Genomic DNA, 53712 nt, shown 5'->3' on the forward strand with positions numbered 1-53712 from the left:
TTGCCATACAGACACACCTCGTTATAGTTGATATATTTATTATAACAATCTGTGTCTACTTTTTAGTCTAGCATCATTCCTATATTTGAACTCGTTTCCTGGTTTTAATGTTGTTTCTGCCTCATTAAAGGCAAGTTGATGTCTCATCAAAACTTCTTTTGCAACAATATCTAGGGTAATCCCACCTAAACTTGATGGTGTTCCTGTAAAATATTGATTGATTACATTTTCAGCAATCCCAACTGCCTCAAATATTTGGGCACCACGATAACTTTGAATCGTAGAAATCCCCATTTTTGACATGATCTTTACGATACCTTCTGTTATGGCTTTTGTATAATTATGAATAGCCTTATCTATATTGATTTCTTCTTGAAGCTCCCCGTTTGCTACGAGATCTTCAATACTTGCCAATGCGAGGTATGGATTAATTGCATCTGCCCCAAAACCAATTAGCATAGCTAGTTGATGAACATCACGAGCTTCACCTGTTTCGACAATAATGCTTACATTTGTTCTAGTTCCCTGTTGTACTAGGTGGTGGTGCAGTCCACTTACTGCAAGTAATGCAGGGATCGGTGCCCATTCATGAGTAACATGCCTATCAGATAAGTGGATAAGGGTGTGTCCATTTTGAATCGCCTCATCAACCCTACTGAATAGGTCTTGTAAAGCCGTTTCCAGTGTACCTTCAACATCCTCTGCTCTAAACAACATTGGAATTTCTTTTAGTCTGAAATGTTCTTGAAGTCTTGCCAGTTCATTATCTGATAAAATAGGTGATTCCAATCGAATACGCTGACAGCTACTTTCAGTTGGATTGAGTAGATTTCCTTCTGCTCCTAGTAGAGTGGATGCTGATGTCACGAATTTCTCCCGAATTGCATCGATTGGAGGGTTTGTTACCTGTGCAAAAAGCTGTCTAAAATAGTTGTATAAGAGCTGTGATTGATTTGAAAGAACGGCTAATGGCATATCATTCCCCATTGAATTGATAGGATCCTTTGATTCGACCGCCGTTGCACCAATCACTTGCTTGATTTCCTCCAAAGTAAAACCGAATACTTGCTGGTATCTTGAGACAGGGAACTCTTTTTGTTCATGAGATAAAGATTTTAATTGATTAATATGAATACGATTTGACTCTAACCATATTTGGTAGGGGTGCTCATTTGCTATCTCGCGTTTGACTACTTCGTCCTGAATTACTTTTTGTTTCTTTAAATCAACTAGTAGCATTTTTCCTGGACTTAATCTTCCCTTTTCCAGAATTTGATCAGGTTTAAGATCGATGACACCTGCTTCTGAAGCAAAAATAATTGTATTATCAACGGTTACATAATATCGCGCTGGACGAAGACCGTTTCTGTCTTGCATAGCACCAATTTGCAGTCCATCTGTGAATGCAAAGGCTGCTGGTCCATCCCATGGCTCCATTAAATGACTATGAAACTCGTAGAAAGCTTTTAACGATTTATCCATAGAAGGATTATTCTCCCACGGTTCTGGAACCATCATCATAGCCGCGTGGGGTAATGATCTTCCGGACCGTATTAGAAATTCTAGACTGTTGTCAAATGCAGCGGAGTCGCTTCCATTCTGGTCAATGATTGGAACAAGTTCTGATAATTTGTCTTTCCAAACTAGTGATTCCAGCTTTCTTTCTCTAGCCTTCATCCAATTGACATTTCCATTAAGTGTGTTAATTTCACCATTATGAACTAACATTCGGTTTGGATGTGCTCTTTCCCAGCTAGGAAAAGTGTTTGTGCTATAGCGAGAATGAACGAGCACAAAGGATGATTGAAAATCGTTGTCTTTTAGATCAAGATAATATTGGTCAAGTTGCCCTGGAGTTAACATTCCTTTATAAACAATGGTTCTTGCTGATGCGCTGGCTACATAAAATGTTTCATTAGCAGCAAGTTGTGCTTCCCGTATCTTTTTTTCCGTTCTTTTCCGGATCACATAAAGGAGTCTTTCAAATTCCTCGACATCCCCGACTTTATTACCTATAAATAGTTGACATATAAAAGGCTGACTCTTTCTGGCGCTGTCACCGATAGGCTTCTCATCTACAGGAACTGTGCGCCATTCTAGTAATTCCTGTCCTTCGTCCTCAACAATGTTTTGAAAAGCGTCCTGACATTGCTTTCTTATCACAGGATTTTGAGGTAAAAATACCATTGCTACACCATAGCTACCTGGTTCCATCATGCTCAGTTTTGAACAAGCTTTTTGGAAAAACAAATGCGGGATTTGAGTTAAGATTCCTGCTCCATCTCCTGTATTTGAATCACCAGCTTGTGCACCTCGGTGTTCCATACGACAAAGCATGGATATTCCTTGTGTTACCGTTTGATGTGTAGCTTCTCCTTTCAAATCAGCAATAAAGCCAATCCCGCAAGCATCATGTTCATATTTAGGATCATATAACCCCTGTTTATTTGGTTGTCTAATTTGTTGCATCCAATCACCCTTTCCATTTGTTTATTAGAAGTGAACTAAGATTTTAAGTTATAAATCGTCTTTTTTCTTGTTTTTTATTTTATACCGTTTTTATCCATCTAATCAATGCTAATTTTTTATAAAATCAATCTAATTTTGATATTAATCAATAATAACCATGACAGAACCCTTAATTTACCTACTTTCAATATGCTTAAAAAAGTAGATTTTTTGTATGGTTTTGTTATTTTATGTTGTGAAAGCCAAGAGTAGAAAATGGCGAATAGGAGTTTTTTATTGTTTATATCATTTTTTGATAAGATTAATCTAATTTTGAGATAGGTTAATTCAAAACGAGGTGATTATTGAATTTAAAAAACGCACCAAATTAATGTGCGTTCCAATAAAGTTATTAGTTTACATAATAATATTATGTTTTACTTCAATGTTTTTTCATAACAAATACATTCATGTACCCTTGAAAACTTGTTTTTGATCATTTGTAGGTCCTTCCCTAAGTAGTGTGCGAAGGAGTACACTGGTTTTAGGTTAGGTATCTTAGTTTCAAGTCCCTCTTGTCCTTCGAGATATACATGAAAATAAGAATTTACCTTGAGGAATCCACTTGTTTCATACCATTTTCGGACCCAGTTGTCATCTCTTGTCCAAGCTTCCAATCGATTTAGATTCTTTGTTTTTGCTATTTGTACAGCCTTCCTAAGTAATTCGGCACCTATTCCCTTTCTTCTGTAATCCGGATGGACAGCCAGATGCCAAATCATCCCACCAAGTCCGCTTCCTCTCGAGCAAACAGTTCTTTCCTCGGTTTCATATTCTATGTCCAATAATCCAATTACTTTTCCGTTTTCAATTGCAACTAATTCAATGGCTGGATTATCGTATTTCTCTTTTTCCTTTAAAACGTTGTCATAGTAGGCAGTGTCTAGAAACGCCAATACCCTGCATCGTAACCAACTAATTTCATCAGTATTCTCGTATACCCTTATTTCCATCATAATTCTCCCCCTAAAAAAATCTTATATTTTATGGACCAAAAGAGTTTTCCCACATATATTATCAAGTGAATATTTGGGCACTTATAATGAATTTCATATGAGGTGATAAGCATGTTTGTTGTTCATTACTTTGAAAATAAAAATCTCTTATTAACACAACTCGTACAAAATGTTCCTGCAGTTGAGGATGCAATTAAAATAAAAGGTCGAAAAGGAAAAGTAATCAATGTAACAGACATTGATGGAAGAAATGTCCATGTTCAGGTTGAGTTAGCTACTGTAGTAAAAAAGAGTGCGCTTGTGGATCCAAAAAAGAAAAGAAGATAAATTTCCGAGAGCGCACTTTGTGCGTTCTTATCTTTTTAGTATCAGTATTTCCTTATGCTCCATCGATGCTTGAAAAAGACTGATTGTTCCTGCCACACCTATTCCAGAACCTGAATCCATTATAAAATCATCATTTAATGCAATTATCCATTTTGCTTCATGATCATCAACTAATACAACAGCCAATGTGCCAAATTGAACGATTTGGTCCCAGTTAAAGGTTTCCTTACTCCTGCCATGATTAACTGTAATTCCTTCTGTATGTGTAGATATTGAACTATTGCTCCCTTTCCATTCACCATATAAGGCTGAGCCTACATAATAATAAGATATTCCACTACCTCGGTCGCAATAAGTACCAATAAATTGGTGGAGTGAATCATCCATTGCCTTATATGTCAGCGCAGCCACATCATTTGTTACCCAGTCAATTTTATATTCGCCCTTAAGATGATACGGAAGCGTTTCCTTTTGTCGTGCGAAAATGCCATAATAGGTTCGATAATACCTGGCTTCTCCCCTTATTTCTTTTACAACGAAAATATTCTTAAAATCTGGGGAAACACTTACGATTTGAGGTATTGGATGTTTAAAAATCAATGTACTATTAATCAAAATAAATAATAGTAACATGAAAATGCTTATTATTTTAGCTGTCCGTTTCATGTTAAATAGTACGATCATTGAAAGACCAAATAATAAAGCTATTGCAATATTGAACACATAAAACAGCCGATTGTCACTATACTCTACAAAAAATTTAGCATGGAGGTAAAAATAGATCATTTGGAGTAAAAATAATCCGATAGCCATTACAAACAAAATCAACCCAACTAGTTTTTTACGGTTCGTCATTAGGTGCTACCTCCGAAGCAAACTTCCAGGTTAAACCTTGGTCAAATGAAATAAATTTACCTTTTACTTTTCCGCCCATATAATCTCCATTTGGCCCTTGATTTAGAAGCACGGCTAGATGATCACCTTCTTTATAAGGTTCCTCTGCTGTAACGAATACCTTATGATATTTTTCTGGAATAGTAAAGCTGGCTTGATTCCATGAGTATCCGGCATCCGTGGTCACATAAAAGTCAGGCTCTTCCGGATTAATGACTCCGTACGATAAAAATCCAATATTCTCATTGACAAAGCTTCCATTATAAATAAGTCTTGTTGTACCAGGGGAAGATGCTTCTCGGAAGGAATTACCCCCATCATTCGTGATGAAAATAGACGACCATTCTTGAGACATTGTTCTGTCACCGGATAATATGACATAGCCAAATTGGTCATTGAGGAAATCCACCTTACGGAATCGAATAGCAGGGGCATTTTCATATACAATTGATTCCTGCCAGGTAGCACCATTATCCAGTGAGGCTATTAATTTTATAGGACCAATTGTAGTTAGAAATGCAGCACTTTTATCGGAAAGTATAAAACTGTCTGGAATGAGTTCAGTTTTGTTACCGTTATATTCACCGCTAAATAAATGATCCACTACTACTGGAACAGTAACCCAGTTAATCCCATTGTCATATGTGATGTTTAATTCATTATTTTGCAATGTATATCCAATTCTGTCAGTGACAGGTATAGGTTGCAGTGGGGCTGGTTTCTGTTCTGAAACTGGAGGGTTCACAATGTTTTTTGATGGCGAAGAGTCCTTCAATGATCTTTCATAATTAATAATTGAAATTACCAAAATAACGGCTACTAAACTAGATACAATAAAGAACAATTTTTTCAAAAAGGTAGGCTCCTTTGCTTTATGAATCCTTTTAAGTTTAACAAATGTTTCCAAGATGCAATAGCTAATTATAGAAAATAAGCCTGTTCCAAATGTTGTTCACATTTTAGAACAGGCTCTATCCTATTTCCACCAATCATCAAACATGCTTGCTGGGACTTGTCGTTTATGCTGAGTAATGAGATAACGTTTCTCAATTTTATCTGCATCTTCTTGCGAAATTTGTTTTCCTTCTAGATAATCATCAAGAATATCATATGAGATTCCGAGCTCGGTTTCGTCAGCTTGCTGTGGTGTATGGTCTAATAAATCTGCAGTAGGAACTTTCAAATACAAGCGTTCCTCTGCGCCTAATTCCTTCAATAGGGCACGTCCTTGTCGTTTGGTTAGCCCTGTTAATGGCAGTACATCTGCTCCACCATCACCATATTTAGTAAAAAATCCAGTAACAGCTTCAGCTGCATGATCTGTTCCAACAACTAATAAATTGTGCATGCCTCCAACTGCATATTGTGCAATCATTCTTTCACGCGCTTTTACGTTACCTTTGTTGAAGTCACTAATCTCTTCACCTGTCGCTTGTTTATACTGAGAAACAAACGCATCGACTGTTGATGCAATATCAAAGGTCATTTCACGGTCTGCTTGGATAAAAGTGAGGGCTGCTCTGGCATCATCTTCATCTTTTTGAATTCCATAAGGCAATCGAATAGCTATAAAGGTAGCCTCATGCCCCTCACTTCGTAATTCCTCGACTGCCAGTTGACATAGCTTGCCTGCTAAAGTAGAATCCTGGCCACCGCTAATTCCTAATACAAATCCTTTTGTCTTGCTTTTTAACAGATACGCTTTTAGAAAAGCTATTCTGTGTTTTATTTCCTCTTTTGGTTCAATACTTGGCTTTACATGTAAATCATTTATTATCTGTTGTTGAATACTCATGAAGTTCCCCTCCTTTTGTGGTTGTTTAGGAACAAACTCTTATCCGTTTATTTTACCTATTTTTTCTTCAATATTTAATTTTACCTCTTCAATTCGGTTCATTTTATTATTCCAGCATTCTTGACTGAGGTCTACAGGATATTCTTCAGGCATTGTCGTACGCTTATACTCGTCCCAAAGTAATGTTAAATTTTCATTTAGATATTCACGAATTTGTTGCAGGGTAGGTATCTCATAAACGAGTGTTCCATTTTCGTAAATCATGTGCTGTAATTCCCTTGCCTCAAAGTTCGTAACAAACTTGCTAATAAACGTATGAACAGGATGGAACATTTTAAGGCGTTCTTCGTGTTGTGGGTCTTCGTGTTCAAGTGTGATATAGTCACCTTCAGATTTTTGACTGCTCTTATTAATTATTCTATACACGCGCTTTAAACCTGGTGTAGAAACCTTTTCAGGATTTCCACTTATTTTGATAGTGTCTACCATATTTCCGTTTTTATCTTCAATGGATACAAGTTTATAGACGGCACCTAATGCTGGTTGATCATAGGCCGTAATCAGCTTTGTTCCAATGCCCCATGAGTCAATTTTTGCACCTTGGGATTTTAAGTTAATAATTGTATGTTCATCAAGATCATTCGATGCTACAATTTTGGCATCTTTAAATCCAGCTTCATCCAGCATTTTGCGTGCTTCCTTTGATAAATAAGATAAGTCTCCACTATCTAATCGGATTCCAATAAAATTAATATTGTCTCCTTCTTCCTTTGCCACCCTAATCGCATTTGGCACACCGGATTTCAATGTGTCGTATGTATCAACGAGAAAGACACAGTCTTTATGAGTTTTTGCATAATGTTTAAATGCCTCATATTCATCCCGATATGCTTGTATCATTGAGTGTGCATGGGTACCGGAAACTGGGATGTCAAATAATTTACCTGCTCGAACGTTAGAGGTTGAATCAAAACCTGCAATATAAGCAGCTCTTGTACCCCAAATCGCTGCATCCAATTCATGTGCTCGTCTTGTACCAAATTCCATCGCAATTTGATCGCCAACAACCTGTTTGATACGAGATGCTTTAGTCGCAATTAATGTTTGGTAATTAATAATATTTAAAATAGGGGTTTCCAATAAAACGACTTCACAAATCGGACCCTCAATACGGAGAAGTGGTTCATTAGCAAAAACGACCTCTCCTTCCTTCATTGACCGAAGCGTTCCTGTAAAACGTAAATCCTTGAGATAGTTAAGAAAATCCTCCTTATATCCCTCTTCTCTTAAATAAGCAATATCGGTTTCACTGAACGAGAAATTTTCAAGAAAATGAATGATTCTCTCAAGTCCTGCAAAAACGGCATACCCATTTCCGAATGGAAGTTTCCTGAAGTTTACTTCGAAAACGGCTCTTCGGTTATTTAAGCCTTCCCTCCAGTAAATCTCAGCCATATTAATTTGATATAGATCTGTATGTAATGCAAAGCTGTCATCTTTAAAATATTTATTCATCCAAAAATACCTCCAGTAATTGAACCGCTTAACGTACTTCTGCGCCGATGGAATCTTTAAAATGGCCTAATGCCCATTCATGACCAGCCTGGTTGAAGCTTGCAACCGCTGAGCTATGAATGACAATTTTAAAGCCACGATTATAGGTATCAACAGCCGTATGAAGTACACAAATATCTGTACAAACACCTACGATATGAACTTCAGTAACTCCACGCTCACGTAATTTGATTTCGAGATTGGTGCCTGCAAAAGCAGAATATCTCGTTTTATCCATCCAGTATACATTTGAATTGGTTTGTTGCTCATTAAATACACGTTGTAAGTCACCATACAGCAATCTTCCTGATGTATCCTCAATATTATGAGGTGGGAAGAGTCGTGTTTCAGGATGGAATTCATCGCCTTGTTTATGAAGATCAATTGCAAATACAACAAAGTCATCATTATTTATAAATTCTTCGGTGATGCGAACAATTTCTTTTTCAATTTCTTGACCTGGTTTACCACAAGTCAATGCGCCATCACTAGCCACAAAATCATTTGTATAATCTACATTTATCAATGCCTTTTTCATATGATTTCCTCCTTAATTTGAACATTCTCTTTATTTCATATCATAACGATTCATCCAGGTCGATGTTACCTCTAGTGGAAAATTTTATTAGGCTATAACGACCATTTTATATGAAGTTTGTTTATTTTTGAATAGAATTGCACTTTTTTGTAGAATCTTAAGTATGCAATTTGGTTAATGGAGCTGTGTACATGTTTAAAACAATTACTGAGCAGGATTGGGTTTATGAGTACATAAGTAATAGGAAAAAACCACTTCCAGTAGTCCTAGGGACGAAAGGTACATGGACAGGAAACAGGAAGCCAATGATTATTTTAATAGGATTTACCATGATGGATGTTTTAGTCCTTGGAGATTTGTACGGTGTAGCACATCATCCCGTAAGGAAAATGAAAACGAAAGAAATTATTTACTATGCCATTAATATCATTGATAAAAAGAAGGTAAAAGAAATTATCAAAGAATGGAATGAGGAATAGAAAAATAACTCCACGCTTTCACGTGGAGTTAGTGGATTGTTTTCATTTTAGTCTTCGTCTAATTCCTCGTCGAAAATCTCATCAAAAGCTGAAGACACTTTTTCAAATTCCTCATCACTATCAATTGCAGAAAAATCGCCCTCTTCATCGATTTTCAAAAAGAAGATATCGATATCATCCTCAGTATCCTCTTCTAAATCTTCAAGAAAGCCAACTGCTACATATTCAGTCTCTTCAATTGTAACGACACCAAGAACTTCTACATCTTGCTCCTCACCAGTTTCATCACTAATTGAAAATACTTCTCCAACTTTAATCTTATCCATATTAGAACCCTCCCCAAAAAAAGTTATGTACTCTTTTATCTTTCCAGTGAAAAGATAAAAACATACCTGTACACATTAATAATACGCGATTAGGAAACAATAATCTTGTGATTAGTTTTGCAATCACAAAATATCAATGTGGAGGGAAATACGATGAATATTCTATTTCGCTTATTCCCAGAGTTATTTTTTACATTCGTAAAACTAACAATCTCGATAAGAAGATTAACTTCTAAGATTTTGAATTTGTTACGAATTCCAGCTCTAGCGTAGGAAGGATATTCAATCAGTATGTTCAATTTCTCATTGATGATGAAAGAGGTAAGCACATCGAGCTTGCCTTTTTCTTTTGAATTTAGTTAGAAAAATACCGTTTATAAACTAAATTTATGATATGATGAGGAAAAAAGTGGGAGTAATAATATGAATCCATATCTATTTGCAGTTCTTGTTGTGACCACTACTGCGTTAATGGGCTCATCATTTGCGGTTGGTAAAATCGGATTGAATTATGTGTCGCCTCTTCTGCTTGTTGGATTACGTTTTACAATTGCTGGTATTCTTATGGCTTTAATTATTTGGAGAAAGCCACTCCCCAAAAAAGTACTAGATTGGCTACGTATTTTTACAGTCGGTTTTTTTCAAACAGCAGGTGTTATGGGCTGTATTTTCTTAAGCTTACGAACGATCTCTGCTGGAGAATCATCAATTCTCACATTTAGCAATCCATTACTCGTTGTTATTTTAAGTACCGTCTTTCTTGGAATTCGCTATCAACTCTTTCATTGGATTGGGGTAATCGTTGGTTTGACAGGAGTCTTTATTACACTAGGCTCTCACCTTCATTTAGAAGTTGGAATTCTATTAGGCCTTGGTGCTTCATTATCGTGGTCAATTGGAACGTTGTTAATTAAAAAATGGGGAGCCCGTTTTAATATTTGGGTATTAACGGCTTATCAGATGCTCTTTGGCGGCCTTCTTCTTCTCTTAATGAGTTTTACACTTGAAACACCTACTATAACAATAGCGCCTACATCAATTTTTATTATTTTATGGCTTGCAATCATGGCTTCAATTGTGCAATTTGCCATTTGGTTTTATTTAATAAATATCGGTGACCCAGGAAAAACTTCAGCCTTCTTATTTCTTGCCCCATTCTTCGGAGTATTATCCGGATGGATTCTTTTAAAAGAAGTAGTAGAATGGTATGTCTATGCTGGTTCACTGTTTATTTTTTTAGGCATTTTTCTAGTGAATTGGACATTTTCAAAGGATAAAAATATAGTACAAAAGCTTGACGTATGAAAATCCCCCGTTTTCCAAATTAGGAAAATGGGGGATTTTTAATTAATTAATAAATTTTTCTTTTTCCTGCCAGTATTCTTTGCGAAGATGTACTTTTTGGATCTTACCAGATGCAGTTTTTGGTAATTCAGTCTTAAAGACAATCTTTGTAGGAGCTTTGAAATGTGCCAAACGACTGCGTGAAAATACAATTAACTCTTCTTCTGTTACGTCATAGCCATCGCGTTTGACCACAATTGCCTGTGGCGTTTCACCCCATTTTTCATGAGGAATGGAAATAACTGCAACCTCTAAAACCGCAGGATGGTCGTATAGAGCACTTTCAACCTCAATCGAAGAGATATTCTCACCACCACTGATAATAATATCTTTTTTCCGGTCTGCAATTTCAATATTTCCATGTGCGTCTACAATCGCCATATCTCCTGTATGATAATAGCCATTTCGAATGACTTCGTCCGTGCCTTCTTTGTTGTTTAAGTATCCTTCCATAACAGTGTTACTGCGTACGATGACTTCGCCAATTTCCTTTCCATCTTGAGCAACATCTTCCCCAAATTCATTAACAACACGAACGTCGGCTCCGATAAATTCATAGCCAGCTTTTGCTTTTAAACGATATTTTTCACTTTGGGAAATATCATACTGTGTATCACGTATGATGGAGGTTGTAATCAATGGTGCAGCTTCAGTCATGCCATACACCTGGATAAACTCCCACTCTAGCTCTTCTTCTACCCGTTTAACGAAGGCTGGTGGTGGAGCTGAACCTGCGATTACAATTCGTACATCTTGGTCCTGTTTTGGTATCTCATTTTTGGCAGCATATTGTAATAATGTATTTAAAACAGTTGGTGCCATATGCATCACGGTTACTTTATAGGTATCTATTTTTCTGAAAATCTCATCAGCATTAACCCTTCGAAAGCAAACCTGTGTCGCACCATTTGCTGTATAGTAAAAAGGTGAGCCCCAGCCGTTCACATGAAACATAGGTAAAATATGTAGTAATGTATCATGGTCTGATACACGAAGATGGTGCATGGTTGTTAATGCATGGAGGTAATTACTGCGATGTGAAAGCATAACGCCTTTTGGCTTTCCAGTTGTTCCACTTGTATATAATAATGTCGCAATGTCTTGCTCATCCAAATCCGGTCGCTCAATTGCTGTTTTTTCAAAACGTGCCAGCCATTCCTCATAAGGAACAGTCCATTCTGTTTCCCCATTTTGTCCATGGACAATGATCGTTTCAACTGTTTTCAGTTTTTCGCGAATGGGTTCAATGTTTCCGATAAGCTCATGATCGACAAACAATATTTTTGTTTCACTGTGGTTTAGTATATACTCGTAATCCGTTGGAATTAATCTTGTGTTTAAAGGAACAATGATGGCTCCAATTTGAAATACACCATAAAAACCCTCAAACATTTCAGAGGTATTCGGAGCTAAGTACGCGACGCGGTCTCCTTTTTCCACACCAAGATGTCTTAATCCACGTGAAAGCTGGTTCACTCTTTCGTTTACTTCCTCATACGTAAAGCTTTTGTCATCATCAATTAAAGCTGTTTTTGCACCATATAGTTTGACAGCTCGATCTAAGAATTGTGATAAAAGCAATGGCACGTACAAATGGATCTCCCCCTTAAGTAAGTTAAAACAAAGCATGTATACGTTTTCATTATAAAGAATATCCCCAAAGTTTTCAAACTATTTCAAATAAAAAAGCCTATACTCTAAAGGAAAATTCCTTTAAAAAGTATAGGTTTACTGACAACTCAGAATCCGATTCTAGACCAATCAAATAATGAGCCAGGATCTGTTTTTCTTCCCGGAGCATATTCATTATGGCCAATGATATGGCGTCTGTCATGTAAAATCGATGGATTTCTTTTTACTATGTTATGTACCAAACGGTTAAGCGATTGATATTGAGCATCCGTATATCCAGCTAATGATGGATCAATTTGATTATAGATGTCTTCGGGTATAATTGCTGTCATTTCCTCTTTTGTCCCCATCGCAATGAGTTCGATGCCTATTGAATATTCATTCATTTTATTTTCATACTCCGGAAAATCACTCAAACTTCCCTTTCCAGCATGATAAGCAACCCTATTCTCAGGGACTAGACTATAGATTTCTCCGTTTCGATCAATTAAATAATGAACAGAAACATTATATTCCTTAAAAAGAGAGTAGACATCATCTACATTATAAGGATCTTCGGGCTTGAGCGCGGCATTGCTAATAAAATGAATCATAAGATGTGTGATTTGTTTTGTACGATCCTCTGAAAGATCGAGCGGTAATGATTTATTTGTTGTAGCAATGATATCTTCTGAACCCACCTTTACCTCCGTATTTTCAATTTTTACTTCCTTCGCATGTGCTGAACACCCCGAAAAAAGGCTGATGATTAATAGTCCAATGCTAAAAGTTTTCCATTTCATTTTCCGAATCTCCTGTGTGATCTTAGATCCTAGTATTTTGGGTCATTATACCTACTCGCTAGTTGAGTAATCTGTAATATTTATTATACATAGGATAGCCTGAGATGTCAGTCTAAAGTAGGAGATTATAGTTCGAATTCCCATTCGTCCTTCATGATTAAATATAGGACTAATAGCTCATTTTCTAATTGTTCATATGTTTTTCCTGCTATTTCGATTCCTGCCTTTGGCAGTAAAATGTCTGCAATTTGTTTAGTTCTTCTGTCTTTCACATCATTTTTCAATTGTAAAAATCGATTGCAATATGTTTGTAGCAGCTTCCATTCCTTATTTCCAAACGATTTTAATGTCCATTGATCAACTGTAAGAGAATTCTTTGTAAGACCTCTTTTCCAAATCTCTTTTTCAAGTGGACTTTGTTTTTTATGATTTTTTGCTCTTCTTTCGTGGATAACGATAGTACCGGCAACTAAATCGCCAATACGCTTATGTTTAGAATGAAAGAAAACCATTATGATTGCTACAAAATAGGCTGCTGGCATGGAATCAATAATCCGAAGAAAATTACGAATAAAGCTTGATAGCAATGTAATACTATGTCCATTTTCTTGGATAACTCGAATTCCAACGACTTTTTTTCCAATCGTCTTCCCTCCTGCAAAAAATTCAAGCAGAAAAAAATAACACCAGTTTAAGATAAATAAAAGAATGATTGTAATGGCGATTGGTCCAGAAGAAAAACTTTCTCCGAGCAACCAAAGATCAGGGCTACCATGTAAAATAAGTAATAGAGTAAGTAAAACAAGAAGACTTGCCGTTGTTAATATTAATGTATCTAGAAAAAAAGCTGCAGCTCGGCTACCCACCCCTGCTAACTGAAATTGGATGGAGACAAACTCAGGTGTTTTTATATTGGTCTGTTCTTGATTCAAAAAGACCCCCCCTTTTCTAGGTAGTTTTTTCATATGATGTTTCTATTTTTCTCTAAAATTACTATAATAAGGATATTGCTATTTCAAGAGGTGATTACATATTGAACATGAAGCAATTTGTCAATCAGCATCGAGATGAATGGAAGCAGCTTGAGCAATTGATTTCCATCCTACATAAGCGTCGAAAATCGCGAAGCAGTACCGAAATTAATGAGTTTCATAGACTTTATCAAAAGTGTGCCGGGCATCTTTCGTATAGTCAGACCTATTTTCCAGACGAGGAGATTACGCCTTATTTAAATGGTCTTGTCTCGAAAGCCCATAATCTCCTGTACAGAGATCAAGTATCCAGTTTTCAACAAATTCGTTATTTTTTCAGTACGAAATTTATTGGTCTTTTACTTGAACAATGGAAATTTGCGGTAGCTGCTTTACTATTATTTACTTTAGGTGGTGTAGGCAGCTTTTTTTCAGTTCACCAGGATCCCCTTCATATTTTTTCCATTTTACCAGCAGAAATAGCCCAAGGAGTTGACCCAGACTATTTAGGAAGTGCAGATGGTGAAGTGGATTCATCCTTAATGTCCGCCAGTATTATGACAAATAATATTCAGGTTGCCATCCTTGCGTTTGCTAGTGGTATCACTTTTGGTCTCTTAACCGTCTATATATTAATCTACAATGGCATTATCGTCGGTGCTTTAGCTGGATTATATTGGCATTATGGGAAAACGTATGATTTTTGGGCATATATTGTCCCTCATGGGATGATTGAGCTTACAGCTATCTTTATAGCAGGTGGCGCTGGATTGTTAATGGGCTATAAATTGCTGGTTCCTGGCAAGTATACAAGAAGCTACCAACTCAAATATCAGGCAAAACGCTCTGTGCAGTTGCTGTTAGGTACGATTCCTTTATTTGTAATTGCCGGAATTATTGAAGGGTTTATCACACCTGCTGCGATTTCACTTGAAGCTAAGTATGCTGTTGCATTCATAACGGTTATTGGATTGATTCTTTACGTTTTAACAGGAAAACTCTTTTTATTAAAAAAAGAAGCTACAGCAAGTTCCGATTCATGATATTGATATAATAGGAAACAGCAGTAATTGCTAATTTATCCTCATCGGCCTCAACCATCATGAGGCCTTGTTTTTCCCATTTTTGTTTCTCCTTCTTTTTCACGAGCATCTGTTGCTGTGCCATACTTTTTAGCATGGCTGATTGGACAGTAGTAGGATTCTCATCTATACGTTTGTTTAAAGTAGCATCCTGGATACCGACCATTAGGAAATAATGCCTTTGTCTAAGCTTTCGTAAATAGATTAACATGCTTTCTTCCCTTAAAAATGTATGTATATCACTAAACAACAAGAGAAGACTTCGCTTTTTCTGCATCGTTTCCAAATAAGATAAAACAGCCCCATAATTTGATTCTGCAGCATCTACTTTCACACTATAAATCGCATGCAAAATCGTTTGGAGATGTGCCATTCCTTTTCCGGCTGGGACAAACACCTTTACATCTGTTGAAAATGCTAAGAAAGAAACATAGTCCCCATTTTGTAGTGCAGCTGTTGCAACTGTAATAGCAGATTCCATCGCTCTCTCAAGACGATTTCCCTTCTTTAACTCAGCCCCCATCATTCGCCCACAATCTAATAAAATCGTAATATACTTTCCATGCTCTGGTTCGTACTCATTCGTCATCACTTCTTGGAGCTTTGCGGTTTGCCTCCAATTGATTGTTCGGGGGTCGTCTCCTACGACATAACTTCGTATTTTTGAAAACTCGCCAGCACCTGTCTGTTGTTTCCGGATTTTGACCCCTTCATATAATAAAAATTTCTGTGCATTTTCAAGATATTGCCTTGTTTCGGATAAATCTGGTATAACCTTCACTTCGTTACTTATCGTAAATGTGAATTGTTTTTCCCATAAGCCTAGGTAGCTTTTGTAACGGAAATATATTTTGTTCATTTGATAATCACCGCGCTCCATAGCTCGTGTAACATAAGTGATTCTAGAAGTTGTTTCACCAGATATCCTTCCACTAATCAGAAAAGGCTGAGTAAAGGAACCAGGAATGCCATCAATTAATCGGTATGATAGCCCAAATGTCGAATGATTTGTTACTTCAATATCGATAGAAGTGGGAAGCCCCCGCTCTATTTCAGCTTGTAGTTTACGTTTTGCAGCAAGCTGTTTTTTGTTAGGTGAAAACAACAAATCTACTAAGCTTCCTATGATCATAAAGAGATTTAACCCAATCATCAGCTCCCATGAAAGTTTTGAGAGACTTAAAAAAAAGCCAATAGAAAGGATTAGTAATAAAATAATCAATCGTTTTGTGGGTAAGATGCCTCTATCTAGGAACAGGAACCGATCCCACCAGCTCTTCAATGATTTCGTCAATAGTGATTCCCTCCAATTCTGCATGTGGAGATAACTGAATTCGGTGTCTAAGTGCAGGTTTTGATACGATTTTTACATCGTCAGGAGTCACATAATCTCTTCCCGCTAAATATGCCCATGATTGTGCAGCTTTTCCGATTGAGATTGCTGCTCGGGTACTCGCACCAAATTGGATCGTTTCGGATTCTCTCGTTTTCCGAACAATCTCGATTATGTAATTTAAAACGCCATCACCTAAGGTCACTTTTTCAATTTCCTGTCGAATCGAAACAAATGTTTGAAGGTTAAGGACATTTGTAGCATCGTATTGAATGAAACTTTGTTCAATTACTTGTTTTACTATGTTTTTTTCTTCCTCAGAAGCTGGAAAATCAATATGTAATTTAAATAGGAAACGGTCTTGTTGGGCTTCAGGCAAACGATAGGTACCCTCAAATTCAATTGGGTTTTGGGTGGCAACAACGAAGAAAACGTCAGGTAACGGATAGGTTTCACCCTGAATGGTTACTTGTTTTTCTTCCATTGCCTCTAATAGTGCTGCTTGTGTTTTAGCCGGCGTACGGTTAATTTCATCAGCTAAAAGGATATTTGTGAAAACAGGCCCTTTGAATGTTTCAAAACTGCCCTCCTTCATGTTGTAAATCATACTACCTGTAATATCACTAGGTAAAAGGTCAGGTGTAAACTGTATTCGTGTAAAATCACCACCAAGTAAGTTTGCAAGTGAGCGGACCATTTGTGTCTTCCCAGTCCCAGGTACACCTTCAATTAAGACATGGCCTCCAGCTAAGATGGCAGATAATAAAAGTCGTAAATTGGTATTCTGACCTAAGATTCGTTGCTCGTATTTCTGCAGTAAGGATGTAAGTTCTAATCTCATCCTTTCTCCACCTCTTTTCTTAATTCATCTAAGTTTCTTGACCAGATCAAATAATCTTGTTTAGTTAGTTTTTCATTTTGTAAGATTTTTGTAAGTTTGATTAGATATTGCTTAACATCACTTTCATTTTTTTTGGACCATCGGTGTGTAAGCTTTGACGAAAGGTCTGTCCAGTCCCGATGAGAAGGAAATCCCCATTTTTCCTGAATTAGCTGTTTCACATAATCTGCTTGAATGTTTAACGATTCATGATAGTACCGGCCTCTTATATACCATGCACTTAAAGCTTGAATACCTTCATCACTAAAACGTACATTTTCCTCGCGTGGGACAATCACTTGTCCAAATCGTTTTCCTCTGTTCCAAATCCAAAGCAGGACGATTAATCCTCCCTGTAAAAGCAATACTAAAAACCAGCTAGGGTACAATGTTGTCAAATTTGAAGCATTTTTGGGACCATGTACATACTCATCAAAGTAATAAATAGATGCCTCTTTATCCTCAATTAACGATAGTACTAGTGGGATATGATCATAGTCTGATAGATTGCCATTCAACATCCACTCTGGTGTAATAGTTGTAATCAATTCACCTTCTCCCATTTTTTGGCTTGTTGCAATTACACCAGCTTCATCCTTTAACAGCACCTTTTCATTTTCGCTTGGAATGATACGGGCTGTAGCCTGAAAAAACGCATCAAATTCTACTCCGTTTTTATCTTTTATCGTGATTGCCTCATCGAGAAAAGGGTCAATATCTGCTGGAAGAGTCTTAATATCAAACATTCCTTTAGGATTTGACTTAAACAAAATCAACTTGTTTCCAGCCTCAATAAAATCTAGATAGCCATTCATTTCTTCTTGTTCAGGTGTAAAGTATGGCTCCACCATGATCAAAACTTGTTTCTCATCTTGTTTCGTGAGAAGGTTTGGGGAATGTGACCATCTTTTAACGGTATTGTCATCATTTAAATATGTATAAATTGCCTTTACACCAGTTGGAGAAGGAGAATCAGACACGTAATGTGGATACGCTTTTGGGTTATGGGATTCAATAAAGTAAGTAAATAAGAGTAGGAGCGCAATAAGCCCAATTAAGGGAATCCATACTTTAGTTTTGCGCATGATTGTTCTCCCCTCCTCCTTTTGCTTCTAGCCAGATAAAAGCTTTTTTCCGAAATTGACTATACTCGGCTCTAGTAAGCTCATATTCTCCATAAGTAACTTCATCAAACACAAGTGCTAAATCATAAAACTGAACAGCCCACAATTGATTTACTTTGCGCAGTTCATCATAATACTCCCAATTTGTTTTCCATACCCTTGCCTCAAGCCATTCTTTTTCATGAAAAAATAAGAGCAGTGCAAGAAACAAATGGCGCGTTGCAGGTGAAAAATGTTCATTTTCTTCATGCTTGATTGCTTCACGCAAATGCTTTTGATACGTCCAGTTAAGTTCCTCAGCTGAATGTAGAGGCTTATGATTACTATACTTTGACTTTCTTGTTTGATTTCGTACAAGTAAAAAGACCGCAATACCTACTAATAAAATAGCAGCAAGAATAACCAGGATTAGCACCACCTCCGCGGCACCACTTCCTGATTCAATTGCTGGGAATAAACTTTCTAGTAAATCGGCGAGCCATTGTTTTACTTTATTCCACCATTCCTGAAACACATTCCTGGACTCGTCATAGTAAATTCGGTATTCCTTTTCATTTAGTATCTCATCAATCCGATCTCTTGCATCATTTATTTGTGCCATTGTTGATCACCACTTATCTAGGTTCATTAAAACCCTCAATCATCTCATCCAAGTCCTCTGCATCATGTCTGACCCTTGCATCAAGGTACATCACACCATATCCTACGGCAAAAAGTAAGGTCGTAAAAATGGTGGTTAAGTTAACAATTACAGTTAATAGAACACTGTTGCCCATAAAGATTCCGAAAGTTGCTTCAACGGCAAAACTAATCGCACTGATTATTAAAAAGAAAACAATATATAGGCAAAAAAGAACCCATCCACGTTTTTTTGATAAATGCCAACTCCTAGAAAATCCAGGAGACTCATAGTCTAGTATGACAGAACCAAAATAAAAGCCCCAACGTGTTAGTAAATATCCGGTGCCAACGAACAAGCCTAGACCTAATACTATTGCTAAAATTATCCCGAAAATATGTACTGCAATAGCACCAAATATCCCTACCGGTACCAATATCATGATGGAAACAAAGAAGAGACCAAACACAATTAGACCAAATAAGATATTACTTCCGAGCATTGGCCAAAAGCGTGTAAAAGCTTCTTTTATAACCGAACTTATTGTATATTCCTCATTTTTACGAATATGGTTTAATGCAATTAGAATTGCAGCTTCTGCAACAGGAAACAACAATACACCAACAAGACCGACAAACATAGTTCCTAATGCTCCGCCAAAGCCAATTTCCTCAGCAACTACTGTTTCGTCAAAACTATTTAGTACTTGAGTAAACCAATCATCTCCAGGGCCAACTTCTCTAAAAAAGCTTGTTCCCGAAGCTAATAAGATAAGCGCTTCAAGTAAATATACAGGTCCCATGAAAATAAGTAAGATTGTAAAAAAGTCACGAAATCGACTTTTACTCAAACTAAACGTAAGATCAAGAATTTCCCCAAATCCCTTAGGTCGTGAAAATTTTGTGTTCAAACTGACATCCCCCTGTTATCGTGTTGTAAAAATGGAATTGCTAATATCGCCTATTTTAACATTATTCTGGAAAATATTCTTTATTAATTTAGAAAAATTTTCTAGTTGGTATAAATGGATATTATTAAAGCCTGACCCCATTATTTAGGTGTCAGGCTTAAAAATATCTAGGTATTAGATTAACGGTGATAGGCTTATTTTGCCCTCATAATCTCGTCAGTTTTTTCCAAAACTTCCTTTGCATTACCTTGGATATTAAGGTCAAATTGATGGTAGCTGTCTAACCGATCTTTATTAATTAACACAGTTTTTCCATTTGTCATGGATGGAAGTTCATTTACTGGGTATACTTCTAAGCTCGTTCCAATTATGATGACTAAATCTGAAATTTGAATATTTCTTAAAGCATTATTCCATGCTTGCTCTGGAAGCATTTCACCAAATAAAACGATATCGGGTCTAAGTTTACCACCACAATTTACGCATGTGTGCTTGGATAAAAAATCAGTTTCGTTTGCTGGCCGGCCACATCCATTGCATCGAAAGTTACGAATTGAACCATGTAGTTCAGAGACATTTTTTGAACCTGCAACTGTATGAAATCCATCTACATTTTGTGTTGCTATCGCTTGGATAAGTCCTGTCTGCTCCCATTCCGCGAGAAGAACATGTCCCTTATGGGGATAACATTCCTGAAAACCTCTTATTCTTGCGCAATAAAATTCATGAAACAAATCATAGTTAGATTCAAGAGCTTCTATTGTGGCCACAGTCCGCGGATCAATCTTTCTCCACCATCCTGATTTAGAGCGAAAATCAGGAATTCCACTCTCGACAGACATTCCTGCTCCAGTTAGCACAGTTGTAAATGAAGAAGACCTCAAATATACTGCTAGCTTGTTTATTAAATTATCCATCCGGTTGCCCCCTTTTTATTTAGATTGTACTATGCTTTCTTTCCTCTACAAAATCTAAAAGGTACAATAGATAAAAATAGAAGCGAAGGATTGATATTCATGAGGATTGCCGTAATTTCAGACACACATATGCCAAAAAGAGCAAATAAACTACCGGAAAAATTAGTAGAAGGTGTACGTGGTACCGGCTTAATTATTCATGCTGGAGACTGGTCGACAATTGAGGTTTATGAAGAGCTGCAAACAATCGCTCCCGTTATAGGTGTACGAGGGAACATTGATCCACCCGAGTTACCATTTGGGGAGAAACTAATGATTGTAAAAAAAGGATATAGAATCGGAATTGTTCATGGTCATGTTGGTAAAAAGAAAACTACACCAGATCGAGCCTATGAAGCTTTCCAAGATCAGAAATTGGATTTGATTGTGTTTGGGCATTCACATATTCCCTATAAACAATACCATGGTGAAACATTACTTTTTAATCCAGGTTCCCCAACTGATAAACGTTTCCAGTCAGAGTTTTCTTATGGAATTGTTACACTTGGAGGAACACTGGATGCGGAGCATATCTATTATAAACGCAAGGATTAATGTTACTTAATAGCACCTGAAATCTCATAGAGACTTAAGTCAATTTCAAGTGTTTTTCCCATGGCAAGTTTCGCCAATTCGCTACCTAAAAATGGGCCAACTGTTAATCCGGAAGCACCGAGTCCATTAGCGGCATAAAGATTTTCGAAGCCAGGGATGCCACCAATTACTGGGAGAAAGTCAGGTGTAAATGGTCGAAAACCAACTCTTGTTTCTAATACCGTACCCTCAGATAACCCGGGAGCAATATTTAAAGCTTTATCTAAAACTTCATGAAGTCCACCGGCGGTTACTCTGTAGTCCATTCCTTTATCATTTTCATGTGTTGCACCTACAACAATCTTCCCTTCATCAAATGCCAAGATATATTGATCATTTGGTGGCATGACAACTGGCCAATTGTCTGTGTTTGAATCTTCAAGATCTAAGTGAACGATTTGAGCTTTCTGTGAGTAAACTTGAAAATCAATACCGAGAGGCTGAAGTAAATCATTTGCCCAAACTCCTGCCGTTACAATTATCTTATCGGCTTCAATTATTTCGTTTTCTATTTTTACACCAATTACGTGTTTATCCGTTTTTACGATACTCGCACTCCCATTCCGTTCAATTGCACCGTAATGCTTGGCAGCTCGTATTAATGCATTTCGAAGCTCCCTTCCATTCACTCTGGCAGCCCCACTTATGTGTACAGCAGAAAATTCTACAGATAATGGCGGAAACAATTCGGTTGTCTCTGTGGAGTTTAAACGTGTAATTTCTCCAATTTCCTGAGCATCTTTCCGACGGGTGTGGGCTCGCTCTTCCATTTTATCAAGCTTGTTTTCATCTAAATGAAGACTAATTGCTCCTACCTTTTTATAACCAGTATCAGTCTCACCTAATGCTTCAAGCTCGCTTATTAACGTGGAGTAATATTTTGCACCTGCTTTCGCTAAACTGTACCATGCTTTATTTCGACGTTGGGATAGCCATGGACAGACAATTCCCGCCGCAGCATCTGTTGCTTGACCTTGATCCTTGCGGTCGACAATGATTACTTCTTCACCCGCTTTTGCCAGATGATAAGCAGTTGATGAACCAAGTATCCCTGCTCCAATAACAAGATATGATGTCATTATTTCAAAATCCCTTCTATGCTCTAGATGTGAATTATTTTACTAAAAATAAGCTTAAGAAACATCTTTTTGTCGAAATTTGTATATTATTTTCCTTTTTACCTATGATATAGAGGAAGCTGTAAAATATAGGAAAAAAGAAAGATGTATAAAACAGCGGACATAAAAACTAAAAGGAGGATTGACAATTGGCTAAAAAGAAAAATAACCAGTCTCAAACAGGAGCAAATAGTATGGACACGGAATTTGGCGCTGAGCAAGGTTTAAGTAAAAAGGCAAGGAAGAAAGCTGCACGTGAAAATAAGAAAAACAAATAAATAACCAACTTTTATTTAGTAAAGTGCATTCGCAGATTTTCGTACCGGTACATATTTGACCTGTTCCTAAGCTAGTAATTTATTGGAACGGGTTTTTCTTTTTATACAGGTTATTGGACAACTGTATCTGTCCGTATACTTGTTTAGAGGGGGAGATATATAGTGAAACAAGTAGAGATTCAAATGATTTTATTTGTCGGAGTAACTTTAGCTCATGAATATTGGCTACACTGGGGACTCCCAAGGGTCTACTATTGGGATGTTAGACACTCACATCTGAAAAAAATAGAAGATGATTCAGATAATAAAATTGCATAAGAAAGGGATAACTTTGTTACCCCTATTCAAGGCTACGAATTCTTGTTTCGTCAGGTTTCCAGACTTCAGTTAGTATATCTCTAAAAAGTTGATTAAGGAGTCCAGTCGGATTAAGGGTACTTGATTTTAATTTTGTATTATAACGTTCCAGATGATGAATTTCGTGTTCAATAAATTTGTCTAGCTCAGTTAATTGGTTAACTAATTTTTGACCAGAAGTCTTTACTCTTATTAGATTCTCGATTTCCAGTTTTAGTTTGTCCTCATTTATCAATTCGGCAACAAGAGTATTCAAATCAAGACTAACCATTTTATTATATTTTTCAATTGATTTTGCCATCAACAATGGCCGAATCACATTGATATACGTTTTAACATGTTGACCTTTTTCTTGAATAGCTTTAAAATTTCCTTTTGCCATTTTTACATAGTGGTACATGCAGGGAATAGGTGATATAACGGCAGGTTCCAAAAGTCGAATTCTTTCAAAGAAGGAATACGCTTGGAAATAAGTAATGTTCGAGTGCAACCATTCCAGAAGCGCAGGATTAGATTTACGAAATAGCCGAAGTGCCTTTGTAAGTTCCCAACCAGTCATATCAACTAATGGATTAACTGGGATGCCTACTTTATCATGTTTCGGAATTTCAAGAACATCTCGCTTTGGATCAATTGAAAGGTACCAATCGGGATGATGGATATAAATAAAACGAACATCATAATCACTTTCTTCACTTGCAATCCCCCAAGTTCTGCTTCCAGATTCACAAGCGTAAAGAATTTTAACGTTGTATTCTTTTTCAATTTGATTAAGAATCTCTACAATATGTTCTTCCAATATGACACCCCTTCCTTTCATAAGAAAAGGAGATGCTCTTGTCATCTCCCTTTAATAAGTAGTATTCTCATTTTACGTGCACATAAAACTTTCCATGTCCTATAAGCTCTAAATGTGGTTAATCCCAAGACCAATTGTTTCGTGTTCAAGTCCTTTAATTGGCGCACCAATTGTTCCATAAAAAGCAACGGCTATCCATTCTCCCTCTTCCTCATTGGTATAAGGAGTACCTCGGACGATGGCGAATCGTAGACCGACTGTTCGACTGATTTCGCCTATTGCCGTTTGCCCCCTTGTTACCCCTTCGATTCCTTCAATTATTGCGTGATACAAGGCGTGGGTTTCACGATACTGCGACTCGTGTATAAGGCCATGCCGCTTTGCAGCTGTTTCAACAGCAGCAATTACCTTCTGCATGTTCATCGATCCGACTTTTCCTTGGCAGTAATTAACATCCTTCAACGTAAATGATAAAGTTTTCATTTCTTTTTCCGTCAATGTAGCTAAAAGTACAGCAATCTTCCCAATTGCTATTTTTTGACTCATAACTAAGAACCTCTAATTTCTGAATTTTCTTATCTATCATCTTCTTATTATTGTAAACTTGAGTTAAATCCATTGTCAATGGTTTTGGTAAAATTTAGTATATTAGTATAGTAATAATCTACCTTGTTAAAGTATGGGGGAATGATGAAAAACCCATTTGTAAATGGGTTTACTTGTATTTTATAAAAATGACATTTCCTTTGATTACATGCTTGTCATGCTGATTGTATGCAGCAACATCAAAAGTTAGCACGTTTTCATTAATTTCTTTTAATGTGGCTTTTAAAGTTATCACATCGTTCAAAAACACCATGTTCCGAAAACGGATGGAATAGGTTTGAATATAGCCTTCTTCATAAAAAGGTGTAAATAGTTTTGCTAGATTTCCCATTGTCCACATACCATGTGCAATTACACCTGGTAACCCAGCCTTATGTGCTTCATCATCGATAGTATGGATTGGATTGTAATCGTTGGATGCACCAGAATATTTTATTAGGTCCATCCTAGAGACTGGCGGAAGTTGGAGATTTTGTAGTGAATCACCGATTTGAATATTTATTAACGAATTCATGCCAACATCTCCTTTCTAACCGCCTCTGTGATAATTACGATTATCTTAGATGAAAAGATGAGCTCGCCTTTTACATCTTCTCCATTTTCACTAATAGTTAGAAAACCCATTGACCCTGTAGAACCTTTTTTCTCAACGTAGTTTTCGACCTTTGAATAGCAATATATCACTTCGCCAACACGTATTGGCCTTTCATAGTTGAAAATTTGTTCACCATGGATAAGCCCTTTTTCCGGTAAGACAAGCCCTTCTATCCTTCCAAATTCTAAGACTCTAGGAAATGTTGGTGGTGCAATATTCGTTTTATATCTGGAAGCCTTCCCATACTCTTCATCAATGAAAATAGGATGAGCATCACCAATGGCCACAGCAAATTTTTTGACCGCTCCTCTTTCAATAACATTTTTCACTTTTACTGATTGCTTGCCGATAAACTCTTTTAGCACCTACAACACCCCTTTTGTAGAATTATTGTTTTTTCTTTTTACATAACTATATTTTATTTTGAAATTTCAGATAATATAAGTTGTATGAATAAAAGCCACACAGTAAAATCAGTGTGGCTTTCTATCAAATCACTCAAATCCGGTTGTCATTTCGTCAGGATGTGAGCCTATACGATCATTTTTGTTGAGCGCGCTTATTTTTTCCATATCTTCATGTGAAAGTTCAAAATCAAAAACATCTGCATTTTCTTGTATGCGGTGCTCTTTAATTGATTTTGGAATCGTAACAACACCGTTTTGAAGGTCCCAGCGTAAAATGACTTGTGCTACTGACTTATTGTGTTTTTGACTGATTTCTAACAATGTTGGATCATTCAGTAGTTCTCCTCGTTTTAGTGGAGACCAAGCTTCTAACTGAATACCTTCCTTTTTACAGAATTCATGCAATTCCGTTTGTGTTAGGTGTGGATGGTATTCAACTTGATTCACCATTGGCGTAATCTCTGAATTTTTCATAAGATTTTCAAGATGATGTACTTGGAAATTGCTAACACCAATTGCACGTACACGCCCTTCTTTATATAGCTTTTCTAAGGCATGCCATGTTTCAATATACTTGTCTTTTCCTGGCCAGTGAATCAGATATAAGTCTAAGTAGTCTAGACCTAATTTTTGTAGGCTTGTTTCGTAAGCTTGCAGTGTAGATTCATATCCTTGGTCGCTGTTCCAAACCTTTGAAGTAACAAATAAATCTTCTCTGTTAATACCAGATTCACGAATTGCTTGTCCAACACCTTCTTCATTTTTATAAACAGCTGCAGTGTCAATGCTTTTATAGCCATGCTTAATTGCCCATTTGACAGAGTCAATAACCTCTTGCCCTTCTTGTACCTTAAAAACCCCTAGGCCAAACCATGGCATTTTTACTCCATTATGTAATGTTGTTGTATCCTGAAGACTTTTGACCATATAGCTCCTCCTCGTTTGAGAAAAATTTACCATTAACAGTTTCTCACACGTTAAATGATTTTTCAAATGTAAAGGCTTTTATTTATAGAAAAAAATGAAAGTCTGGTTTATTTAGGAATAAAGAATTTAGTAAGTTTTTGTGCAGAAATGATAGAAAAAACAAGAAGAATCAATGGTCCAAAGAATAAAAATGCGACATTATGTAGACCATGGACACCCAATGGCAAAATAGTTAATACAAATTGTATACTTTTAAAATAAAGAAAGAAAAAAAATACGAATAAAATACAAAATAAGAGTTTACTTTTATCCAAAAAGTCCCCTCAAAATATAGTTTTCTACATTTTACCATAGATTGCTAATCAGGAGAGAACCTTTTCATTTATTTATGTGTAGGTGTAAGACGCTTTTGTTTACGCTGCTCATTTAATAGGTTTAAAAGCAGTGATTGCACAAGTTTTGATTCAATTGTTGCATTCTGCGGATGTGCAAGATTTATTTGTTCCAATGGATCTTTCGTCAGGTTGTAAAGTTCGAATTGGTCAGGAAGTGGTTCGGTTTTTGTTGTTACTTTTGACACAGTAATTGTCACGTCTTCCCCTGCTGCAACCTCACTCTCTACTGTTGTCTGTTTGTCTTCAACCCCAGGATTACTCCAAAATTGCGGATTGTCAAAATACCTGGTAAATTTCCAAAGTTCGTTTTCTCGATGTGAACCCGTTGCCATATAGGCAACCACTGCTTCAATATGGTTTGGTTGAGTAACAGATTCATAGGGTTTGCCAGCAAAGGTTATTTGGTTAAGTCCCCGTGTAACATCGTCATCTGTCATAAAATATATCGGCTCATTTGCTCGCAAAAACTGTGAGTTCCCCTTAACCAAAGGGCTTAAATCACGTCCAACAAGGGAATGTACCTCTGAATGATCTTTTTTTAGTTCCCTCTGTGTTTTATTTTCATCAATATCAGCTAAACCTAATAATGTTGGAAGAATATCAACATGACTTGTTAGCATGGTGGTTGTTTTACTTTCAGGAAAAAGTTTAGGATTATGAATGATAAATGGAACATGAATGGATTCTTCATACGTGTTATACCATTTTTGAAACAATCCGCCATGTGCACCAAGCATGTCGCCATGATCAGAGGTGAAGATGACAACGGTATCCTCATAAAAGCTTGAGTGCTTTAGAGCATCGTAAACTTTTGCCATCTCCGAATCTACTTGTTTCTGAAGGGAGTAATACAATTTTCGGTAAAAAAGACTATCTCTCGTTGGCTGGAATGTCTTTGGATAGGTTTCACGATAGCTTTTTTGGGCAGTAGGTTTAGTATCGAGCGATTCATTTGCTGTAGGGGCTGGTGGAATATGCGGAAGAGTTGGGTCTAGTTCAAAATTAAATAAAGGTGAATGTGCAGTAAGTTCTCCATATAATGTGATATCGTGTGGATTCAAAAATGAAGAAACAATTAGCCATGGCTCTTCACTTGCTTCCTGTTCAAGTGATTGAATGAGTTCAACAACTTCCCTTGCATAAACCTCATCACGACCTTTTGTACCGATTGCTGCAGAAGATGCTGAGTTACGAGGGTCTGAACCATGTGGCTCCGGCCCAAGCCAACCGGAAAATCCAAAGTCATCTAGACGATTCGCATCCAGATAGAGTTGTTCTAATTTATGGTCTGGTACTCCCGTGGAAGGATTATAGCTTTGCAGAGAAGAGTGTGTACCAGGTATTAAAATATCTGCAACACTTGTATGCCACTTTCCTTTCCAAAAGGTTTTATATCCAGCATTTCGAAAAAAATCACCAAATGTAGGGACAGCATTGGGGTCAAGCCAAAAGACATCTGGTTCAAAACTTTCAGCCGCTCCTCCAATCGTTTTCGTCAGTCCGTGTAAGGATGGATATTGTCCTGTATAGAGGGTGGCTCTACTTGGAGAACAAGCAGTACTTCCTATATAGTGATTCAAGAATTCTAACCCATTCTTTCGTAATAAATTTTGGGTTATCAGATTTTCTTCACACCACTTTTTAAGTTTCTCATCCTCATAAACGGTTGGGAAACGCTGCTCATCCACAATAAAAAACAAAAAATTAAGTCTCCGCTTTTTCTGTGGCTTGTCAATGCCCTTCATATTCACTTGTGTTCCTCCTTGTTCCAAACTATGGATATTATATGTTATGGTTGAGGAGGATGTTTACACAAACTAGTGAATTTTACCCATATAAAAATGAGAGGCTAATACCTCTCATTTGCATGTTTCTTATTTTGATTTTGTTTCAACATCGTCATCATCAAGGATGCCTTTTGTTGCTTTTTTAAATTCGCGAAGTGTTGTGCCCGCAGCTTTGCCAAGCTCAGGTAGTTTCTTAGGTCCGAATACAAGTAATGCAAAAAAGATGATTACTACTAATTCTCCGAAACCGAGGTTTCCCATATTCATTCCACCCTAAACGAAATGTATTGCAACCTTATTTTAGTCCTACTCCAACCTTTTTTCAATTAAATTTTCACAAAAGACACGTCATTTTTATTTAAACCAGCCTTTTTCTTTCGATTGAGTGATGGCTTCGATACGATTTTTGACTTCGAGCTTATCCAAGATAGTAGAAATATAATTTCGGACAGTACCTGTTTTAATACTAAGTTCATCGGCAATTTCTTTTGTATTTTTACCGTCGGCCACAAGCTCTAGTACCTCTCGTTCACGCTCTGTTAATGGATTTTCGTCTGCATATAAATCATCCATTAATTCAGGGGCATAGACACGTTTTCCACTCATCACACTACGAATCGAATCTGCCAATTCATCACTGGGACTATCTTTAAGGAGGTACCCTTTCACACCAGCCCTTAATGCACGTTGGAAATACCCAGTACGCGCAAAGGTAGTTAATATAATAACCTTACAATCCGTTTCCTTTAATTCTTCAGCAGCTTCAAGACCGGTTTTTAGCGGCATTTCAATATCCATCATGCATATATCTGGCTTGAGCTCCTTCGCCAGGGTAATCGCCTCTTGTCCATTACTTGCCATTCCAACAACTTCCATATCGTCCTCTAAGTTTAAAAGTGAACCAAGCGCCCCAAGAACCATTCGTTGATCTTCAGCAATTATGATTCGTATCATAAAAGTCCCTCCACTTCGACCTGTTTTCGTACATTTGGAATTTTAATAATCAATGTTGTGCCATCAGTTGACTGGATTTCAAGGCTACCATTTACAAACTCTAAACGTTCTCGCATCCCTTGAAGTCCATGACCACCAACCATATCTTTAGTAGGATTCTTACCAATCCCATTGTCTTCGATCATGACAGTGATTTCATCTTCAATCTGGGCTATTTCAATTTTACAGTGACTTGCTTTACTATGTTTGACAACATTGTTGATGCCCTCTTTAATCAACATGCTGATGATGTTCTCGTAAAATAGTGAAACATCTTTCAGAGAGTTGTCCTGTATATACTCAAATTCTATTCCCGCAACTTTTAATATTTGTTGAACTCGAACAATTTCTTCATTAATACGGATACCACGCATTTGTGAGACCATTTTTCGAACTTCATTCAAAGCCGTCCGTGCTGTTTGTTGCACATCTTTTAATTCATGACGAGCTTTTTCTGGGTCTTTATGAATGAGTTTTCTAGCCAAATCACTTTTTAAGCCAATCATTGAAAGCTTTTGTCCTAACGTGTCATGAAGGTCCCTGGCAATCCGTTGACGTTCTTCTTGTTTGACAAGTTCCGCAATGCGTTTATTTGCATCCTCTAGTTGTTCCTCGAGTTTCTCTTGTTTCTTTTTGTTATAAATATTAAATGGTAATAGAATTACGCTGATCCAAATAATAATAACGAATGGTAATTGGGAAAGAAACACTTCGTCTTGTAATACGAGATTGTAATTTATAGAAAATGTTGTAGCCACAAGGTGTATGATGTACAACGTTAAAAAGGCTACGCGGTTCTTGATGTGTCCATTGTAATATGCAATATAAAAAGCAAAATAAATAAATGCAAAGAGAATTGACATGGTTAATGAAATCCCGATTAGGATTGACGTCCAAAGATATACGGGCCATTTTCTTGAGATAAAGGCAAATCTGAGTGAAATGAAAAAGATGACGGTTAGAATGATGCCAGTAATTATTTCCGGCGTCGATGACGATTGAAAGATAAAATAAAACGGCAGGATGCTAATTACTGCCCAAATATAAGGTGAAACTCCTGACCATTTTTGAAAAAGTGAGTATTTCTTCATAGAACTTACCCTCATTTAGTTCAAGATTATTTTGTATTTTATCATAGCATAATCAAATGCGCCCATGGCGTATTTGAGCCCGATTTTTTTCGAGCAAGCTCGAAAAATTACATCTGAAAAATCGTGGCATCCGCCGGAGGCTTTAACTTTATTCAGCCGGGTTTTTCCCACTGAAATGTTTAGATTTAAATAAATCATACTACAGCATAATGATGAAGTAGCATACTCGCTGAATAAAGTTAATAGGAAAACCCAGCTTATTTTTCTAAGCTGGGGATCTTTTTAATCTCTTTTTGTTCGGCAACCATTTCTTTAATTTTTCCATAGCCTACAAACACTTTTTCTTCTTCATCCCACAAACGGAATTTAAGTGATTTTAAGCTTGTTTTTAAAGTGATTGTTGGTACCTTTTGAAGTGGTTCAGTTTGATTGTGTACCTCTTCTAGTTTGTAATTCGGTACTCGTGGGCTTAAATGATGCACATGGTGATACCCGATATTGCCTGTTATCCATTGTAATGGCTTTGGTAGCTTATAAAAAGAGCTTCCTTCAACTGCAGCTTTTACATACTCCCAATGCTCATCTTCTTCAAAATAGGAATCTTCAAATGTATGTTGAACATAAAATAACCAAACACCTGCAATCCCTGAAACCATAAAAATAGTTCCTTGAACGATTAAAAATGCCTGCCAACCAATTATCAGACTTACTATTACAGCGAGTGTAATGATTCCTAAATTTGTAATATACGTGTTCCAACGTTCCTTCTTTTTTGCTTTTTTTCTGTTAAAACGATTTTCAATTAGGAATACAAAGATTGGCCCTAAAATAAACATCACAAATGGATTTCGGTAAACTCTGTAGCACAGACGCTTCCAAGCAGATGCTTCCAAATACTCTTCAACTGTCATAACCCAAATGTCTCCGGTACCACGTTTGTCAAGATTTGAGCTTGTTGCATGGTGGACAGAATGGTCATGCCCCCATTTACTATAAGGGAATAATGTTAATATCCCAGTAATCGTACCAACGATTTTATTTGCTGTGCGATTTTTAAAGAAAGAGTGATGACAACAGTCATGGAAAATGATAAAAATTCGGACAAGAAACCCCGCTGCAACTACGCCAATTACAAGTGTCAATAGATAAGAAATGTTTAATGAATAATAGGCAAGAACCCATAATCCAAGATAAGGTATTAAGGTATTACAAAGTTGCAATACACTTGCCTTTAGGTTTGATTTTTCAAATGGTGCCACTTGTTTACGTAAGCTTCTTTGATCTAATTTGTTCATTTAATCCTTTCCTTTCTAAATTCTCATTTCATATTTTAGTCAGATTTTTAAATTTAATGAGGAAATTGCTGACAAATCGCCAACAGTTTTCTACATTTCCAATGTTACAAAAGAATAAAGATTTGCACTAGACATAGGTGTCATGTGAAATACATGATAAATGTCATATACCATGTACAAAAATTTAAAATACACAAAAAATTAACATTCAATTTTGGGCTAAAAAACATTTTTTATGCTATACTTAAAAAACAGAATATTTAAACTAATATTCATTCTAAAAAATTCTTTTAAAAGGAGGAAACCTATGTACAGATTAAAAGACAGTGAGAGGATTTTCATTTATACTGGCCCAGATGGTTCTGGCAGAAAGACTTTAGGAAAGATGGTTGCAACAGCATTTGATATGCAGACTGTTCCCTCATTCACAACTCGAAGCCCCCGCCCTTTTGAAAACAACGGAGAAGATTACCACTTTGTAAGTAAAGAAACCTTTCGCCAAATGATGCAGCAAAAAGAATTTCTAGAGAGTGTTGAAATTGATGGACACTTTTATGGAATACGTGAAATTGATATTGTAAATATTTTTAAGAAGCATAAGGTAGTTTATTTAACGTTAAACCCTGAAGGTGCAGATCTTTTGAAGGAAATGTATGGAGATAAAGCAGTTCGTATCTTTGTTTATGCTGATCGAGATACTGTACTAGAACGCCAGATAAAACGTGGGGATAGCCCTGAGGACATTGAGCGCCATATGAAACACTATAGTGAGACAATGGACTATAGGTCTGCTTGTGAGCATGTGTACGAAAACTATGATCTACCTCAGGTCTCATATCAGATAAGTGAGATGATTGAAACCTATTTAGATAGACAATTAATTTCGGATGATTATTAAAAATTAAAGCCCTAAAGAGGCACTAAACTCTTTAGGGCTTTATGATTTTATAGGCTATTGAAGCTCTCTGTAAGTACTGGAACAACTTGTTTCTTACGAGATACAACACCTTTTAATTCGGCAGTTTTGTTATCAAGTGTAACATTAAATGCTTTTTCAACTGCTTCAGTTTTTGCACCCACTGCAAGCCCTACAGAATCATTGTTTAGAATGTCTGTAATCACAAGTAAGAATAAATCAAGGCCGTTATCATTGATTTGTTGATTCATTACTTCTTCTAGCTCACTCTGTCTTGAAAGAACATCTTGAGGGTCCACAACATTAACCTGTGCAATTTGAACTTTGTTACCGTTCATTGAAAATTCTTTAGAATCTAGGGAAACTAATTGCTCGGCTGTTTTGTCACTCACATTAGCACCAGCTTTTAACATTTCAAGACCGTAGTTATCAGCATCGACACCTGCAATCTCAGCTAGTTCCCGCGCAGCTTTTACATCTTCGTCTGTACAAGTTGGTGATTTAAATAGGAGTGAATCTGAAATGATTGCAGATAGCATTAAACCAGCAATTTCTTTTGTAATCTCTACATTATTTTCTTTATATAGCTTATTAAGGATTGTAGCTGTACAACCAACAGGCTCTACGCGGAAATATAATGGATCACTAGTTTCAAAATTTGCAACACGATGATGGTCGATTACTTCTTTGATTTTTACATTTTCAAGTCCGTCGGCACTTTGTTGACGTTCATTATGGTCAACTAGAATTACGGATTGAACTTCATTTGCTACATTCTCCACTAAACGTGGTGCTTCTGCTTTAAAATAATCCAATGCATATTGAGTCTCACCGTTTATTTCTCCTAAGCGAACTGGTTCAGCGTTCAAACCAAGATTCTTTTTTAATTCCGCATATGCGATTGCGGAACAAATTGTATCAGTGTCTGGATTCTTATGACCAAATACAAGTACTTTTTCCATTTATTCATTACTCCTTATTGCTTAATATGTATGATGTACTCTCTCATTTTACACAAAGATTCGTAGAGATTAAACAATTTTGGCCATTTTTATTCATTTTCTTCCTCTAAATGTGTTTTGCAAAATTCTTTCACAATTGTTTCTTCATCTTCCTCAAGTTCAAAATCAAGCACTTTTTGAGTACTTTTTTCATAAAAATAATATTGGGCAATTCGCTCACTATTTGTGTCAACCGCATAAATCACTTTTAATTCAATTCCATTTTCAGAATATAATTCATCATCCTCTGGTACTTCAATGTCTAGAAAGAACTCGTATCGCTCACCTTCTAAAATCCCAGTAGGATCCTTTAATTTTTCAACCGTATATCCAGTAATATTCATAAATTTTCCACCCTTCCATTTGAATTGAGTCCGTACCTATTATACACATTCTTTCCTTAATGGTGAAAAAATTGTCCTCATTCATCGTGTTTTTGGGAACCTTATACATTTGACACATAGGACATCCTTTGAATAAATAGAATATTATTATATCCCATTGGAAGAGGAGTTGTTGTTAAATGACGCTACTTAATAAAATCGCATTATTCTTTGTCATATTATACTCTGGTATTATCTTGATGAATACGTATTTAGGGGAAACTGAAAGAGTACAATCGAATGTTGTCATCTTTATGTTAAATGGCTTTGCTTATATCGTGTCTGCAATGGAATTGGAAAAAGAGAAAAATCATTTTCGTGGAAGTCAATCTACAGCATAAAAAACGACCGCTTCGTTATCAAGCGGCCGTTTTTTTATTCATATTTTGATTGTGTAGCGAACTTTCTTTTAATATGTTCTGCAAAATCCTCTAACAACTTAACTGAGTTTATATCTGTTTCAAATAAAGGGATATAAAATTTTTGTTGAGTTGGAAATTCTTGTTCAATTTTTGATATATATTCTTGTTCATTACTCTTGCGTTTTTTCAGAAATTCCCCATCGATATTTTCCGCTAAGAATTTATTAATAAACAGTGTATTGACTCTTATATCATGCCTATCTAGTAATCTTAATGCATTTGCTGTTTCGATGATTGGCAACCTCTCTGGGTTAAGGACGAAAATAAACCCAGTCATGTCTTTGTTTAAAATGATTTCCCTTACAGCACTAAAGCGTTCTTTCCTTCTCTGCAACACTTTATAAATAGGATCATCAATTGGTTCGCCGTCATTTAACAACTGTGTATAGGTATCATTTCTCTTCTTTCTTCTCTCGAGCATTCCATCAATCCAAACACTCATTAATTCAGGAAGAGTAAGTAATCGAATTGTGTGTCCAGTAGGTGCCGTATCAAAAATTATTGTATCATAGTGTCTACCTTCATCGAGAATGATTGAAACGATACGATCAAATAGAGCTGCCTCTTCTGCTCCTGGGGAGGAACTAGCAGCATCAATTTGCCGATTAACCTCATCTTGCATGTGTGAACTAACTACACCCTGTATGTTTTCTTTTACGGTTTGAATATACTTTCTTGATTCTATTTCAGGATCAATTTCAATTGCATCCATACCTGGGTATACCTCCAGGGCTTGGTTCTTCAAGGATTTGTGAAAAATATCCCCGACATTATGAGCAGGATCGGTCGATACGAGTAAGGTTTTATGGTCATTTTGGGCATGTAAAATTGCTAATGCTGCAGCACTCGTTGACTTTCCTACCCCTCCTTTTCCACCAACAAATACAATCTTTCTATCTCCAATCATTTTGTTCCCTCCATTTAACAACAGCGAATGCCTGTAAGCGGAGATTTCTCCATCCCCATTCGCAAATGCCAGTCATGAAATTTTTCAAGCATATAAGGATAAAGCTCCAATGTATAGTAAAAAGCAGGGTTTGGGAGTCCGAGAGTTTCAGATAAACATAGAAGTAAGAAAAGGTCATCTTCATTTCTTAACTCTCGTGCAATTTCTGTACGATGATTTACTGAAAGAATCTCATCATATAATTGGAGCATTCTCTTCAATGCTTCTATTCCCTTCATTCTTTCACCTTCTTTACATAAAGTGAAAAAGGAAGCCCTCTACATCAAGGATTCCTTTTTCAAACGGGTATCTACATCTTTGAATCAATATTATGTGGTGTATCCTTATTACTTAATTCTTTAAATGCAATTAATACAATCCATACGGCAAAAATTAAAATGATACTTCCGAGAATAAATAATAGTAAATTGGTATCGGTACCTCCTACACCTGCCCAGTCAAATATAACTTGTTGGACCATTGCCCAGACGGTCATGACAAGCAGGAAAAGCATTGGGATAAGAGTAACTAAATAATTTCTACCTAGTCGTTTTAACCATACAGAAATTAACATTAAACTAATAGCCGCCAATAGCTGGTTAGAGGTTCCAAACAATGGCCATAATACATATCCACCAGAACCAAACCCGTTAGGTCCCTTCGGTAAAAGTACTAACGCGGCACTCGTAACAACAGCAACTGTTGTAGCAATATGTGCTTTTTGAAGTGTAGGAAGCTTATATTCAGCTCCTAGCTCTGCAATAATATATCTCATTAAACGGACAGACGAGTCCAACGTTGTTGCAGCAAAGCTAACAACGATTATCGCAATAATCGTGGCTGCAATATCGGCAGGAATACCTATCCCCGTAGCTAACTGTGCTCCACCTGAAATAAAGTTTCCTAGTCCACCAGAATTCGCTGCTGCAAAACTACTATATGCTGCTTTAAAGTCTCCAGCATTTGCAAACAAAGTAACACAAGCAATGATTGATATTAAGGCAAGGAATCCTTCCCCTACAGCACCAAAATATCCTACAAAGCGAGCATCAGTCTCTTTATCTAATTGCTTTGATGATGTACCTGAAGATACAAGTCCATGGAAGCCAGAGATTGCACCACAGGCAATGGTGATAAACATGAGTGGTAACCATGATTTATCTGTTGCATCCGGATTCATCATAGGAGCTGTTACATCTGGATTTAAAAATACAAGCCCCAAATACATTATTCCTAACCCAATTACGAGTTGGTGAGAGTTGATATAGTCTCTCGGTTGAAGTAATTTCCATACAGGTAGTGTCGAGGCAAAATAGCAATATACCATTAGGATAACAATCCAAACAAAGAATGCCATAGAAACTCCGCTTAGACCAAATAATGTCGTAGCTTCTGCTCCTCCAAAATAGCTTACAAGATCAATTTGTAATGCAGGAATCTTACTTGTTAGAACGGCTGAACCATACATGATAATGAGTGACACAATGGATGGCAGTAACATACTTCCTTTTTTTCTGTAAACTGCATACCCAATCCAAATGGCAAGTGGTATTTCAATAAATACAGGAATGACACTTGCCGGAAATTTGATAAAGAGATTTGAAATTACCCATGCAAATACAGCGTTTACCATCAACACCAAGATCAAAATGATAAATAAAAATAAGAGCTTTGCTTTTTTTCCGATCAATTTATCTGCAAGTGTACCTACAGACTGCCCCTTGTTTCGGACTGAAAGGACAAGTGTACCAAAATCATGTACTCCTGCAGCAAAAACAGTCCCTAACACAACCCATAATAACGCAGGTCCCCAGCCCCAATAAACAGCTATTGCAGGACCTACTATAGGTGCTGCACCTGCAACAGAAGTGAAATGATGCCCCCATAAAACATGTTTCTTAGTTGGTACAAAATCAACACCATCGTTAAACTCGTGGGCAGGTGTAACGAAATTTGGATCAAGGCGATAAATCTTTTCAGCAACAAATTTTGAATAATAACGATAGCCTAAAATAAAAACAATAGTACCAAACACTGCTAACCATATTGCACTCAAGCTAATCCCTCCAATACAATTTTTATTAGTGGTATTGAACCTTAATGCTCATTTATATGTTAATGGCCTATTGTAAGCGTTGTCAATACCATTATCTAAAAAATCAATATATTCAAAAAACGACAAAAATAGTAGTAATATTATTTCAAAACGCTTACTCAATTCTATTATGGACATGCAAAAACCCGCGAAAGGTTTATGCTCCTTCGCGGGCTTTTTTGTTCGTTATGAAAGTAATGCACGATCATTTGTCATTTTCGCGCCTCTGATTCGTTGGAACTCATTTAGTAATTGATCAATTGTTAAATTTGCTTTTTCCTGTTCATTAACCTCTAATATGATTTGTCCTTTATCCATCATGATCAGACGGTTCCCTAAATCTAGAGCTTGCTGCATATTATGTGTGACCATTAATGTTGTTAAATTGTATTTTTCGACGATTTCTTTGGTTAAGTTTGTGATTAACTCTGCACGAGCTGGATCAAGTGCTGCTGTGTGCTCATCGAGCAACAATATTTTCGGTTCAGTGAAGGTAGCCATTAATAGCGATAATGCTTGTCGTTCCCCTCCTGATAACAATCCCACTTTTGCAGATAAGCGATTTTCTAATCCAAGGTTTAGTGATTGGAGAACCTCTCTAAAGTAGTCCTTGCGGTTTTTTGTTACTCCTCTTCGTAAGGTCCGCGTTTTATTTCGTGAATATGCCATTGCAAGATTTTCTTCAATGGTCATATTTGGCGCAGTACCTGCCATTGGATCCTGGAATACACGCCCAATAAGCTTAGCCCGTTTATGTTCTGGTAAGAATGTAACATCCTTTCCAGCAATATTAACTGAGCCAGCATCCGGTATGAGCACGCCCGATATTACATTCATTAATGTTGATTTACCAGCACCATTACTACCAATTACAGTTACAAAATCGCCTTCTTTTAACTGTAGATTGGTCCAATCCAAAGCGATCTTTTCGTCGGGTGTACCTTCATTAAAGATTTTATGAATTTGATTTAAGTGTAGCACTTGCTTCACCCTCGCTTTCTGAAGGTACGTTTTTCATTCGTACAAGTTGTTGTCGTTTTGCTCGTCTGCTCTTCTCTTTTGTTCCTTCAAGAATTTTTGGTAGGACAAGTGCAATGATTACGATGATGGCAGTAATCAATTTCATATCTCCAGGTTGTAGGAACTCAACTCTTAATGCTAAGGATACAACGATACGATAAATAATAGCACCACCAATTACTGCAAGTGTTGCTCGTGCAATCGTTTTGGCACCAAAAAGGGCTTCACCAATAATAACGGATGCTAAACCAATAACAATCATCCCAATACCCATTCCAACATCGGCAAAACCGCCTTGTTGTGCAATGAGTGATCCTGAGAATGCTACAAGCGCATTTGATAGACCTAATCCAAGAATCGTCATTAAGTTTGTATTAGCAGAAAAGCTGGAAATCATTTTTTTGTTGTCTCCAGTAGCTCTCACTGCAAGACCGATTTCTGTTCGTAGGAAAAGATCAATTAAAAACTTAATCACAAGTGTAACAACAATCATAAATAATAAAATGCCCCAGGTCTTTGGTAGGCTATCTCCAAGACCGAATGCTGTTAACATTGAATTAAACAATGAATCTAATCCTAGTGATGCAGATATATCAGATACGTTTGTAAAAGTTGTATCTATATTTAATAATGAAACATTTGATTTACCCATAATTCGAAGATTGACTGAATAAAGGGCAATCATCATCAAAATACCAGCTAGTAATGCATTAATTTTTCCTACCGTGTGTAGTAATCCCGTAATACTACCAGCAATAAATCCAGCAACAAGGGCAAAAAGTGTTGCGATAAAAGGATTTACTCCATTCGTAATCAAAATGGCGGAAACAGCAGCTCCTGTAACGAAGCTGCCGTCGACCGTCAAGTCTGGAAAATCTAGTATACGGAAGGACAGGTAAACACCAATTGCCATGATTGCATAGATGATTCCTGATTCAAATGCCCCAAATAATGCTGTAAACATGTTGAATCATCCTTTCTTTAAGTACTGTTCAAAAAGGAGGATGAAAAGGACCAAGAAGTTCGAGGCGGCGAAGTTTTGAGTACCGGAACGTATGTAGTTGATACGTGAGGAACGCAAAAACAAGCCAACGAAGAAATTCGATGTGTCATTTTCACCGGACTTTTTGAACATCATTGTTTATTCACCTTCGTAGATGTCAGCCAATTCTTCCCATTCAGGTTTAATTTCAATTCCTTGCTCTTCCGCTGCTTTTTTATTAATGAAAAGCTGTAGACTGTTTGGAAGTTCAACTGGAATTTCAGAAGCCTTCTTCTCACCTTTTAGAATGGCAGCAGCCATAAGACCAGATTGATATCCAATATCGTAGTATTCAAATCCACTTGCAGCAAAACCACCAGCTTTCATTGAATCAAGTTCACCAACGAACAGTGGAATATCTTCCTCATTAGCTACAGCTATGATTGAATCTAAAGCTTGAACTGCAGTGTTATCTGTTGGAATATAGATTGCATCAACACGGCCTACTAAGCTTTGAGCAGCTTGATTCACTTCAGCAGTTGTAGATACAGAAACTTCTACTAATTCCGCACCGCCTTGTTCTGCAAATTCTTTCACTTGTTCAACCTGTACAACAGAGTTTTGTTCACCAGAGTTATAGATGACTCCGATCTTTTTCGCTCCCATTTCACCAGTGATGAAGTCAATTGTTGTTTTAGTAGCATCTGGGTGGTTATCAGTTGTACCCGTAATATTTTCGCCTGGCTTATCAAAAGCTTCTACTAAACCAGCACCAACAGGGTCTGTTACTGATGTGAAAATGATAGGAATTTCACTAGTTGCATTTAGTGCAGCCATTGCACTAGGCGTTGCGTTTGCAAAGATTAAGTCCACTTTGCTACCGACAAGGTTTTGTGCAATTGTTGCTGTGTTACTTTGCTCACCTTGCGCATTTTGGAAATCAAATTTTAAATTATCGCCTTCTTTAAACCCTTCATCTTCTAACGCTTTTTTGAAACCTTCTGTTGCAGCATCTAAAGAAGTATGTGGTGCATATTGTGTAATACCAACTACAACTTGATCTTTTGCACTGCTTCCGCCAGTAGAATCCTTTGAAGTGCCATCGGTCTCTTCACTTCCGCATCCTGCTAAAGCAAGGAAGCCCGCTAATACCACTCCAAGCATTTTTGTTGAACCTTTCATTGCATATCCCCCCGAAATCTCTTTACTCTTTTTTGATTTTCTAGTAAGCTATTACTTTACTAGAATAATAATATTCATACACTTTCACTTTACTGCATAAAAGCGAAAAAGCGTTAATGTATGCCATTGGTTAATCGTAATATTATCATTCTAGACGCCTTCCGTCAATTATTTTCTGAAGATTTTACACTTTCAGCTTATAAATTTTTTCGAATTGCGTAAAAAGATATTTTGTTTTCGTATGATAATACGTTTTATTTTATTTCACGTTACAAAAAATATAATAATATGAGTTGCAATGGAGGTATTTGATTGAAGCAAACGGCACAATGGTCATCAAAATTAAGCTTTATTTTAGCAGCAGCAGGATCTGCAATCGGATTAGGGGCGATTTGGAAATTTCCTTATGTGGCAGGTACTAGCGGTGGTGGAATTTTTTTTATTATTTTTCTTATATTCACTTTGTTAATAGGTTTACCCCTTTTATTAGCTGAATTTGTAATTGGTAGAAAGACTCAAAAAAATGCGATTCAATCCTTTAAAGAATTAGCACCACGAACGAACTGGCATATCGTTGGTCGATTAGGTTTTTTTACAAATGCGGTTTTACTTTCTTTTTATAGTGTTGTTGGTGGCTGGATTTTAATTTATTTGGTAAGTGGCAGTATTGGTAAATTAAATGGTTTAACGGAATCTGAGTATGGTGCGTATTTTGGAGAAACCATTGCAAATCCATTTCTAGTTGTGCTCGCACAACTATTATTTATGTTAATTACGATTCTTGTAGTTGCAAAAGGAGTCCAGGCTGGTATTGAGAAGGCGAGTAAATGGATGATGCCTGCACTTTTTATTCTTTTCATCGTTATTATTTTTCGTTCAATCACGCTTGAAGGTTCTCTTGAAGGAATCCTGTTTATTTTAAAACCTTCTATTTCATCACTTACTTCTGATACTGTTCTTTTTGCACTTGGTCAATCCTTTTTTGCTCTTAGTGTTGGGGCTTGTACAATGTTAACTTATAGCTCTTATCTTTCGAAGAAGGAAAACATGGTACAGTCAGCGTTCTCGATTGTGGGGTTAAATATTCTCGTTACACTATTGGCAGGGTTAGCAATATTTCCAGCTGTTTTTGCTTTTGGATTAGAGCCTGATGCTGGGCCTGTCCTCTTATTTAATGTGTTACCTACTGTCTTTGGAAAAATGCCTTTTGGTATTTTATTTTTATTAGCATTCCTGCTTTTATTTTTATTTGCTACTCTTACGTCCGCTTTTTCGATGCTTGAGTTAATTGTAGCAATCTTGTCAAAGGAGAACGAACAGAAACGAAAAAACAATGCGTGGATGGCAGGAATAGCAATCTTTTTACTGGGTGTCCCATCTGCCCTTTCTTTCGGAGTATTAAGCGATGTTAGTTTATTTGGAAAATCCATTTTTGATCTTGCTGACTTTCTTGTAAGTAACATTCTTTTACCTATTGGGGCTTTCTTTATATCGATTTTCGTGTCAATTATAGTTCCGCGAGAAGCACTCTATAAAGAATTGCAAATGGGCAGCAAATTTCCGATTATTGTGATACAGGTTTGGTTCTTTTTAATTCGCTATGTTGTTCCAATTGTAATTATCATTGTATTTTTAGATAGTCTGGGTGTTATTTAAAAAAGGTGTTCCAAATTTAATTGGAACACCTTTTTCTTACTCTTCTTTTTTGTCCTTATCTTCTGTAGCAATATTGTTAATAACCTTTATTCTCATGATTCGTTTCTCATCCATTGCATCAACTTTAAAAGTATGATTTTCGTATTCAATCTCTGGGAAAGTATCTCCTGAAGGGATATATCCCAATTGACCAATCACAAAGCCGCTTAAGGTATCATATTCATCTGTTGGAAGATTAACCTTTAGAATATCCTCTACTTCATATAAGTTAATCGTCCCAGCCATGGAGTATGTCATATCATCTAGCTGAATGTATTCTTCATCCTCAATTGTATAATCGTCATATTCGTCAAAAATATTTCCGACGATTTCTTCAATTAAATCCTCAATCGTAACAATCCCATCTGTTCCACCATATTCATCGATAACAATGGCCATATGGATATTATTTTTTTGCAATTCCTTAAATAATTCATTCGTGTGTTTGGATTCCAATACAAAGTAAGGATCTCTTAGCAGGTCTTTTAAGTTAAACGATACATCATCACAGTCATCAACAAACTTTATTAATTCTTTCGAATGTAGAATTCCAACTATCTGATCAATACTCTCATCATAAACAGGAAAACGTGTGTATTTTTCTACTGTTACGAGGTGAATAATTTCTTTCAATGTATAATCAAGCGGTATTCCTATAATATTCGTACGATGTGTCATGATGTCCGACACTGTTTTATTATCAAACTCAAAAATATTGTTAATCATAATTTTTTCTGATTCTTGTATAGTCCCTCTTTCTTTACCAACATCGACCATCATCCGAATTTCTTCTTCTGTTACATTTTCATCCTCTGCATTGGGATCGACACCAAATAATCGAACAATTCCATTTGTTGATATCGTTAGTAGCTTAACAAAGGGCAGTGTAATCTTGGATAAAAGCGTTAAAGGTCTAGCAGCAATTAATGAGATTTCCTCTGCTTTTTGTAACGCCAGCCTTTTTGGTACCAGTTCTCCTATTACTAATGTAAAGTACGATAGTATGAGTGTTATGACTACAACTGAAATTGTATCCAGAAGAGCTGGTGCAATTGGGACTTCAAGGTCAATTAACCATTTAGTTAAATATGTAGCAAAGCTTCCAGCAGCAAATGCACTCGCTAAAAAACCTGCTAATGTAATACCTATTTGTATTGTTGCTAAAAATCCACTTGGGTTCGATAGTAGTCTGTGTAACAAAATAGCTTTCTTATCCCCACTGTCAGCCATCAATTTTACTTTATTATCATTTAGTGAGACCATTGCCATTTCAGATGCTGCAAAAAAGGAATTTAATAAGATCAAAAGAACCAGGATTAAAATCTCAGCAAGCATTTTTAGTACCTCCAAGCGTTGGAAAGAAACATTTATTTATTTTCTTAAATTCCCCTTCTTTTCATAGCATTATGCTTTATATAAAACGATTGGTTTTTTTAAAAAAAATATCTACTTTGTTGATTGACAGAATATAAATAGGACATTATAATTTATCTTAAAGTAATATATCTTGAATTTAAGATTTATGATTCTAAAATAACTTTTTGGGGGATATTAATATGGCAAACACAAAATGGGCAGTTGACGCATCACACAGTAGTATTGATTTTTCAGTAAAGCATATGATGATTGCAAAGGTGAAAGGTTCATTTGAGAGCTTTGAGGCTACTATTGAAGCAAATCCTGCGGACTTAACATCAGCAAATATTGAATTCAAAGTTGATCTTGCAAGTGTAAATACAAAGAATGGTGATCGTGATAACCACCTTCGTTCTGCTGATTTCTTTGATGTAGAAAATCATCCAGAAATGACTTTCAAATCTACTTCTATCGTAAAAACGGATGATGATGAATACAATGTTACTGGTGATTTAACAATTCGTGGTACTACTAAATCTGAAACGTTCCAGGTTGTATTTGAAGGTGCAGGCAAAGATCCATGGGGCAACGAAAAAGTAGGTTTCAGTGCAACAGGAAAGATCAATCGTAGCGATTATGGTTTAGTGTGGAATGCTGCCCTTGAAACAGGTGGCGTTCTTGTTGGGGACCAAATTAAAATTTCTATTGAAATCGAAGCTGGAAAAGCTGAATAAAACAATGTAATGAGCAGGCCATTGAGGCCTGCTCTTAATAGTTGTATAGTAATGTAACGACTTTATCTTCAATTGGCTTTCCATGCGCATCATTCATTAAATTGTTTAAAAGAATAGAAAAGATAAGGTCTTCCCCACTCTTCGTCTTAATATACCCAGATAATGAACTCACGGTTCGAATTGTTCCAGTTTTCGCTTTTACCTTCCCGGCCATATCAGGATTTTTCATGCGATAACGTAATGATCCACCCACAAGTCGTTCACTATTGCCTGCTACAGGTAATGCTTCTAAGTAAGTAGGAAACCAGGATTGCTTTTGAGCATGATAAAGCAACTTGGATATGTCGTTGGCGGACACTAAATTAACATGTGAAATTCCTGAGCCATCTCTAATGACCATACTACTTGGGTCCACTCCGATTTTTCGAAGCTCATCTTTTACAACAGCAATCCCTTTATCCCAACTCCCTTCCCCTTTACGAATACGTCCCATTTCTTTTACGAGTGTTTCACCGTGTCCATTATTACTTAATTTCATAAAAGGAATGAGGAGTTCTTTTAATGGAATGGATTGATCAATTGCAAGTAGTTCTGCATCTTCTGGAGTTTTTGCAAGGCCATCTGTTCCAATCACATGGATTCCGTTCTTCGCTAATGCATGCTTGAACAAATCCAATGTATAGCCTGTAGGTTCCCACACCGTCATCCATTCTTGTACCGATTGTGCATTGACAGGTATTGTACCTTCAATCGTAATCACATTTTCTCCATGTTCACGAATGATATCGATGTCTTTTTTCTCTTCTTTTTGTACCGTTTTTGTGTTATTGATGATTTTGACATATTTGTTCGTGGGTTGGACTGAAATTTCAGCTTTGGTTCCCGCTTTCTTTCCAGGTGCTACCTCGACAATTAAAGTTCCTGAATCATAATCTTTATTCGGAGAGGCTGTTAACCCTGAAACAGCTGAACCATAATAATAAGTCTCATCGCTCCAGGTTAAATCAATTGAATAACGCTCATCATCATACCAAGAATCATCCGCGATAATATTTCCAAAAATCACATCAACTCCAGATTTCTTGATTTTCTTTGCAAGTAAATCTAAATCTTGTTGGAGTAATGTTGGATCTCCTTTCCCTTTCAAATAGAGATTACCTGTTAATTTATTACCCTCAAGCTTCCCATCTGTGAGAACTTCAGTTGAGAACTGATAATTCTCACCAAGAGCAGATAATGCCGTTGCTGCTGTAATTAGTTTTAAATTGGACGCAGGTCGAAGTCTAACATCTCCAGCATGTTGATATAAGATTTCTCCACTTTTTGCTGACCTAATACTTATTCCAGCAATTGCACCTTTGAGGTTGGGTTCATTGAGAACAAGTTGATTAAGTTGTGCAAGCACTTGTTTTTGGTTTGCGTTAGCATTTGCTATTTCTTGTTGTGGGTGGATAGAAGGCATAAAAGTTATTGCAAGTAATAGTACAGCAGTTAGTATAAGATTTTTCGTTCGAATAATGGTTTTCCTCCCTTTTCTTTTTCTATTGTACAAGTATGGAATCTTTACCATATTTTATACAATAATGGAGGTAATATGAAGAACGATTTGTTATTTATTTGCATAAAAAAAGCATCCCAACTTAGATGCTTTATAACTAACTTATAAAAATACAAAATAAATAACAGCGGCTAGTACAATTCGGTAGATGGCAAATGGTAATAGCTTAATTTTATCGATGAGGCGTAGGAAGAAGCGAATTGAAATTAGAGCAAATACGAATGCACTAATAAATCCTGCAATAAATACTGGAAGTGCGTCCATTGAAAAATACTCTATGTTTTTTAGAAGCGATATTCCACTTGCTCCTGCCATGATTGGAACAGCCATGATGAATGTAAAATCTGCAGCTGCTCTATGGCTAAGTCCTACTAATACACCACCGGAGATGGTCGCACCTGAACGTGAGAATCCTGGCCAAAGTGATAAACATTGAATAAGACCAACTGTTAATGCTTGTTTATACGTAATTTGATCTACAGTTTGCGTATTTGGATGTTTAGCACTATATCGGTCAGCGACAATCATTAGGATTGCACCTATCACTAGTCCAATTAATACAGTTTCAGTTGTGAATAAATATTCATCAATTGTATCTTCAAATAATACTCCAAGGACACCTGCAGGAATTAACCCTACAATAATATGTGTTAAACGTAAGTGTTTTGCTCCAACTGGAACAATTTTGTTTTTTCGATTAAGTCCAAGTAAGTCAATAAATCGGTCTTTAAACACGACAACAACAGCTAGTATGGAGCCGAGTTGAATCACAACTTTGAACGTGTTCGCTGGATATTTTCCAAGAAACTCCTCTGTTTTTAGCCACATATCATCGACAATAATCATGTGACCTGTCGAGGAGACTGGGGCAAATTCTGTTAAGCCTTCAACCAGTCCTAAAATAATCGCTTTAATGATTTCAATAATTTCCATCAGACGTAAAGTACTCCTTTTTTAAATGTCTAGATTCAGGCGCCTATTAGACGTGCGCCCGAAACATTTTTAATTATCTCGTTTTTGATTTTCTCTTGGTGAAAAATATAACAAGAAATCCAATTCCCGCTAATGCAATCAATGCATAAGTGATATTCGAGTAAATGTCCATGTAATGAACAATAACGTCCCAAGATTCACCAAATGCAGCTCCTAGCATCACAAGAATCACATTCCAAATTAATGTTCCAAGCGTTGTAAAGAGAATGAACATCCAAAAGTTCATATTGGACATCCCTGCTGGAATGGAAATTAAGCTCCTGATTAATGGAACCATCCGGCAGAAAAATACAGTCCAATATCCATATTTATCGAACCAAGCATCTGCTTTATAGATATCCTCTTTTGTTACTCGTAAAATGCGACCATAGCGGTCAACAATTTTCTCTAATCGCTCAACATCAAGTAAGCGTCCAATTCCATATAGAATAATCGCACCTACAACTGATCCCAGTGTTGCAGCAACAATAACCCCTGCCACGGTTAATTTCGTGATTGTGGTCATAAATCCGCCTGCGGTTAAAATCACCTCAGAAGGAATGGGTGGGAAGATATTTTCTAGTGCAATTAATAGAAAAATTCCAACATACCCAAATTGATCCATAAAATCTGTTATCCAATTATCCATTTTTACCTCCAAATAAGATGCTACAAAGTCAATTCTATAGCATACCTATTGTAATCTATGTTTGTCCTTCTTTAAAGTATTCCTTTAAATTTTTTCCTATCAATGAATTTCCAAAACAACCGGACAGTGGTCACTTCCCATGATGTGTGAGTGAATATGGGAATCTTTTAGACGGTCTTTAAATTGTTCAGATACAATAAAATAGTCGATTCTCCACCCAATATTTTTTTCACGCACATTTCGCATGTAGCTCCACCATGTATATTGATCGGTTATGTCTGGATAAAAATATCTGAAGGAATCAATGAATCCAGAATTGAGTAAATTGGTCATTTTTCCACGCTCTTCATCGGTAAATCCAGAATTTCCTCGATTTGATTTTGCATTCTTTAGGTCAATTTCCATATGAGCAACATTCAAATCACCACACATAATGATTGGCTTGCTCTCATTTAATTGAGTAAGATAAGCAAGCATACGGTCTTCCCATTCAAGCCGGAAGTTCAGTCTTGCTAGATCCCTTTGTGAATTCGGTGTATAGACATTAATTAAATAAAAATCTTCGAATTCTAATGTAAGAATTCTTCCCTCTGATTCTTCGTTTTCATCTCCAACACCATATGAAACCGAAAGGGGCTTTACTTTTGAAAAAACAGCAGTTCCTGAATAGCCCTTCTTAAGCGCATAGTTCCAATATTGATGGTAGCCTTCAAGGTCTAGTTCAATTTGACCTTCCTGAAGTTTTGTTTCCTGCACGCAAAAAATATCAGCATCCATTTCATTGAAATAATCCAAAAAGCCTTTTTTAACACATGCTCGTAATCCATTTACATTCCAAGATACAAGTTTCATAATCTATAAAGCTTCCTCTCTTTGTTACTCCTCATATATCATTTTTCTCGTCATTCCTCCATCTACGACGAGATTAATCCCCGTAACAAAATTATTTTTCGAATCGGTTAGATATAGACATGCATTTGCAATGTCAGTTGGAGTACCGACCCGCTTAGAAAAGTGTTGGTCATGGTCTTCTTTACGAAGTTCTTCATAATTACCTGTTTCTATCCAACCTGGTGAAATGGCATTTACTGTTATCTGATACTCTGAAAATGAAGCAGCAAGTGCGTGAGTAATTGCAACGATTCCACCCTTTGTTGCTGCATATCCTTCTGAATGGGCTTCAGACATCAAGGCCCTTGTTGACGCAATATTAACGATTGAGCCGCCAAATTGCTTCATATATCTTGCAGCTTCTCTCGAGCATAAGAAAACACTTCGTAAATTCGTATGAATCACGTCATCCCATTCTTCAACAGTGACATCGAATGGTGATTTAAACAAACCTTTTCCTGCATTGTTTATTAAAATATCAATTTTACCATAGGTTTGATAGGTTTGGTTTATCAAATTTTTGATATCCTGCTCAATTCTTACATCTGTTTTAATAAACATGGCTTCCTTACCTTGTTCCTGAAGTTCAAGGGTTTGTTTTGTTCCTGCCTCTACATCAATATCTGCTAAGATAACTTTATCTCCATTATTTGCGTAACTATTCGCTATACCTCTGCCAATTCCATTTGCTGCACCAGTAACAATGACAACACGATTCATTTATTTCACCAGCCCATTTTTCATAGTTTCAAAAACTTTCCTTTTTCATTATAAACGACGAAGCCGTTCTGGCAAAATAAAACAGAGATTCAGGTGTTACAAGAATGATAAGATATATACTGGGGAGTGAGGTTATTGAGGAAAAGAATAATTGTATTTCTATTCGTATTATGTAGCCTTCCAATTCTACTAAGCTTAGACCCTATCACGTATAACGCTTCATATTATGCTAAATACGAATCACCAAATGGAGTTCTATTTCTAAGCTATTCAGAAAACTGGAATGAGCAACAATTAGAGGAACTTTATCAGGAACTAATAAAAAACAAACACGGTGAGGAAATGAACCTGTTACAAGAAGTTCGCGTCATGGATGGTCCATCACCTTCAAATAATAGTATTACAGGAATCTATCATCCGTTTATTAGCAGCATTACGCTTTATAAAGGAAATGAACATACAAACGCTCGAGAATACCGAGATACGTTATCACATGAGTATGGTCATCATTTTGCATACTATTATTTTCCATCGCATCATTTTCCTTTTTCAAAGTGGTCAAAGCTAAGAGGGTTAGATGATATACCTGTTAAATGGTCTTCATTTTTTAATTACTCCATCTCAGCACATGAGTGGTACCCGCAGGAAATTTTTGCTGACGATTATGTTCTATTATATGGGGCAATCAATGAAGTAGATCGAGATGATGTCTATTCGAATGAAGCGTTTTATATGCGAACCGAGCATGAAAATCAGCTACTTACGAATGTCTTAGGAAATCAAGAATTGCAACAATTTATTGAACGAGAAACTGGAATAATGATCGATGATAACCGGAAATTGAAAACCCCTAAGTTGTCTTTAGTTACGGATGACAGTTTGACCTTTGATATCGAAAAAAAGGAGAATGTGGCTTATCGGTTAAATCTTGCAGACTATGAATATTATGAAATTACGGATGACAAAAGTGGATCTGTTACTTTTCCAAATATCGAATTGCAAGAAAACGAAGTTATTTCTATAGATGTTCTTGATTTGGAAACGTCAATAGGTTTTCGTACGGATGATATCCGACTTCATTTGGAAGATTAGATAGAAAATTATCCGCATTTCATTATATAATATAAATAGAGAGTTTTTTGAAAGGCGGTAATGACGATTCCAACACCAAGTATGGAAGATTATTTAGAAAAAATTTATTTATCGATTCAGCAAAAAGGCTACGCTCGAAGCGTGGATATTGCTTCTTCATTAAATGTCCTCCCTTCCTCCGTTACAAAGATGATGCAAAAGTTGGATGAGGAAGGTTTTGGGATTTATGAAAGATATAGAGGTTTTGTGTTAACCGAAAAAGGAAGCACGATTGCAAAAAAGTTAGTAGAAAAACATGAGATGCTTGAAGACTTTTTAAAAATGATTGGCGTTCAGGATAAGAATATTTATGAAGAAGTTGAAAAGCTCGAACATTATATAAGTAAGGAAACCTCCTTATGCTTATCAACCTTAATTGACTTTTTTGAAGAAAATCCTTCCGCTAAAAAAGAATACCTACAATTTCGAAAAGATAAGATGTAAAAAGCTCAGGATTACCTGAGCTTTCTTATTTCAATTTAATATTGACCTTATCATCTAGATAGGTAGTTCCCCAATAACCGTGAATTTGTAACCACCCAGGAACACTCTCTTCAGTAGAACTCTCTCCATAGACTTCAAGTAATACTTTCGTTTGATAATAACGAGGATGGTCTCCCACATACATATACGCATTTTGGACATACTCATCACGGTTATATATTTTCCCATTCAGGTCAACAAATACACCATCGCTATCCGTCATCCCCATAGACATAGCAGAATTGTTATTTTGTCCTAGTACTTCAAAATGAAGCGATTCAAATTTTCGTCCTTCATTCATTTCAGCTGTAATTTCGATTTTTGTAGGCTCACCTAATTCAACTTTATCAATTGAAATGTCACTACCTTGATATTCAAAGGTTTGTGGAAATGGTTTGTTGATATCTATTTCTACTTTATAGGCATCATTCTTCGTGTAGTATAATGAGCTTAATAAAAGACTGACTTCTTTTGGCTTCTCAAAATAAAGAGAATCAAAAGGTGATTGATAAGTGTTGTATTGCCTATCCCCACCTTGTATAGGAACACTCCATCCAAATGGTTTTGCCTTCTTTTTCTTTGTTTGGATTCCTTCAAAAAACAGTTCATTAATATATTGATCACCACTATATGGTTCAAAACGATATTGAAGAAGCGTGATGGTTGGAGCTATAATCAATTTCTCTATCTCAACTGGAAACCCATCTACTTTGAATTTTTTGTGGACGACATGTTCGAACGATTCTTTCTTCTTAACTGGTATTTCAAAATTCCATTCACCAGGGAAAAACGAACCTTCTCCATAGACATCCATCCATTCAAAGTTTTCAGCATTCTTTTCCATCTTTTGCAGTTTTGAAAGATTCAGTTTTATGGTTTTTGTTTCGGATGAAACGGGTAATAAACTTAGTATTCCCTTAAAGACATCCCCTTCACTTTCAAGGGCTTGAACCGGTAAATGGTTGATGGGAATGGCCTGTTGATCAAAGGTGTTCATTTCCTCTTCTACAAATACACCATTCCAAAAATTAATTCCATATTGTTCACTATTTTCAAGATTTTCAACTTCATAATAGATTAATGTTTGAAAATCATCTGCGATAGCACTTTTTATCGTAACTTTTATTCCATTGCTTTCTTGAACAAGATTAAGTGGTTCCCCGATACCACTTTTTAAGTAAGCTAATAATTGCTCATCCTCTTGATCACGCAGGTCAAGCCAAGAGTAATACATATAAGCAAATCCGTTCGTTACATACCCGATTAAGAGTAGTAAGACGAGTGAAGATGCAATTCCAATACTTATTTTGGTTCGTTTCTGTTTCTTCCTCTTCTTAAATCCTTCGATTTCAATTAACCTTGTCTTCACATCATCAAAAAAATGTGAAGGAACTTCAATCGCATCAGCCTCTTCAATTAGTGAATAAATTGTAGCTTGGAATACTGTTAGACCGCTTTGACAGATTTCACAACTGTGTAAATGAATCTCAAAATCTATTTTAGAAGGACGATCTAATGTTCGGCTCAAATAATCAATGTATTTTTCTTGATAATGAACTTCTTCTCCCCCACTCAAAATCCGAATACCTTTATGTAAATGGGCTTTTACTGTTTCGACAGGGATTTCTAGAATATCGGCTACCTGTTCACGGGGAATGCTAAGAATATATGTTAAAGCGAGAACATCTTTGCTAATTTCATTAAGTTTATCTAGTACACTCTCAACTGTTACTTGCATATTTCTGAGCTTACATTCTTTTATAAACAGGGAAACAACCCAATTTTCAGAGGAAGCCTGCTTTTTTTTCCTATGTATTTCCGCCTGCACCTTTATCATCACATTGTAAAAAATCTCTTGAATGTCTTCCATATTTCTTATATAGACAGAGGCAAGCTTGTACAAGTTTATTTTTCTTTGTTCAAACCAATCGATGATTGAATCCATGTTTTTTTGTTGCAACTTCTTTATTAAAATAGGGTCTGTTTCCGTTATGATCACAATGTATGTCGCTCCCTTACCTTTCCTTCTCTCTTTATTTCAACATGAATCGAGCGAATCCCTTCTTTCTAAAAGGCCGTTTTCGCAAACTTTGTTGTTTTTTATAACGTTGACTTCCGCTTCAGGTGGACGCTTTCCGCGGGCGTGGCTTGAGCCTCCTTAACGAGATGTGGAGGCGGCTTGCACAGAAACGAGAAAATTGACCACTCCGACAAAGAGGCGTAATTTGCCTCTGAAGGAGGACTTGGAATTTCTCGAGTTTCTAGCCGCTACAACTGGACAAGTCGCTGCCGCTCCTGCGGGGTCTCAAGTCTCACGCTTTTCC

56 protein-coding genes are annotated in these 53712 nt (G+C 36.5%); 13 read left to right on the forward strand and 43 right to left on the reverse strand.

The genetic code is table 11. The features are described from left to right. Positions 1-39: 39 nt before the first annotated feature. Together ACR65M_RS12410 and ACR65M_RS12415 are read right to left on the reverse strand one after the other, a co-directional pair. Positions 40-2469, reverse strand: a complete 2430-nt coding sequence (locus ACR65M_RS12410; RefSeq protein ID WP_440273450.1) for a glutamate synthase central domain-containing protein — start codon at positions 2467-2469, stop codon at positions 40-42. A gap of 416 nt (positions 2470-2885) precedes the next feature. After that, positions 2886-3461 carry a GNAT family N-acetyltransferase gene (locus ACR65M_RS12415; RefSeq protein ID WP_440273474.1) on the reverse strand — a complete coding sequence of 192 codons (576 nt, stop codon included), beginning with the start codon at positions 3459-3461 and terminating at the stop codon, positions 2886-2888. Positions 3462-3575: 114 nt separating this feature from the next. Between ACR65M_RS12415 and ACR65M_RS12420 the strand changes: the two genes are divergently transcribed. Beyond that, on the forward strand, positions 3576-3791 hold the full coding sequence (locus ACR65M_RS12420; protein ID WP_341331705.1) for a hypothetical protein: 216 nt from the start codon (positions 3576-3578) through the stop codon (positions 3789-3791). 27 nt (positions 3792-3818) lie between these two features. Here the strand turns inward: ACR65M_RS12420 and ACR65M_RS12425 are convergent, their stop codons facing one another. From ACR65M_RS12425 to ACR65M_RS12445, 5 genes are all read right to left on the reverse strand, one after another. Beyond that, positions 3819-4646 (reverse strand): hypothetical protein, encoded by an 828-nt coding sequence (locus ACR65M_RS12425; RefSeq protein WP_440273451.1) that lies wholly within the window; start codon positions 4644-4646, stop codon positions 3819-3821. Further along, the gene (locus ACR65M_RS12430; protein WP_440273452.1) at positions 4633-5538 is read right to left on the reverse strand and encodes a WD40/YVTN/BNR-like repeat-containing protein; all 906 of its coding nucleotides are present in this window, start codon (positions 5536-5538) and stop codon (positions 4633-4635) included. The genes ACR65M_RS12425 and ACR65M_RS12430 overlap by 14 nt, the downstream gene beginning before the upstream one ends. Positions 5539-5661: 123 nt before the next feature. Then, complete coding sequence (gene nadE, locus ACR65M_RS12435) at positions 5662-6480, reverse strand: NAD(+) synthase (RefSeq protein WP_440273453.1); 819 nt, start codon at positions 6478-6480, stop codon at positions 5662-5664. 39 nt (positions 6481-6519) lie between these two features. Next, positions 6520-7995 (reverse strand): nicotinate phosphoribosyltransferase, encoded by a 1476-nt coding sequence (locus ACR65M_RS12440; RefSeq protein WP_341331701.1) that lies wholly within the window; start codon positions 7993-7995, stop codon positions 6520-6522. 28 nt (positions 7996-8023) lie between these two features. Next, positions 8024-8572 carry a cysteine hydrolase family protein gene (locus ACR65M_RS12445; RefSeq protein ID WP_440273454.1) on the reverse strand — a complete coding sequence of 183 codons (549 nt, stop codon included), beginning with the start codon at positions 8570-8572 and terminating at the stop codon, positions 8024-8026. A gap of 191 nt (positions 8573-8763) precedes the next feature. Between ACR65M_RS12445 and ACR65M_RS12450 the strand changes: the two genes are divergently transcribed. Then, positions 8764-9051 carry a hypothetical protein gene (locus tag ACR65M_RS12450; RefSeq protein WP_440273455.1) on the forward strand — a complete coding sequence of 96 codons (288 nt, stop codon included), beginning with the start codon at positions 8764-8766 and terminating at the stop codon, positions 9049-9051. A 47-nt stretch (positions 9052-9098) separates the two neighbouring features. Here ACR65M_RS12450 and ACR65M_RS12455 read toward each other — a convergent pair whose 3' ends face one another. Beyond that, positions 9099-9377, reverse strand: coding sequence for a DUF1292 domain-containing protein (locus tag ACR65M_RS12455; RefSeq protein WP_341331698.1), 279 nt, complete (start codon positions 9375-9377; stop codon positions 9099-9101). A gap of 423 nt (positions 9378-9800) precedes the next feature. Here ACR65M_RS12455 and ACR65M_RS12460 point away from each other — a divergent pair, with 423 nt between their 5' ends. Next, positions 9801-10682, forward strand: a complete 882-nt coding sequence (locus ACR65M_RS12460; protein WP_440273456.1) for a DMT family transporter — start codon at positions 9801-9803, stop codon at positions 10680-10682. Between the two features lie 42 nt (positions 10683-10724). Here ACR65M_RS12460 and ACR65M_RS12465 read toward each other — a convergent pair whose 3' ends face one another. From ACR65M_RS12465 to ACR65M_RS12475, 3 genes are all read right to left on the reverse strand, one after another. After that, positions 10725-12350: a long-chain-fatty-acid--CoA ligase gene (locus ACR65M_RS12465; protein ID WP_440273457.1), complete on the reverse strand. Its 1626-nt coding sequence runs from the start codon at positions 12348-12350 to the stop codon at positions 10725-10727. Between the two features lie 110 nt (positions 12351-12460). Continuing rightward, positions 12461-13135 carry an N-acetylmuramoyl-L-alanine amidase gene (locus tag ACR65M_RS12470; RefSeq protein ID WP_440273458.1) on the reverse strand — a complete coding sequence of 225 codons (675 nt, stop codon included), beginning with the start codon at positions 13133-13135 and terminating at the stop codon, positions 12461-12463. Positions 13136-13260: 125 nt separating this feature from the next. Continuing rightward, complete coding sequence (locus tag ACR65M_RS12475; RefSeq protein WP_440273459.1) at positions 13261-14067, reverse strand: RDD family protein; 807 nt, start codon at positions 14065-14067, stop codon at positions 13261-13263. A gap of 101 nt (positions 14068-14168) precedes the next feature. Here ACR65M_RS12475 and ACR65M_RS12480 point away from each other — a divergent pair, with 101 nt between their 5' ends. Further along, entirely contained in the window at positions 14169-15149 is a 981-nt protein-coding gene (locus ACR65M_RS12480; protein WP_440273460.1) for a stage II sporulation protein M, read from the forward strand. On the opposite strand, the gene ACR65M_RS12485 is transcribed toward ACR65M_RS12480, so the two are convergent. From ACR65M_RS12485 to ACR65M_RS12510, 6 genes are all read right to left on the reverse strand, one after another. Continuing rightward, entirely contained in the window at positions 15127-16482 is a 1356-nt protein-coding gene (locus ACR65M_RS12485) for a DUF58 domain-containing protein (RefSeq protein ID WP_341331692.1), read from the reverse strand. The two genes, ACR65M_RS12480 and ACR65M_RS12485, sit on opposite strands and share 23 nt — an antisense overlap. Further along, a complete protein-coding gene (locus ACR65M_RS12490; protein ID WP_440273461.1) occupies positions 16433-17362 on the reverse strand; it encodes an AAA family ATPase in 930 nt (309 codons plus the stop codon). The genes ACR65M_RS12485 and ACR65M_RS12490 overlap by 50 nt, the downstream gene beginning before the upstream one ends. Then, positions 17359-18486 (reverse strand): DUF4350 domain-containing protein, encoded by a 1128-nt coding sequence (locus ACR65M_RS12495; protein ID WP_440273462.1) that lies wholly within the window; start codon positions 18484-18486, stop codon positions 17359-17361. Before ACR65M_RS12495 ends, ACR65M_RS12490 begins: the two co-directional genes overlap by 4 nt. Then, positions 18473-19126 carry a DUF4129 domain-containing protein gene (locus ACR65M_RS12500; RefSeq protein WP_341331689.1) on the reverse strand — a complete coding sequence of 218 codons (654 nt, stop codon included), beginning with the start codon at positions 19124-19126 and terminating at the stop codon, positions 18473-18475. The genes ACR65M_RS12495 and ACR65M_RS12500 overlap by 14 nt, the downstream gene beginning before the upstream one ends. A 13-nt stretch (positions 19127-19139) precedes the next feature. Continuing rightward, positions 19140-20054 carry a hypothetical protein gene (locus ACR65M_RS12505; RefSeq protein ID WP_440273463.1) on the reverse strand — a complete coding sequence of 305 codons (915 nt, stop codon included), beginning with the start codon at positions 20052-20054 and terminating at the stop codon, positions 19140-19142. A 194-nt stretch (positions 20055-20248) separates the two neighbouring features. Then, the gene (locus ACR65M_RS12510; protein WP_440273464.1) at positions 20249-20971 is read right to left on the reverse strand and encodes an NAD-dependent deacylase; all 723 of its coding nucleotides are present in this window, start codon (positions 20969-20971) and stop codon (positions 20249-20251) included. Positions 20972-21070: 99 nt separating this feature from the next. On the opposite strand from ACR65M_RS12510, the gene ACR65M_RS12515 reads away from it, so the two are divergent. Continuing rightward, a complete protein-coding gene (locus ACR65M_RS12515) occupies positions 21071-21565 on the forward strand; it encodes a metallophosphoesterase family protein (protein ID WP_440273465.1) in 495 nt (164 codons plus the stop codon). A gap of 2 nt (positions 21566-21567) precedes the next feature. On the opposite strand, the gene ACR65M_RS12520 is transcribed toward ACR65M_RS12515, so the two are convergent. Further along, a complete protein-coding gene (locus ACR65M_RS12520) occupies positions 21568-22683 on the reverse strand; it encodes an NAD(P)/FAD-dependent oxidoreductase (protein ID WP_440273466.1) in 1116 nt (371 codons plus the stop codon). Between the two features lie 188 nt (positions 22684-22871). Between ACR65M_RS12520 and ACR65M_RS12525 the strand changes: the two genes are divergently transcribed. Both ACR65M_RS12525 and ACR65M_RS12530 read left to right on the forward strand, forming a co-directional pair. After that, on the forward strand, positions 22872-23000 hold the full coding sequence (locus ACR65M_RS12525) for a hypothetical protein (RefSeq protein WP_309099552.1): 129 nt from the start codon (positions 22872-22874) through the stop codon (positions 22998-23000). A gap of 162 nt (positions 23001-23162) precedes the next feature. Further along, a complete protein-coding gene (locus ACR65M_RS12530) occupies positions 23163-23318 on the forward strand; it encodes a hypothetical protein (protein WP_165918300.1) in 156 nt (51 codons plus the stop codon). 22 nt (positions 23319-23340) lie between these two features. Here ACR65M_RS12530 and ACR65M_RS12535 read toward each other — a convergent pair whose 3' ends face one another. From ACR65M_RS12535 to desA, 10 genes are all read right to left on the reverse strand, one after another. Then, a complete protein-coding gene (locus ACR65M_RS12535) occupies positions 23341-24156 on the reverse strand; it encodes a nucleotidyltransferase domain-containing protein (protein WP_440273467.1) in 816 nt (271 codons plus the stop codon). Between the two features lie 108 nt (positions 24157-24264). Continuing rightward, positions 24265-24702: a histidine utilization transcription antiterminator HutP gene (hutP, locus tag ACR65M_RS12540; RefSeq protein WP_440273468.1), complete on the reverse strand. Its 438-nt coding sequence runs from the start codon at positions 24700-24702 to the stop codon at positions 24265-24267. 169 nt (positions 24703-24871) lie between these two features. Then, positions 24872-25276 (reverse strand): MaoC/PaaZ C-terminal domain-containing protein, encoded by a 405-nt coding sequence (locus ACR65M_RS12545; RefSeq protein WP_341331684.1) that lies wholly within the window; start codon positions 25274-25276, stop codon positions 24872-24874. Beyond that, positions 25273-25722 carry a MaoC family dehydratase N-terminal domain-containing protein gene (locus ACR65M_RS12550; RefSeq protein WP_341331683.1) on the reverse strand — a complete coding sequence of 150 codons (450 nt, stop codon included), beginning with the start codon at positions 25720-25722 and terminating at the stop codon, positions 25273-25275. Before ACR65M_RS12550 ends, ACR65M_RS12545 begins: the two co-directional genes overlap by 4 nt. A gap of 129 nt (positions 25723-25851) precedes the next feature. After that, a complete protein-coding gene (gene pgoN, locus ACR65M_RS12555; RefSeq protein ID WP_341331682.1) occupies positions 25852-26691 on the reverse strand; it encodes a glyoxal/methylglyoxal reductase in 840 nt (279 codons plus the stop codon). Between the two features lie 382 nt (positions 26692-27073). Further along, positions 27074-28831: a sulfatase family protein gene (locus tag ACR65M_RS12560; RefSeq protein WP_440273475.1), complete on the reverse strand. Its 1758-nt coding sequence runs from the start codon at positions 28829-28831 to the stop codon at positions 27074-27076. A 129-nt stretch (positions 28832-28960) separates the two neighbouring features. After that, positions 28961-29134 (reverse strand): twin-arginine translocase TatA/TatE family subunit, encoded by a 174-nt coding sequence (locus tag ACR65M_RS12565; protein ID WP_440273469.1) that lies wholly within the window; start codon positions 29132-29134, stop codon positions 28961-28963. Between the two features lie 93 nt (positions 29135-29227). Beyond that, a complete protein-coding gene (locus tag ACR65M_RS12570) occupies positions 29228-29827 on the reverse strand; it encodes a response regulator (RefSeq protein ID WP_341331680.1) in 600 nt (199 codons plus the stop codon). Next, complete coding sequence (locus ACR65M_RS12575; protein ID WP_341331679.1) at positions 29824-30957, reverse strand: sensor histidine kinase; 1134 nt, start codon at positions 30955-30957, stop codon at positions 29824-29826. The genes ACR65M_RS12570 and ACR65M_RS12575 overlap by 4 nt, the downstream gene beginning before the upstream one ends. 257 nt (positions 30958-31214) lie before the next feature. Next, entirely contained in the window at positions 31215-32252 is a 1038-nt protein-coding gene (gene desA, locus ACR65M_RS12580; protein ID WP_341331678.1) for a Delta(5) desaturase DesA, read from the reverse strand. A 307-nt stretch (positions 32253-32559) separates the two neighbouring features. Here desA and ACR65M_RS12585 point away from each other — a divergent pair, with 307 nt between their 5' ends. Further along, entirely contained in the window at positions 32560-33150 is a 591-nt protein-coding gene (locus tag ACR65M_RS12585) for a guanylate kinase (RefSeq protein ID WP_341331677.1), read from the forward strand. 47 nt (positions 33151-33197) lie between these two features. Here the strand turns inward: ACR65M_RS12585 and ACR65M_RS12590 are convergent, their stop codons facing one another. Both ACR65M_RS12590 and ACR65M_RS12595 read right to left on the reverse strand, forming a co-directional pair. After that, positions 33198-34130 (reverse strand): manganese-dependent inorganic pyrophosphatase, encoded by a 933-nt coding sequence (locus tag ACR65M_RS12590; protein WP_341331676.1) that lies wholly within the window; start codon positions 34128-34130, stop codon positions 33198-33200. 89 nt (positions 34131-34219) lie between these two features. After that, the gene (locus tag ACR65M_RS12595; protein WP_121448702.1) at positions 34220-34513 is read right to left on the reverse strand and encodes a DUF6509 family protein; all 294 of its coding nucleotides are present in this window, start codon (positions 34511-34513) and stop codon (positions 34220-34222) included. Positions 34514-34692: 179 nt separating this feature from the next. On the opposite strand from ACR65M_RS12595, the gene ACR65M_RS12600 reads away from it, so the two are divergent. Next, positions 34693-34893 carry a hypothetical protein gene (locus ACR65M_RS12600; RefSeq protein ID WP_121448684.1) on the forward strand — a complete coding sequence of 67 codons (201 nt, stop codon included), beginning with the start codon at positions 34693-34695 and terminating at the stop codon, positions 34891-34893. A gap of 34 nt (positions 34894-34927) precedes the next feature. On the opposite strand, the gene ACR65M_RS12605 is transcribed toward ACR65M_RS12600, so the two are convergent. The 6 genes from ACR65M_RS12605 to ACR65M_RS12630 all read right to left on the reverse strand — a co-directional run bounded on the left by ACR65M_RS12605 (position 34928) and on the right by ACR65M_RS12630 (position 41199). Then, positions 34928-35881: an ArsA family ATPase gene (locus ACR65M_RS12605; RefSeq protein ID WP_440273470.1), complete on the reverse strand. Its 954-nt coding sequence runs from the start codon at positions 35879-35881 to the stop codon at positions 34928-34930. Between the two features lie 14 nt (positions 35882-35895). After that, positions 35896-36159 (reverse strand): cory-CC-star protein, encoded by a 264-nt coding sequence (locus ACR65M_RS12610; RefSeq protein ID WP_341331674.1) that lies wholly within the window; start codon positions 36157-36159, stop codon positions 35896-35898. 71 nt (positions 36160-36230) lie between these two features. After that, positions 36231-37976 (reverse strand): carbon starvation CstA family protein, encoded by a 1746-nt coding sequence (locus ACR65M_RS12615; RefSeq protein WP_341331673.1) that lies wholly within the window; start codon positions 37974-37976, stop codon positions 36231-36233. A gap of 225 nt (positions 37977-38201) precedes the next feature. Continuing rightward, positions 38202-38996 carry an ABC transporter ATP-binding protein gene (locus ACR65M_RS12620; protein ID WP_341331672.1) on the reverse strand — a complete coding sequence of 265 codons (795 nt, stop codon included), beginning with the start codon at positions 38994-38996 and terminating at the stop codon, positions 38202-38204. Next, on the reverse strand, positions 38971-39999 hold the full coding sequence (locus tag ACR65M_RS12625; RefSeq protein WP_341331671.1) for an ABC transporter permease: 1029 nt from the start codon (positions 39997-39999) through the stop codon (positions 38971-38973). Before ACR65M_RS12625 ends, ACR65M_RS12620 begins: the two co-directional genes overlap by 26 nt. Positions 40000-40176: 177 nt before the next feature. Next, on the reverse strand, positions 40177-41199 hold the full coding sequence (locus ACR65M_RS12630; RefSeq protein WP_440273471.1) for an ABC transporter substrate-binding protein: 1023 nt from the start codon (positions 41197-41199) through the stop codon (positions 40177-40179). 312 nt (positions 41200-41511) lie between these two features. Between ACR65M_RS12630 and ACR65M_RS12635 the strand changes: the two genes are divergently transcribed. Then, positions 41512-42855, forward strand: a complete 1344-nt coding sequence (locus ACR65M_RS12635) for a sodium-dependent transporter (protein WP_440273472.1) — start codon at positions 41512-41514, stop codon at positions 42853-42855. Positions 42856-42891: 36 nt separating this feature from the next. Here the strand turns inward: ACR65M_RS12635 and ACR65M_RS12640 are convergent, their stop codons facing one another. After that, a complete protein-coding gene (locus ACR65M_RS12640) occupies positions 42892-44229 on the reverse strand; it encodes a hemolysin family protein (protein WP_341331668.1) in 1338 nt (445 codons plus the stop codon). 221 nt (positions 44230-44450) lie between these two features. Here ACR65M_RS12640 and ACR65M_RS12645 point away from each other — a divergent pair, with 221 nt between their 5' ends. Continuing rightward, entirely contained in the window at positions 44451-44984 is a 534-nt protein-coding gene (locus tag ACR65M_RS12645) for a YceI family protein (RefSeq protein ID WP_121448678.1), read from the forward strand. A 34-nt stretch (positions 44985-45018) separates the two neighbouring features. Here ACR65M_RS12645 and dacB read toward each other — a convergent pair whose 3' ends face one another. The 5 genes from dacB to ACR65M_RS12670 form a co-directional block, all read right to left on the reverse strand. Then, positions 45019-46446 (reverse strand): D-alanyl-D-alanine carboxypeptidase/D-alanyl-D-alanine endopeptidase, encoded by a 1428-nt coding sequence (dacB, locus tag ACR65M_RS12650; RefSeq protein ID WP_440273476.1) that lies wholly within the window; start codon positions 46444-46446, stop codon positions 45019-45021. 198 nt (positions 46447-46644) lie between these two features. Continuing rightward, on the reverse strand, positions 46645-47475 hold the full coding sequence (locus tag ACR65M_RS12655) for an undecaprenyl-diphosphate phosphatase (RefSeq protein WP_341331666.1): 831 nt from the start codon (positions 47473-47475) through the stop codon (positions 46645-46647). A gap of 73 nt (positions 47476-47548) precedes the next feature. Further along, positions 47549-48163, reverse strand: coding sequence for a DedA family protein (locus tag ACR65M_RS12660; RefSeq protein ID WP_341331665.1), 615 nt, complete (start codon positions 48161-48163; stop codon positions 47549-47551). 99 nt (positions 48164-48262) lie between these two features. Continuing rightward, a complete protein-coding gene (locus ACR65M_RS12665) occupies positions 48263-49015 on the reverse strand; it encodes an exodeoxyribonuclease III (protein WP_341331664.1) in 753 nt (250 codons plus the stop codon). A gap of 24 nt (positions 49016-49039) precedes the next feature. Continuing rightward, positions 49040-49774 carry a glucose 1-dehydrogenase gene (locus tag ACR65M_RS12670; protein ID WP_341331663.1) on the reverse strand — a complete coding sequence of 245 codons (735 nt, stop codon included), beginning with the start codon at positions 49772-49774 and terminating at the stop codon, positions 49040-49042. A 135-nt stretch (positions 49775-49909) separates the two neighbouring features. On the opposite strand from ACR65M_RS12670, the gene ACR65M_RS12675 reads away from it, so the two are divergent. Next, positions 49910-50866, forward strand: a complete 957-nt coding sequence (locus ACR65M_RS12675) for a hypothetical protein (RefSeq protein ID WP_341331662.1) — start codon at positions 49910-49912, stop codon at positions 50864-50866. Between the two features lie 66 nt (positions 50867-50932). Next, positions 50933-51349, forward strand: coding sequence for a transcriptional regulator MntR (mntR, locus tag ACR65M_RS12680; protein ID WP_341333538.1), 417 nt, complete (start codon positions 50933-50935; stop codon positions 51347-51349). A 25-nt stretch (positions 51350-51374) separates the two neighbouring features. Here the strand turns inward: mntR and ACR65M_RS12685 are convergent, their stop codons facing one another. Beyond that, positions 51375-53387: a DUF4179 domain-containing protein gene (locus tag ACR65M_RS12685; RefSeq protein WP_440273473.1), complete on the reverse strand. Its 2013-nt coding sequence runs from the start codon at positions 53385-53387 to the stop codon at positions 51375-51377. Between the last annotated feature and the right edge of the window lie 325 nt (positions 53388-53712).

The sequence above is a fragment of the Ferdinandcohnia sp. SAFN-114 genome (genome assembly GCF_059415045.1).

Coding starts and splice junctions, on each gene's coding strand:
- ACR65M_RS12410 (WP_440273450.1), bottom strand. CDS start 2,469: ATGCAACAAATTAGACAACCAAATAAACAGGGGTTATATGATCCTAAA.
- ACR65M_RS12415 (WP_440273474.1), bottom strand. CDS start 3,461: ATGGAAATAAGGGTATACGAGAATACTGATGAAATTAGTTGGTTACGA.
- ACR65M_RS12420 (WP_341331705.1), top strand. CDS start 3,576: ATGTTTGTTGTTCATTACTTTGAAAATAAAAATCTCTTATTAACACAA.
- ACR65M_RS12425 (WP_440273451.1), bottom strand. CDS start 4,646: ATGACGAACCGTAAAAAACTAGTTGGGTTGATTTTGTTTGTAATGGCT.
- nadE (WP_440273453.1), bottom strand. CDS start 6,480: ATGAGTATTCAACAACAGATAATAAATGATTTACATGTAAAGCCAAGT.
- ACR65M_RS12440 (WP_341331701.1), bottom strand. CDS start 7,995: ATGAATAAATATTTTAAAGATGACAGCTTTGCATTACATACAGATCTA.
- ACR65M_RS12445 (WP_440273454.1), bottom strand. CDS start 8,572: ATGAAAAAGGCATTGATAAATGTAGATTATACAAATGATTTTGTGGCT.
- ACR65M_RS12450 (WP_440273455.1), top strand. CDS start 8,764: ATGTTTAAAACAATTACTGAGCAGGATTGGGTTTATGAGTACATAAGT.
- ACR65M_RS12455 (WP_341331698.1), bottom strand. CDS start 9,377: ATGGATAAGATTAAAGTTGGAGAAGTATTTTCAATTAGTGATGAAACT.
- ACR65M_RS12460 (WP_440273456.1), top strand. CDS start 9,801: ATGAATCCATATCTATTTGCAGTTCTTGTTGTGACCACTACTGCGTTA.
- ACR65M_RS12465 (WP_440273457.1), bottom strand. CDS start 12,350: ATGCTTTGTTTTAACTTACTTAAGGGGGAGATCCATTTGTACGTGCCA.
- ACR65M_RS12470 (WP_440273458.1), bottom strand. CDS start 13,135: ATGAAATGGAAAACTTTTAGCATTGGACTATTAATCATCAGCCTTTTT.
- ACR65M_RS12490 (WP_440273461.1), bottom strand. CDS start 17,362: ATGAGATTAGAACTTACATCCTTACTGCAGAAATACGAGCAACGAATC.
- ACR65M_RS12495 (WP_440273462.1), bottom strand. CDS start 18,486: ATGCGCAAAACTAAAGTATGGATTCCCTTAATTGGGCTTATTGCGCTC.
- ACR65M_RS12500 (WP_341331689.1), bottom strand. CDS start 19,126: ATGGCACAAATAAATGATGCAAGAGATCGGATTGATGAGATACTAAAT.
- ACR65M_RS12510 (WP_440273464.1), bottom strand. CDS start 20,971: ATGGATAATTTAATAAACAAGCTAGCAGTATATTTGAGGTCTTCTTCA.
- ACR65M_RS12515 (WP_440273465.1), top strand. CDS start 21,071: ATGAGGATTGCCGTAATTTCAGACACACATATGCCAAAAAGAGCAAAT.
- ACR65M_RS12520 (WP_440273466.1), bottom strand. CDS start 22,683: ATGACATCATATCTTGTTATTGGAGCAGGGATACTTGGTTCATCAACT.
- hutP (WP_440273468.1), bottom strand. CDS start 24,702: ATGAGTCAAAAAATAGCAATTGGGAAGATTGCTGTACTTTTAGCTACA.
- ACR65M_RS12545 (WP_341331684.1), bottom strand. CDS start 25,276: ATGAATTCGTTAATAAATATTCAAATCGGTGATTCACTACAAAATCTC.
- pgoN (WP_341331682.1), bottom strand. CDS start 26,691: ATGGTCAAAAGTCTTCAGGATACAACAACATTACATAATGGAGTAAAA.
- ACR65M_RS12560 (WP_440273475.1), bottom strand. CDS start 28,831: ATGAAGGGCATTGACAAGCCACAGAAAAAGCGGAGACTTAATTTTTTG.
- ACR65M_RS12565 (WP_440273469.1), bottom strand. CDS start 29,134: ATGGGAAACCTCGGTTTCGGAGAATTAGTAGTAATCATCTTTTTTGCA.
- ACR65M_RS12570 (WP_341331680.1), bottom strand. CDS start 29,827: ATGATACGAATCATAATTGCTGAAGATCAACGAATGGTTCTTGGGGCG.
- ACR65M_RS12575 (WP_341331679.1), bottom strand. CDS start 30,957: ATGAAGAAATACTCACTTTTTCAAAAATGGTCAGGAGTTTCACCTTAT.
- desA (WP_341331678.1), bottom strand. CDS start 32,252: ATGAACAAATTAGATCAAAGAAGCTTACGTAAACAAGTGGCACCATTT.
- ACR65M_RS12585 (WP_341331677.1), top strand. CDS start 32,560: ATGTACAGATTAAAAGACAGTGAGAGGATTTTCATTTATACTGGCCCA.
- ACR65M_RS12590 (WP_341331676.1), bottom strand. CDS start 34,130: ATGGAAAAAGTACTTGTATTTGGTCATAAGAATCCAGACACTGATACA.
- ACR65M_RS12595 (WP_121448702.1), bottom strand. CDS start 34,513: ATGAATATTACTGGATATACGGTTGAAAAATTAAAGGATCCTACTGGG.
- ACR65M_RS12600 (WP_121448684.1), top strand. CDS start 34,693: ATGACGCTACTTAATAAAATCGCATTATTCTTTGTCATATTATACTCT.
- ACR65M_RS12605 (WP_440273470.1), bottom strand. CDS start 35,881: ATGATTGGAGATAGAAAGATTGTATTTGTTGGTGGAAAAGGAGGGGTA.
- ACR65M_RS12610 (WP_341331674.1), bottom strand. CDS start 36,159: ATGAAGGGAATAGAAGCATTGAAGAGAATGCTCCAATTATATGATGAG.
- ACR65M_RS12625 (WP_341331671.1), bottom strand. CDS start 39,999: ATGTTTACAGCATTATTTGGGGCATTTGAATCAGGAATCATCTATGCA.
- ACR65M_RS12630 (WP_440273471.1), bottom strand. CDS start 41,199: ATGAAAGGTTCAACAAAAATGCTTGGAGTGGTATTAGCGGGCTTCCTT.
- ACR65M_RS12640 (WP_341331668.1), bottom strand. CDS start 44,229: ATGCTTGCTGAGATTTTAATCCTGGTTCTTTTGATCTTATTAAATTCC.
- ACR65M_RS12645 (WP_121448678.1), top strand. CDS start 44,451: ATGGCAAACACAAAATGGGCAGTTGACGCATCACACAGTAGTATTGAT.
- dacB (WP_440273476.1), bottom strand. CDS start 46,446: ATGCCTTCTATCCACCCACAACAAGAAATAGCAAATGCTAACGCAAAC.
- ACR65M_RS12655 (WP_341331666.1), bottom strand. CDS start 47,475: ATGGAAATTATTGAAATCATTAAAGCGATTATTTTAGGACTGGTTGAA.
- ACR65M_RS12660 (WP_341331665.1), bottom strand. CDS start 48,163: ATGGATAATTGGATAACAGATTTTATGGATCAATTTGGGTATGTTGGA.
- ACR65M_RS12665 (WP_341331664.1), bottom strand. CDS start 49,015: ATGAAACTTGTATCTTGGAATGTAAATGGATTACGAGCATGTGTTAAA.
- ACR65M_RS12670 (WP_341331663.1), bottom strand. CDS start 49,774: ATGAATCGTGTTGTCATTGTTACTGGTGCAGCAAATGGAATTGGCAGA.